Source organism: Streptomyces sp. NPDC046870, assembly GCF_040704595.1.
Taxonomy (GTDB): domain Bacteria; phylum Actinomycetota; class Actinomycetes; order Streptomycetales; family Streptomycetaceae; genus Streptomyces; species Streptomyces argyrophylli.
Map to the genome: position 1 here is coordinate 570108 of NZ_JBEYXM010000001.1, position 57356 is coordinate 627463.

A 57356-nucleotide genomic window follows, 5' to 3' on the forward strand; every position below is an offset into this window, starting at 1 on the left:
CCTGGCCCTGTTCGTCTCCAACGACAACCTCCGCAAGGGCGCCGCGCTGAACGCGGTCCAGATCGCGGAGCTGGTGGCGGCGGAGCTCTCGGCGAAGTAACCCGGTCACCGGCAAGGGAGAGGGGCGGCCCCGGGGGGCCGCCCCTTTTCCTTGCCCTGTCCGCGGCCCGAACGCCGCGCCCGCGTGGCCTACGCCCGTCGCACCTCGTACAGGAAGCACCCGTACTCCACCGCCCGTACGTGCGCCAGCGCCACCTCCGGGTCGGCGAAGGCCTCCGTCAGGGCCGGGGCGAAGGCGTCCGGGTGCTCCACCAGGCGACCGCCGAGGATGCGGCCGTCGGCCGAGTAGCGGCGCAGGACGCGGTGGGAGTTGGTGAAGGGCAGGGCGTCACCGGCCGGGCCGGGGCACTCACCGGCGTGGATGAAGACGGGGCCCTGCTCGTCGTAGGCACCCGGGTCGGCGCCGGTCCCGGCCGCCCAGCGGCGCAGCGGCGCGTACGAGACCAGGGCGATCCGCTCGCCGGGCAGGCTGTGGCGCAGGCAGCAGCGCAGCGGGGCGCCGCCCTCCTCGTCCGTCACCGGGACCGGCGGGCGGCCGGCGTCGTCGGCGGTGCGCAGCTCCTCGAGGACCTCGGCCGGGACGGGCCGTGCGGTGTACGTCGTCATGAGCCCAGCCTCCCGCCGCGGCGCCGCGCCGACCGGCGGGATACGGACATCGCGTTCCCCCTCGATCACATGGAAGGATGACGCAACCGACACATATCGAGGAGATGACCGCGTGCCTGGCACAAACCTGACTCGCGAAGAGGCGCAGCAGCGGGCCGAGCTGCTCACCGTTGACTCGTACGAGATCGATCTCGACCTCTCCGGCGCGCAGGAGGGCGGCACCTACCGGTCCGTGACCACGGTGCGCTTCGACGTGGCCCGCGGCGGTGCCGAGTCCTTCATCGACCTGGTGGCCCCGGCCGTCCACGAGGTGGTCCTCAACGGTGACCACCTGGACGCCTCCGCGGTCTTCAAGGACTCGCGGATCGCGCTGCCCGGGCTGCTGGAGGGGCCCAACGTCCTGCGGGTCGTCGCGGACTGCGCCTACACCAACACCGGCGAGGGCCTGCACAGGTTCGTCGACCCGGTCGACGACCAGGCCTACCTGTACACCCAGTTCGAGGTCCCGGACGCCCGCCGCGTCTTCGCGTCCTTCGAGCAGCCGGACCTGAAGGCCACCTTCCAGTTCACCGTGAAGGCGCCCGAGGGCTGGACGGTCATTTCCAACTCGCCGACCCCGGAGCCGAAGGACAACGTCTGGGTCTTCGCGCCGACCCCGCGGATCTCGACGTACATCACCGCGCTGATCGTCGGCCCGTACACTTCCGTGCACAGCGTGTACGAGAAGGACGGGCAGACCGTGCCGCTCGGCATCTACTGCCGGCCCTCGCTCGCCGAGTTCCTGGACTCCGACGCGATCTTCGAGGTCACGCGGCAGGGCTTCGACTGGTTCCAGGAGAAGTTCGACTACGCGTACCCGTTCGAGAAGTACGACCAGCTCTTCGTGCCCGAGTTCAACGCGGGCGCCATGGAGAACGCGGGCGCGGTCACCATCCGCGACCAGTACGTCTTCCGGTCCAAGGTGACCGACGCGGCGTACGAGGTCCGCGCGGAGACCATCCTGCACGAGCTGGCCCACATGTGGTTCGGCGACCTGGTCACCATGGAGTGGTGGAACGACCTGTGGCTGAACGAGTCGTTCGCCACCTACACCTCCATCGCCTGCCAGGCCGCGGCCCCCGGCTCGCGCTGGCCGCACTCGTGGACCACGTTCGCGAACTCGATGAAGACCTGGGCGTACCGGCAGGACCAGCTGCCGTCCACGCACCCGATCATGGCGGACATCCGCGACCTGGACGACGTCCTCGTCAACTTCGACGGCATCACGTACGCCAAGGGCGCCTCCGTGCTGAAGCAGCTCGTCGCCTACGTCGGCGAGGAGGAGTTCTTCAAGGGCGTGCAGGCGTACTTCAAGGCGCACGCGTTCGGCAACACGCGCCTGTCCGACCTGCTCGGCGCCCTGGAGAAGACCTCCGGCCGCGATCTGAAGACCTGGTCGAAGAAGTGGCTGGAGACGGCCGGGATCAACATCCTCCGCCCGGAGGTGGAGACCGACGCCGAGGGCGTGATCACGTCGTTCGCCGTCCGCCAGGAGGCTCCGGCGCTGCCGGCCGGCGCCAAGGGCGAGCCGACGCTGCGCCCGCACCGCATCGCGATCGGCCTCTACGACCTGTCCGACGCCGGCAAGCTGGTGCGCACCGAGCGGATCGAGCTGGACGTGGACGGCGAGCTGACCGCCGTACCGCAGCTGACGGGCACGCGCCGCCCGACGGTCATCCTGCTCAACGACGACGACCTGTCGTACGCCAAGGTCCGCCTGGACGAGGAGTCCCTGAAGGCCGTCACCGAGCACCTCGGCGACTTCGAGGCGTCCCTGCCGCGCGCCCTGTGCTGGGCGTCGGCCTGGGACATGACGCGGGACGCCGAGCTGGCCACCCGCGACTACCTCGCCCTGGTGCTGTCGGGCATCGGCAAGGAGTCCGACATCGGCGTGGTGCAGTCCCTGCACCGCCAGGTCAAGCTGGCCATCGACCTGTACGCCGCCCCGGCCGCCCGCGAGGCCCTGCTGACCCGCTGGACCGACGCCACGCTGGCGCACCTGCGCGCGGCGGAGCCGGGCAGCGACCACCAGCTCGCCTGGGCGCGTGCCTTCGCGGCGACCGCGCGCACCCCGGAGCAGCTCGACCTGCTGGAGGCCCTGCTCGACGGCACGCAGACCGTCGAGGGCCTGGCCGTCGACACCGAGCTGCGCTGGGCGTTCGTCCAGCGGCTCGCGGCGGTCGGCCGGTACGACGAGGCGGAGATCGCCAGCGAGTACGAGCGGGACAGGACGGCGGCCGGTGAGCGGCACGCGGCCACCGCGCGGGCGGCCCGCCCGACGGCGGAGGCGAAGGCGGAGGCCTGGTCCTCGGTCATCGACTCCGACAAGCTGCCGAACGCCGTGCAGGAGGCCGTCATCGGCGGCTTCGTGCAGACCGACCAGCGGGAGCTGCTCGCGCCCTACACGGACAAGTACTTCGAGGTCGTCAAGGGCATCTGGGACTCCCGTTCGCACGAGATCGCCCAGCAGATCGCGGTCGGCCTGTACCCGTCGGTCCAGGTCTTCGAGGAGACCCTGGCCAAGACGGACGCCTGGCTGGCCTCGGCCGAGCCGACCGCGGCCCTGCGCCGCCTCGTCTCGGAGTCCCGCGCAGGCGTCGAACGGGCCCTGAAGGCCCAGTCGGCGGACGCGGCGGGCGCCGCCGAGTAACGGCCGACGCGTATGCCGATGCCGGACGGGCTGGGCCCGTCCGGCATCGGGTGGGGTTCAGCGGTCCGGGACCGTCGTCGGTTCAGCGGTCCGGGACCGTCGATCGCCTGTCAGTTGACGACGACCACCACGGCGCCCCCGCCGTAGCCGGGGGCGAAGCCCGACCCGTAGAAGCCGGGTCCGTAGCCGTAGAAGCCGTTGCCGTACCCGTAGAAGCCGCTCCCGTAGAAGCCGCCGTTCCCGTAGCAGTTGTTGAACCCGAAGCCGCGGTCGAAGCAGCCGCGGTTGGTCGTGACCTGGTGCGGGGTGGCCGCCGAGGCCGTACCCGCCGTACCGATCGCGGCACCCCCCGCCAGGAGGACGCCGGCGGCGGATACCGCGAAGAGACGCCTCACGCTACGTGCTGTCATGGGCTACCTTCCTTCCACGCCCTCACGGGGTTTCCGGTCCGGGGGCGATGGCCGCCGCCGTGTGCGAACGAGGCACGGCGCGGTCGTAGGTGTTGCCGCGGGGACGAGCAGCAGACCTGGCCACGACGGCTGCCGGTCCCGGTCGTACGGGGCTCCGCGCCTGCGGCGGACACACCCCTGATCGCGGCCCTTTTACTTCACGCTAACCGGACTGCGGGCAGTCAGCATCTCGGGCAGCCACGGACCGTGACCGCCCGGCCGCCGCCGCTTCCGGCGCCAGGCCGCACAGGCTCGCTTAGCCGCAAGCTACTTAGCTTTCTTGCGGGTGAGCGGGGCGCGGTCGATACTCTGCGCATGCAGCCACAGCCCGCGGTCACCGTCGACGCGATCATCGAGCAGTGGGCGCGGGTGCGGCCGGACCTGGACACCCGGGCCATGGAGGTCTTCGGCCGGATCTTCCGGCTCTCGCGCGTGATGGGCGACCGGCTGGAGAGGGCCTTCAAGCCCTACGGCCTCTCCCGCGGCGAGTTCGACGTCCTGGCCACCCTGCGCCGGTCGGGCGAGCCGTACACCCTCTCGCCCAGCGAGCTGTCGGCCACGCTCATGCTCACCACCGGCGGGATGACCGGCCGGCTCGACAAGCTGGAGCGCGCCGGACTGCTGCGCCGCTCCCCCGACCCGCACGACCGGCGCGGGCTGAGGGTGAGCCTCACCGAGGAGGGGCTGCGGCTGATCGACGAGGCGGTGGACGACGGACTGGCACAGGAGAGCACCGCCCTGTCCGCGCTGGACGCCGCGGAGGCCGACCAGCTGGCCGGCCTGCTGCGGAAGCTGCTGGACGCGACGGCCGAGTAGCCGCCCGCAGCCGTCACCGCGCTTCACTCACCGCACGCCGCCCGGCGTGCGGCCGGCAGGGCCGAGGTGACGGGCCAGCGCCGCCTCGATCCCTGCCGCGTCGGCCGAGTCGGCGGCCCAGGCCGCGTAGCCGTCGGGGCGCACCAGCACGGTGGTACGCCGGCCGCTCGCCCACCGGGCCACGGCCAGCCGGTCCGCGCGGCCGGCCCCCGCCTCGTGCGGCTCCGGGGTGATCAGCACGAACCGGCCGCCGCGCAGCGCCTCGTACAGCCGGCCGCCGCCGGCCAGGTCCACGTCCGGGACACGGGCGCCGGTGAGCGGGTGGGCGCCGCGGGGCGCGGGGTAGCGGTAGCCGATGCCGGTGAGCCGGCCGGCGGCCCTGCGCCGGGCCGGGCCGACGGCGCCGAGGAACGCGGTGAGGGCGCCGCGCGCCGCCAGCGTCCAGGGGCGCCTGGCCATGGCGAGGCGGACGATCCCGCCGCTGCTGCGCAGCACCGCCCGGCCGACGGGGTGCCGTTCGGCCTGGTAGGTGTCGAGCAGCGCGGGGTCCGCGTGCCCGGCGGCCACCGCGGCGAGCTTCCAGCTCAGGTTCGCGGCGTCCTGCAGCCCGGTGTTCATGCCCTGGCCGCCCGCCGGGGTGTGCACGTGCGCGGCGTCCCCGGCCAGGAAGACCCGCCCGGCCCGGTAGGCCGGCGCCTGGCGCTCGTCGCTGTGGAAGCGGGACATCCAGCGGGCGTCGTGCATCCCGAAGTCCCGGCCGAGGGCGAGGCGGGTGATCTCCTTGATCTCGGCCAGGTCGAGCGGCTCGCTGTCCGGGACGTCGCGGCCCCGGTGCCAGCCGATCACCCGGTGGTAGCCGTCGCCGAAGGGCGCGAGGAAGGCGAAGGCGTCGCCGACCGCGTTGACCGTCAGCAGGCTCGGTGGCTGCTCGGCGAGCCGGACGTCGGCGAGCACGACGGACCGGATCACCGACCGGCCCGGGAACGGCAGCCCGACCGCCTGCCGCACGGCGCTGCGCATGCCGTCCGCGCCGACGACGTACGCGGCCCGCAGCGTCTCGGTACGGCCCCGCGGCCCGACGGCCTCGACCGTCACCCCGTCCGCGTCCTGGGTGAGCCCGGTCAGCTCGGTCTCGTACCGGAACTCGGCCCCGGCCTCGGCCGCCCGCCGCTCCAGCGCCCTCTCGACCTCGTACTGCGGGAGGACGAGGAGGTGGCGGTAACGGGAGGGCAGCGTGGAGAGGTCGAGGGTGAGCCGGCCGAAGAGGCGGAGCCGGTCCAAGGGCTGTCCCACGGACTCCAGGCCGTCGGCGAGGCCCCGGGCGTCGAGCTGTTCGAGGGTGCGGGCGTGCAGGACGAAGGCGCGCGAGAGGTTGCTGATCCCGTGCGGGCGCTTCTCGACGACGGTGACGGGGACACCGGCACCGGCGAGGTCACCGGCGAGGAGGAGTCCGGTGGGGCCGGAGCCGACGACGAGGACACGCGAGGCGGGGGTGCCGGTGCTGCCGTCCGTGCCGCTGCTGCGGGTTGTGCCGGTGGAGCCCGTGGTGCCGGTCATGGTGGCCTCCTGGGATGCCTACACCTGTTGGCCAACGGGCGTTGGTCAACGCTTGTTGGCAACGGTAGGCCCGACCCACAGAGGAGTCAACACTTGTTGGCCAACACCGGTTGGCCTACGCTCGTTGGCATGACAGCACGCCGCTCCGACGCCACCCGCGCCGCCATCCTCGACGCCGCCCGCGACCGCTTCGCCGCCGACGGCTACGAGCGGGCCACCATCCGGGCCATCGCCAGGGACGCCCGGATCGACCCGTCCATGGTGATGCGGTACTTCGGCAGCAAGGAGGGCCTGTTCGCCGCGGCCGTGGCGCTCGATCTGCGGCTGCCCGACCTGGCGCCGGTGCCCCGCGAGGAGGTGGGCCGCACGCTGGTCGGCCACTTCGTCGACCTGTGGGAGGAGAACGACGAGCTGACGGCCGTCCTGCGGGTCGGGGCCACCAACGAGGCCGGGGCCGAGCGGATGCAGGGCATCTTCCGGGAGCAGCTGCTGCCGGTGGCCCGCCAGGTGTGCCCGGACCCCGAGCAGGTCCCCGCGCGGGCCGCGCTGTGCGCCGCCCAGCTCCTCGGGCTGGCCCTCACCCGCTATGTGCTGCGCCTGCCGCCGGCCCGCGCGCTGCACCGCGAGGAGCTGGTGGCGTGGCTGGGCCCGACGGTACAGCGGTATCTGACCGCGCCGAGCCCCTGACCGGCCGGGCGGGGACGAACGCCGGGGGCGCCGGTCCCACCCGGGTACGGCGTGCGCGCGTACCGACGGGAGGACCGGCGCCCCCGGCGAACGGACCGACGGTCGCTCAGGCCTTGGCCCGGGCGTCGGACTGGACGTTGATGTTGGACGAGGTGGTGTCCTTCTTGGCCCGGGACTTGTCGAGGGCCATCACCAGACCGGCGATGACCAGGAACAGCACCACCGGGGCGAAGACGTAGAGGCCCAGCGTCTCGATGACGCTCAGGCCCTTGCCGGGGTCGTCACCGTCGTCGCGGGTCAGCGCGAGCGCGGGGGACGACATGAGCAGCATCATCAGCGTCGTACCGGCGGCCAGGGCGCCGGCGCGCAGGGCGTTCTTCTTGTCCACGGAATCACGTTAGCGAACCGCCGTCGGGGCCGCGCGGCCGGGGTGCCCGTACGGGGGCGGGGGCGGTCAGCGCAGCACCTCCAGCAGGGCCTTGAGCCGGGGCGAGGCCACCAGTTCCTCCAGCGGTACCGGGCGGCCGTCGGCGTCGGCGACCGGCAGCCGCCAGTTCGGGTACTGGTCCCAGGTGCCCGGCAGGTTCTGCGGGCGGCGGTCGCCGACGCCGTCCGGGAGCCAGACGCCGACCAGCCGGGCGGGGGTGCGCAGCAGGAAGCGGTGGACGGCGCGGATCTCCTCCTCCTCGTCGGAGCCGGGCGGTCCGGCCGCCGGGCTGTCCAGCAGACCGAGGCTGCCGAGCAGGGCGAGCCACTCCGCGGTGTCGGCGGCGGCCTCCGCGCGTTCCTCGGCGGCCGAACGGGTGAGCAGGCCGAGGCGGTCGCGCAGCTCGACGTGGTCGCCGGTGAGCCGGGCGGCGGTGGGCGGCAGGTCGTGGGTGGTGGCGGTGGCCAGGCAGTCGGCGCGCCAGCGGTCGGGCGGCAGCGGGTGGCCGTCGCCCTCCCAGTCCCGTTCGAACCAGAGCACGGAGGTGCCGAGCACCCCGCGCCGCTGGAGCGTCTCGCGCACGCCGGGTTCGACGGTGCCGAGGTCCTCGCCGATCACGACGGCGCCCGCGCGGGTCGCCTCCAGGGTCAGGACCGCGAGCATGGCCTCGGCGTCGTAGCGGACGTAGGTGCCCTCGGTGGGCGGGCTGCCCTGGGGGACCCACCAGAGCCGGAACAGGCCCATGACGTGGTCGATGCGCAGCGCGCCGGCGTAGCGGAACAGGGCGCGCAGGAGGTCGCGGTAGGGGGCGTGGCCGGTCGCGGCGAGCCGGTCGGGGCGCCAGGGCGGCAGGCCCCAGTCCTGGCCGCGGGCGTTGAAGGCGTCGGGCGGGGCGCCGACGGACATCCCGGCGGCGAACACGTCCTGCTGGGCCCAGGCGTCGGCACCGGCCGGGTGCACGCCGACGGCGAGGTCGTGCACGATCCCGACCGGCATGCCGGCCTCGCGGGCGGCGCGCTGGGCGGCGCGCAGCTGGCCGTCGGTGAGCCAGGCGAGACGGGTGTGGAACTCCACCCGGTCGGCGAGGTCCCGCCGGGCCCGGGCGGTGGCGGCCGAGCGGGGGTCGCGCAGCCCGTCCGGCCAGTGGTGCCAGTCGGAGCCGTGGACCTCGGCGAGGGCGCACCAGGTGGCGTGGTCGTCCAGGGCCCGGCCGTGGGTGGCGCGGAAGGCGTCGTAGGCGGCCTGGCGGCCGGGCCCGAGGGGGACCCGCGCGACCAGCTCCAGCGCCTCCCGCTTCAGCTCCCACACGGCGTCGCGGTCGATGAGGGCGCCCTTCTCCAGGACGGCGGCGCGCAGCCGCCCGGCCCGCTCCAGCAGTCCGGCGAGCCGCTCGCGGTCCTCGGTGTACGCGTATTCGGGGACGTCCTCGACCCGCAGGTGGACGGGGTCGGGGAAGCGCCGGGAGCAGGGGCGGTACGGGGAGGGGTCGGTGGGGGCGCCGGGTACGGCCGCGTGCAGCGGGTTGACCTGGACGAACCCGGCGCCGGCGGTGCGTCCGGCCCAGCCGGCCAGCTCGGCGAGGTCGGCGAGGTCGCCCATGCCCCAGGAGCGGTGGGAGAGCAGGGAGTAGAGCTGGACGAGGAGGCCGTAGGAGCGGCCGGGCGGGGCGGGCAGCCGGTCCGGGGCGACGACGAGACACGCCTCACCGGTCCGCCCGTCGGGCGCGGTGGCGGTCAGCCGGTGGACACCCGGCGGGAGATCGTCGGCGCCGTCCCGTTCCGCACCGTCCTCGGTCTCGACGCGCAGCCGGGTGCCGGGGGGCAGTGCGGTGAGGGCGGCGGGCGGTTCCTCGCCGGCCCACTGGACCACCGTCGGCGGCAGCAGGCGCTCGCGCAGTTCGCGTTCCCGGGCGGCGAGGGCGGCGCGCACGGCGTCCGGGCCGGCCGCGTCGACGCCGAGGGCGGCGAGGGCGGCGGTCACGGCGGAGGCGGAGACCTGGACGGTGCGGTCCGGGGCGGGGCGGTAGGAGGTGGCGACCCCGTGCAGCTCGGCGAGCCGGGCGAGGTCCTCGGTGGGGTGCTCGTCGGGCGCCGCGGCCATCTACAGCCCCGGCGCGAAGGAGTCCGGGACCGGGTCGGACTCGCTGGTCAGCGGGGCGGCCTCGGCGAGCGGGGGCTCGCTGGTCAGGGGCTCGGCGTCGGGCAGCGGCGGCTCGCTGGTCAGCGGTGCCTGCGCACAGGCGCTCTCCGCGCTGAACACGCACAGCGACGTCGTACCGGTCTCGGCGGACGGCTCCGCCACGGGTTTGAGCTGGGCCGGGATCGTGAGTCGGGCCGGTGCGGCCACGGGGGCCTCCTAGGGGGGGTGCGCGGATGGTGCGGCTCGGACGGGTCACGGCAGGCCTACCCCGTGAGCCCGCGGCCACGCGCGGCAAAAGGACGGCGCCGGGGTGATCCGTCACCGGTCCGGTGATCGATAGAGGAGGTGTGAGACTGTTCCGCCCCGTGGGGGGCCAGCGGGAGAAGGACGACGGGAGCGGCGGGGACGCGGCCCTGTTGCGGGCCGTCGCGCGGGGGGACGCCACCGCGATGGCCGCCCTGTACGACCGGCACGCCGGGTGGCTGCACGCGCGGCTGACCCGCCGGTGTGCCGATCCCGAGCTGGTGCGGGAGGTGCTCCAGGACACGTTCGTCACGGTGTGGCGGTCGGCGGCCGGGCATCGCGGGCAGGAGGCGGGCGGCTGGCTGTGGACGATCGCCGCGCGCCGGCTGGTCGACGCGCGGCGGGTCCAGGAGCGGACCACGCGGGTCGCGGAACCGCTGCCGGAGCCGGAGTCCTCCGGGCGGTACGGGTCCGCCGCCGCGCCGTCCGCCGAGGACCGGGTGCTGGCGGGTCTGGAGTACGGCGACGTGGGCACCGCGCTGGACCGGATCTCCCCCGAGCTGCGTGAGGTGCTGCGGGCGACGGTCGTCGACGGGCTGAGCACCCGTGAGGCGGCCCGGCTCCTCGGCATCCCGGAGGGCACCGTCAAGTCCCGGGCCCGCCGCGCCCGCGTGGAACTGCGCGAAGCGCTGGCCCAGCTGAACCCGTCCCCGTTGGGAGGCACGGCATGACCCACCGCGACAGCCACCCGTGGCACGTCCCCGGCGACCAGGTGACCCGCTACGCCGAGGGCACGCTGCCGGACCGGGACGCCTGGTCCCTGGAGAAACACGTGGAGGACTGCACGAGGTGCGCGTCCCGGGTGTCGGCCGTGGTCGGCGGCACGGCGGCGGGGACGGTACTGGCGGCGGTACGGGCGGCCGTACTGGAGTCGGCGCCGGGGGCAGCCGTCGCGGCGGAGGAGGTGCCCGGCCCGGCGGTGCGGACGCCCGCGCCGGCGGCGGCCGTACCGGTGCGGACTCCGGCGGGGGCGGCCGGCAGGCGGTCCGTCGTGTCGCGGACGGCCCGGCTGCTGTGGGCCGCCGGGCCCGCCGTGCGCGGGGCCTGGCTGCCGGCCGTGCTGGGCGTGGCCGTGGCCGCGCCGGCGCTGTCGTACGGGGCCGGGTTCCCGGGGGCACGCGCGCTGCTGCTGGCCATCGCTCCGGTGGTGCCCGTCGCCGGGGTCACCCTGTCCTACGGTCCGCACGCGGACCCCCTGCACGAGGTCACCGCGGCCACACCGGGCGGCGGGCTGCGGCTCGCCCTCACCCGTACGGTCGCCGTGCTCGCGGTGAGCCTGCCGCTGCTGACGCTCACCGGGCTGCTGCTGCCCGCCTCCGGCGCCCCGGCCGCGGCGGCCTGGCTGCTGCCCGGGCTGGCGCTGGCGCTGGCCTCGCTGGCCCTGGCCTCCTTCGTCGGGTGCCGGGCGGCGGCCGGGGTGACGGGCGGCGGCTGGCTGTGCGCCGTGCTGACGCCGGTGGCCGTCGCGCCGGGCGGTGCGGCGACCCTGCGGCTGGCCGAACAGCTCTCCCGCTGTCTGGACGGCGTCGCCGCGCAGGGCGCGTGGGCGGCGGCGGCCGTCCTGAGCGCGGCCCTGCTGACGGCGCGGCGTCCGGCGTACGACCGCCCGCTGCGCCCGTGACGACACCCTCACCGCTTCCCCCGGCGAGCCGGGCTGCCACCGCGGTTGCCTGCGACCACACCGCATGACCACCGGTTGACCCGCCCCTGACCCCCCTGCCCGATGCCGCGCCCATGCGCGCCCCCGACCGCACCGGGACCCCGCCGTCGGGTCCCCGTGCCCTCCCCTGGAGAGACGATGAGTTCCATACGTGTGACCGGCCTGCGGGTCCGGCACCGCAAGACGCTCGCCCTCGATGCGCTCGACCTGGTGCTCGGCACCGGGGTGCACGGGCTGCTGGGGCCGAACGGGGCCGGGAAGACCTCGCTGATCCGGGTGCTCGCCACGGTGGCGCGGCCGGACGCCGGCCGGGTGGAGCTGCTCGGGCAGGACACCGCCGGTCACCGCGGGCTGGCCGGGGTGCGGCGCCGGCTGGGCTATCTGCCGCAGGAGTTCGGCTACTACCCGGGGTTCACGGTGCGGGAGTTCGTGGCGTACGTGGCCTGGCTGAAGGAGATGCCGGCGGCGGACGTGCCGGCGGCCGTGGAGCGGGCGGTGGCCCGGGTCGGCCTCGCGGACCGTATCGACGCCAGGGTCCGGACGCTGTCCGGCGGCATGGTCCGCCGGGTCGGCATCGCGCAGGCCATCGTCAACGACCCCGCCGTGCTGCTGCTGGACGAGCCGACCGCCGGTCTGGACCCGGAACAGCGGGTGGAGTTCCGGGAGCTGCTGCGCGCGCTGGGCGCCTCGGCGACGGTGGTGGTCTCCACCCACCTGGTGGAGGACGTGGCCGCCGCCTGCACCGAGGTCACCCTGCTGGACGCGGGCCGGATCGCGTACCGGGGCACGCCCGGGGCGCTGACCCGGCTCGGCGAGGCGTCGGACGGGCCGGGTGACCATCCGATCGAGCGCGGGTACACGGCGGCGCTGCGGGCGCACCGCGCGCCGGGTGCGCGGGAGGCGGTGTGATGGCCCTCGTCACCGAGCACGTGACGGAGCCGGAGGCGGTCCCGCGCGCGCCGCATCCGCTGCGCGCCGAGTGGGTGCGGGGTTTCGCGCCGTGGGCCGGGGCCGCGGTGCTGCTCACGGCCGGTCTGACGCTGTGGGGGAAGGCGGACCAGTGGCAGGGCGGGTGGTCGGAGACCGCCGGCCAGGCGCACTCGGTGATGCTGATCGCCCTTCCGCTGGCCGCGGCGGCGGGCTGCTGGCAGGGCGGCCGGGAGCGCCGGCGCCGTACCGAGGAGCTGTGGGGGACGACCGTACGGCCGCCGCTGACGCGGCTGCTGGCCGCGGCACTGCCCGTGGCGGTCTGGGTGGCCGTGGGTTACCTGCTGACCGTGGCCCTGGCCCAGCTCGCCACCTGGCCCTACGCCCAGGGCGACCGTCCCCGTCTGGCGCTGCTGCCCGGGGACACGGCCGCCATGGCGGCGGGCGCGCTGACCGGGCACGTGGTGGGCCGGGCGGTGCCGACGCGGCTCGCGGCGCCGCTGCTCGCGATGGCCGGCTATGTGGGCCTCGGGACGGTGACGGCCGGCCGCTCGGCCCCCGGCCGGGCCCTGAGTCCCACCGTCTGGCCCCTGGACGGCTGGCTGCCCGTGTGGTGGCAGCCGTGGGCCATGGCGGTGTGGACCGGTGGCCTGGCGGTCGCCGCGGCGCTGGCGTACGCGGCCCGGCGCCGGGTGACCGCGCTGCTGCCGCTGGCCGCCGCGCTGGCCGCGGGCACGCTGCTCGTGCAGACCGGGAACGGCCTGTGGCACGCCGACCCGATCGCCCGCCGCCAGGTGTGCGACACCTCCACCACCCCGGCGGTGTGCGTCAACGCACGGTACGCCGGGATGCTCCCGCAGGTCAGGGACGCGCTGTCGGGGATCACGGGCAAGCTGCACGGCGTGCGGAACCTGCCGGTGCGGTGGGCGGACCGGGGCGGTGCCCCGCGGGCCGGCGAGGCCCGGCTGCCGGGCATCACCCCGCTGGGCTGGTCGGCCGTACGGGGGCGGCTGACCGATCCGGAGCAGTTCGCGTGGGAGGCCGTCGCCGCGCTGGAGGGCTACGACTGTCCCGAGCGGGCCTCGACGGCGCGGGAGCTCAAGGCGGACGACGCGGTGGAGTACTACCTCGCGCCGACCTCGGCGCAGAAGGCGATCGACGAGGACGACGCCCGGGGCGACCCGGCCCGGCGCGCCGACCTGCGCGAACGCCGGGCCGCGCGGGCGAGGCTGGCCGGCATGGACGAGCGGACGCGCCGTGAGTGGCTGTCGGCCTACTTCGCGGCCCGCGCCGACTGCGACGCCGAGGGGGTGCCGGCCCTGTGAACGGACTCCTCCTGTACGCCCGCTCCCGTGCGCTGCCCGCCACGCTGGCCGCGCTCACCGGCACCGCCGCCTTCGCCCTGTGGGCCGCCGGCCGGCTGGACGCCTACCTCGATCCCGACCGCCGGGTGCCGATCGTCGCGCTGGCGCCGCTGCTGGCGTCGGCGGTGATCGGGGCGAGCCTGTACAGCGCCTCGGACGAGCTGGACCGCACAGCGGTGCGCCGCTGGTGGCCGCGCCGGCTGGGCCAGCTGACGGTCCTGGCCGCGCTGGCGGCGCTGCTGGTCGTCCCGGCCGTGCTCGGCCACGCGGACACCTTCGGCCCGCCCGCCGTCATCCGCAACACCCTGGGCTGCACGGGCGTCACCGCGACGGCGGCCGTCCTGCTGGGCGCACGCCTGAGCTGGCTCCCCGCGTTCGCCTACGTGACGGCCGTGTACCTGGGCTCGTCCGCCGCCCGTGGCCGCGCGGCCACGGTGTGGGCCTGGCCGATGCAGCCGGGCGCCCAGCCGGGAGCGTGGGCGGTGGCCCTGGCCGCGTTCGCGCTGGGCGCCGCCCTGTACGCGGCGCGCGGCGCCCGCCCGGAGGGGGCCGGCGGCTAGGTTCGGCCGGCGCACCCCCTTCTTGCAGGCGTGCGAACAAACCGGCCCGGATCTAGGCGGAGATGCCGTCGATCCGGGCCAGGGCGTCGTCCGCGCCGTACGGCTGCAAGTACGGCAACCAGCGCGGGTCACGATGTCCCGTGCCGATGATCCGCCAGGCCAGCCCCGTCGGCGGAGCCGGTTTGTGGCGCAGCCGCCAGCCCAGTTCCACGAGGTGGCGGTCGGCCTTGACGTGGTTGCAGCGGCGGCAGGACGCCACCACGTTGTCCCAGACGTGCTTGCCCCCGCGACTGCGCGGGATGACGTGGTCGACGCTGGTTGCGACGCCACCGCAGTACATGCACCGGCCCCCGTCGCGCGCGAACAGCGCACGGCGGGTCAGTGGAACAGGCCCCCGGTAGGGGACCCGGACGAATCGCTTGAGCCGGACCACGCTGGGTGCGGGGAGGGTGACGGTCGCGCTGTGCATATAGGCGCCGGATTCCTCGAGGGAGACCGCCTTGTTCTCCAGGACGAGGATGAGCGCGCGGCGGAGCGGTACGACGCCGAGCGGCTCGTACGACGCGTTGAGGACCAGGACATGCGGCACGGGTGCCTCCTTGGGCGTCGGCGGCGCGTGGCTCGCGCCGGGACGATCTGCAGTCAGTCTCTCCTCATGCCTGGCGGACGCGCCACCATGTCCCGGTAACGGGCTGGGAGTGTTTTCGACCACATCCTGATTCATCCCCCGGATCATGGCCTGTTCAAGCCCGCGTGAGTCGCGTCTCTCCCGCACGCCTCCTGTGCGGATCGGCACGGGGCATACACAATGCCCCGTTAGTGTGGTGGTCCTGTCCGTCCGGTGACCTTTTCGTGACCTTGACCGCCCGCCGGCACGGACCGCGCAGCACCTGGGAGGTACCTGCCGTGTCGTCCCTGCCCGCCGCCGTCCTGGCCGTCGGCGCATCGCCGTCTCCTTCGCCGTCGCCGTCGGGATCGACGGCCCCGGCCGTGCCGACGCTCCAGGACGCCCAGGAGAGCGCGACGAACGCGGCGAGCTGGGTCGAGCAGAACTGGTCGACATGGCTCGCGATGGGTCTGCAGATCCTGCTGGTCCTGGTCATAGCGGTGGCGCTGCGGGCGGTGGTGCGGCGGGCGATCACCAAGCTGATCGAGCGGATGAACCGCACCGTGCAGGCCGTGGACGGCAGTGCGCTGGGCGGGCTGCTGGTGAACGCCGAGCGGCGGCGGCAGCGGGCGGCGGCGATCGGTTCGGTGCTGCGGTCGGTGGCGAGCTTCCTGATCCTCGGCACGGCCGCGCTGATGGTGCTGGGCACCTTCAAGATCAACCTGGCGCCGCTGCTGGCGTCGGCCGGTGTCGCGGGCGTCGCGATCGGTTTCGGCGCGCGGAACCTGGTCACGGACTTCCTGTCCGGCGTGTTCATGATCCTGGAGGACCAGTACGGCGTCGGGGACGTGATCGACGCGGGGGTGGCGACCGGCGAGGTGATCGAGGTCGGGCTGCGCGTGACCAAGCTGCGCGGCGACAACGGGGAGATCTGGTACGTCCGCAACGGCGAGGTCAAGCGGATCGGCAACCTGTCCCAGGGCTGGGCGACGGCCGGGGTCGACGTGACCGTGCGGGCGAGCGAGGACCTGGACCGGGTGAAGGCCACGCTGGACGAGGTCGCCGAGAAGATGGGCAAGGAAGAGCCCTGGAATGAGTTGCTGTGGAGCCCGATCGAGGTGCTCGGACTGGACTCGGTGCTGATCGACCACATGGTGGTCCGGGTCTCGGCCAGGACGATGCCGGGCAAGTCGGTCACGGTGGAGCGGGAGCTGCGCTGGCGGATCAAGCGGGCGTTCGACGCGGCGAGCATCCGCATCGTCGGCGGTGCGACGGCCGTCGAGGACCAGCAGGACGCCCCCGACCCGACGGCCGCGGTCGCGGCCCCGGTGGTGTACTCCGACGCGGACTCCCCGCAGTCGGCGACGGCCACCCCGATAGTCCCGCAGCGGTCGGCGGCCCCGGGGAAGTAGAAGCAACGGAACGGTTCGGGTGGGCCTTGGTGCGATCGCCGCGCGCCCTGCCCCTCCCCGCCCCCTGCCCCACCCTCGGCACAGCGCCCTTCCTCAGCGACTGAGCGGGCCGCAGGCCAGCCGGTAGGCCTCGCGGACCCATGTCTCCCCGCCGGGGTCGGTGCCGCAGGACAGGGACGCGCCCTGGGCGCCGGTGAGCCAGGTCGTGACGCTGCCGTAGTGCGTGCCGTCGGGGCAGCGCACGGCGAAGCTCGCGTCCACCACCTTCACGGCCTCCGCGGTGACGAAGCGTCCGGCGCCGTCGAAGTCGATCCGGTCGTGGTGCCGGGGATGGTGCGCGGTGCTCTCCCCCGGAGCCGTCAGGTCGCTCGTGTCGTAGCCCAGGTGCCGCGCGAGCGAGGCCATCACCCGCCGCCGGGGCACCTCCGCGCCGCTCGTCCGGACCGACGCGACGATCGTGCGCACGGGCTCGTTCCGGAAGGTGGTCCATCCGTCGTCCTTGCCGAGCGTGACCACCGGGGAGACACCGGTGAGCCGCGTCTCCTGCCGTACGGTGCCCCAGCGGAAGGCGCCGGAGCCGCAGGACGGCGCCGCGGAGGGCTGCGCCCGGGGCACCGCCCGCGTGGGACGCGGCTGCTGTGCCGTGCACGCCACCGCTCCCAGCAGCAGCACCGCCAGCCCCGTCGCCGCTCGGCCCCGTCTCACCCGGTCTCCCCCAGTCTCGCCACCTGGCACAGTGCCACGAACGCACTCGCCGCACGCTGCCCCGGCATCCCCGTCGGCCCCTGGTCCGCGCGCAGCAGGATCCGGGCCTCACCCGACGACCGGTCCACCGTCAGGGAGCCGGTGACGGCGTGCCGGCCGCGGAACGGGCGCCACCGGAAGTCCCACGCCCCTACCCCGCCCGTCACGTCGTACGCCCGCTCGGACGCGGCGATCCCGGCCCGCAGCCGCTCCGCCTCCCCCGCGGGGAACGCCCGTTCCTGCGTGGCCCGGAGGGCGTCCACGGTGACCGGGATGCCGGTGCCGCGCGCCCGGCGGACCAGGGCGGCGTACACGTGGAGGGCGGCGAGCAGGCTGAAGACGGCCCATACGAGCAGGGTGCCGACGAGGTCTTCGGCGAGCGACCGGGACGCGTCCCCGTCCACGACGTCGCCCAGGCACACCGTCGCCGGCAGGGGCGCGAAGCCGGACACCGTGGCCAGCCACAGCCTCCAGAGCAGCCTCCGGTCGACCATCCCCACCGCGCCCCGTCCCCCCGCATCCGTTCGTCGCTCGAATGTAGGGCTACTGACCAGCGGAAACCACATCCGTGACGCACTCGTGACGCGCCCTTGACCCTCGCCCGCACGCAGATCGTCTTCACAGGAACCCCGCGTTCCCTCCGCATCCGGTGATCCTCTAGGGTCGCCTCCACTACGGGCCCTTGTTCTGAGCGCGACGCCGCCCGGGGGCCCGTCTCGAATGTGGGGAAACATGCGCAAGCTCGCCATCGGCACCGCCCTGTCCGGTGCCCTGGCCCTGGCCGGCCTGGCCGCGCCCGCCGCGTCGGCGGCCGGTACGCCGGACCTGACGTTCACCGGTGTGACCGTGAACAAGGGCAAGCCGATCGTGGTCGGCGCCGTCAAGGCGGTGAACGTGCCGGTGTCGTACACCCTGACCCGGCCGAAGGACCTGGTCATCGACCAGGAGAAGACGGTGCAGGCCGTGCTGCTGTACCGCGGCACGCTCAAGTCGCCCGACAACGAGCTGGGCCCGCGCGAGGCGCCCGTCTGCACCACCGAAGCCACGACGGAGACGACCGTCACCGAGGACTGCACCGAGACGATCGTCGCCGTTCCGGACCAGGAGCTGTACGAGGCCGCCGACGCCGGCACCTGGAAGGCCGCCGGTGTCTACGCGCACAGCGACGGCAGCGCCTCGGACGACTACCTGCACAGCGAGAACGACCTCACCATGTGGGGCAACCTCGCGTCGACGCAGGTCAAGCGCGCCGCCCGGCTCACCGTGGACGCCGCCCCGGAGCCCGTCGTCAAGGGCCGGACGCTGACCGTCAAGGGCAAGCTGACCCGCGCCACCTGGGCGACCGGCACGTACACCGGGTACAAGGGCCAGAAGGTCGTCCTGCAGTTCAAGGCGGACGGCGGCGCGTACGCGAACGTCAGGACGCTCACCTCCGGCACCGGTGGCGCCCTGTCCACGACGGTGAAGGCGGGCAGGAGCGGCACCTACCGCTTCGTCTTCGCCGGCACGTCCACCACGGACGCGAAGACGTCCGCCGGTGACCACGTGACCGTGAAGTAGCCCCGGGCACTCCCCGTACCGCAGCGCCCCCGAGGTAACGACTCTGTTGCCTCGGGGGCGTTGTCTATTGACGCCCCCTTCGTCCTCGGCTTACGTTCCTCCCACCCCAATAGGAAAGTTTCCTAACAGTGATCTCCCGGGCGGCCGTTGATCAAGACTGGACGTCATGCCCAGGTCACTGAAAAGCTGAGTGGCTGGAAAGGCAGGTGTCGACCCCCATGGCAGGAACCGCCGGTACGCCGGGCACCCCGCGCGTCCTGCGCGCCATGAACGACCGCGCCGCCCTGGACCTGCTGCTGGAGCACGGGCCGCTGTCGCGCACCCGGATCGGCAAGCTCACCGGCCTGTCCAAGCCCACCGCCTCCCAGCTGCTGGCCCGCCTGGAAGCGGCCGGACTGGTGCGCGTCACCGGCACCAGCGAGGGCCGGCCGGGCCCCAACGCCCAGCTGTACGCGATCAACCCCACGGCCGCGTACGCCGCCGGGCTCGACGTCACCCCGCACCGCATCCGGGCCGCCGTCGCCGACATCACCGGCCGCACGGTCGGCGAGTACGAGCTGCCCACCCCCGGCCGGCGCCCGGCGCACCCCGTCGTCCGGCAGGTCACCGACGCCCTCGACGGCGCCGTCAAGGCCGCCGGGCTCGCCCGGTCCGACGTGCACCGGCTGGTCATCGGCACGCCCGGCGCCTTCGACCCCAACACCGGGCGGCTGCGCTACGCCTCCCACCTGCCGGGCTGGCATTCCCCCGCGCTGCTCGAAGACCTCGCGGCGGCCCTGCCGATGCCGGTCGAGTACGAGAACGACGTCAACCTCGTCGCCATCGCCGAACAGCGGCTCGGCGCGGCCCGCGGCCACGCGGACTTCGTGCTGCTGTGGAACCAGGAGGGCCTCGGCGCGGCCCTGGTCCTCGGCGGCCGGCTGCACCGCGGCTGGACGGGCGGCGCCGGCGAGGTCGGCTTCCTGCCGGTGCCGGGCACCCCGCTGGTCCGGCAGGTCACCAAGGCCAACAGCGGCGGCTACCAGGAGCTGGCCGGCTCCCAGGCGCTGCCGAAGCTGGCCCGGGAGCTCGGTGTCGAGGACGTGCCCACGGGCCCGTACACCGAGGCCGCCACCACGCTCGTCGCCCGCGCCGCCGACCACGCGAGCGGCCCGCACCGGGAACTGCTCCAGACCTACGCCACCCGGCTGGCCACCGGCCTCGCCTCGCTCGTCTCCGTCCTCGATCCCGAACTCGTCGTCCTCAGCGGCTCCGCCCTGACGGCCGGCGGCGAGGTGCTGCGCGCCCTCGTCCAGGCCGAGCTGGAGGAGCTGGCCGCGGCCCGGCCCCGGCTGGTCGTCGGCGACGTCCACGAACACCCCGTGCTGCGCGGCGCGCTGGAGTCCGCGCTCGCCGCCACCCGCGACGAGGTCTTCGACACCTCGCGCTGAGCGCCCCCTCTTTCCCGACCCGTCCCCCTGGGAGACCTCGCCATGCCCACAGCCATACCCGGAGTCGCCCGAAAAGCGGCCTTTGTCCTGACCGCCTCCGCCGTGCTCCTCACCGCCGCGTGTACCGGCCAGTCCGACTCCGGTGCCACCGACGATCCCTCGCAGGACACGACGATCAACTTCTGGCACGCCTGGAGCGCGCCGAACGAGGTGAAGGCCGTCAAGTCCCTGGTCGCCGGCTTCGAGCGCGCGCACCCCAACATCCACGTGAACGTCGTCGGCAACATGACCGACGACAAGATCAACCAGGCGCTGCGGGCCGGCGGCGAGAAGGCCCCGGACGTGATCTCGTCGTTCACCACCAACAACGTGGGCAAGTTCTGCTCCTCGGGTGCGCTGGTGGACCTCAACCCGTTCTTCCAGAAGTCCGGGATCGACCCGGAGAAGACGTTCCCCAAGCCGATGAACGAGTACACCCAGTTCGACGGCGACCGCTGCACGGTGCCGCTCCTCGGTGACGCGTACGGGCTCTACTACAACAAGACGGCGTTCGAGAAGGCCGGCATCGCGCATCCGCCGAAGACCTGGTCCGAATTCGAGGCGGACGCCAAAAAACTGACGATACCTCAGGGCAGCGGGTACAAGCAGCTCGGGTTCATGCCGAACTACCACGGCTGGGAGTCCACCACCGAGCACTACCTGGGCCAGTTCTCACCGACGTACTTCGACAAGAACGGCAAGTCCAACCTCGCCAAGGACCCCGCGTTCGAGAAGGGCTTCACACTCCAGAAGAAGCTCGTGGACGAACTCGGCGGGTTCGAGAAGCTGGAGAGGTTCCGCGCCACGCTGGGCGACGAGTGGGGCCCCAAGCACCCCTTCCACACCGGCCAGGTCGCCATGCAGCTCGACGGCGAGTGGCGGCTCGGGATGGCCGAGGAGGCGAAGCCGAAGTTCGAGATCGGCGTCGCCCCGCTGCCCGTCCCCGACGACCAGGCCGGCCAGTACGGCAAGGGCTACATCACCGGCACCATCGCGGGCATCGCCGCCACCAGCCACAAGCGGAACGCGGCCTGGGAACTGGTGAAGTACATGACCACGGACACGGACGCGGTGGTCGGCTTCGCCAACGACATCCACAACGTGCCCTCCACGCTGGCAGCGCTGAAGTCGCCGAAGCTGAAGTACGACCCGCGGTTCAAGACCTTCCTGGACATCGCCGCCAACCCGCACTCCACCACCACTCCCGCCTCGATCAACGGCGGTGTGTACCTGGTGACGATCCAGCAGTTCGGCTACGACTACGAGAGCGGCAAGGCCACCGATCTCAAGGCCGGGCTGGAGAAGACGGCCGCGCAGATCGACACGGACATCGCGCAGGCCCAGTGATGAGCGCCGTGACCCTCGCGTCGAAACGCCGGCGCTCGGCCCTGCGCACGCTCGCCTTCATGTCGCCGTGGCTCATCGGCTTCGCGGTCTTCTTCGCCTACCCGCTGATCTCCACGGTCTACTTCTCCTTCATGCACTACGACGGCTTCCGGCCGCCGACGTGGAGCGGCGGGAAGAACTGGACGTACGTCTTCGAGCACTACCCGCTGTTCTGGCCCGCGCTGCGCAACACACTGTGGCTGGTCGTGGTCATGGTGAGCCTGCGGGTGCTGTTCGGGCTTGGCGTCGGACTGCTCATCACCAAAATCAAGACCGCCACGGGCGTCTTCCGCACCCTGTTCTACCTGCCGTACCTGGCCCCGCCGGTCGCGGCCACCATGGCCTTCGCGTTCCTGCTCAACCCCGGTACCGGCCCGGTGAACTCGTTGCTGGAGAAGGCCGGGCTGCCGGCACCGGGCTGGTTCAACGACCCCACGTGGTCCAAGCCGGCGCTGACCCTGCTGGCGCTGTGGGGCGTCGGCGACCTGATGGTCATCTTCATGGCCGCGCTGCTCGACGTACCGACGGAGCAGTACGAGGCGGCGGAGCTGGACGGCGCCTCGGCCTGGCAGCGCTTCCGCTACGTGACCCTGCCGAACATCTCCCCGATCGTGATGTTCGCCGTCGTCACCGGCGTCATCCAGACCATGCAGTACTACACGCAGCCGCTGGTCGCCGGGAAGGTCGCCTCCGGGGTGATCCAGGGCGCCGGCACCCAGTTCGAGCCCGGCTACCCCGACAAGTCCACGCTCACCCTCCCCCAGCTCGTCTACAACCTCGGCTTCCAGCGCTTCGACTACGGCTCGGCGTGCGTGGTGGCGCTGGTGCTGTTCGCCCTGTCGATGGCGTTCACCGCGCTGCTGATGCGGCGCCGCGGCGGCCTGATCCAGGCAGGTGACTGACCATGACCCAGGTACTGGACCGGCCGGTGAAGCCGGCACCGCTCGCCACCGGAGCCGAGCGCACCGCCCGGCGCCGGGCGGTGCTGGAGTGGATCGCGGTCCACTCGCTCGGCGTCGCCGCCGCGCTGTTCTTCACGCTGCCGTTCGTGTTCGTGTTCCTGACCTCGCTGATGAGCGACAGCCAGGCCCTCAGCCGGGACCTGATCCCGCACACCTGGCAGTGGGGCAACTACCGCAAGGTCTTCGACACCCCCGGCTTCCTCACCTGGTGGAAGAACACGCTGCTCTACGCCGGTCTCGGCACCGTGCTCACCGTGGTCTCCTCGATCCCGGTGGCGTACGCGCTCGCCAAGTTCCGCTTCCGGGGCCGCAACCTGTCCCTCATGCTGGTGATCTCGATGATGATGCTGCCCCCGCAGGTGGTCGTCATCCCGATGTACCTCTTCTGGGCGAAACAGCTGGACCTGTCGGGCACGCTGTGGCCGCTGATCGTCCCGATGGCGTTCGGCGACGCGTTCTCCATCTTCCTGCTGCGCCAGTTCCTGATGACGATCCCGAACGAGTACCTGGACGCGGCGAAGGTGGACGGCTGCGGCGACCTGCGCACCCTGCTGCGGGTCGTGCTGCCCATGGCGAGGCCGGGCATCGCCGCCGTCGCCCTCTTCCAGTTCTTCTACGCCTGGAACGACTACTTCGGCCCGCAGATCTACGCCTCCGAGAACCCCGGCGCCTGGACGCTGTCCTACGGCCTGGAGTCCTTCAAGGGCGCCCACCACACCGACTGGAACCTCACCATGGCCGCCACCGTGCTGGTCATGGCCCCCGTGATCCTCGTGTTCTTCTTCGCCCAGAAGGCGTTCGTCGAGGGCGTCACCCTCACCGGAGTAAAGGGTTGAACTGGCTATGAAACTCACCGTGGTCGGCGGCGGCTCGACCTACACACCGGAACTCATCGACGGCTTCGCGCGCCTCAGGGACACCCTGCCCGTCGAGGAGCTCGTCCTGGTCGACCCGGCCGGGGACCGGCTCGAACTGGTCGGCGGCCTCGCCCGGCGGATCTTCGCCAAGCAGGGCCACGGCGGCCGGATCGTCACGACGTCCGACCTGGACGCGGGCGTCGACGGCGCCGACGCCGTCCTGCTCCAGCTGCGCGTCGGGGGTCAGGCGGCCCGGCAGCAGGACGAGACCTGGCCGCTGGAGTGCGGCTGCGTCGGCCAGGAGACCACCGGCGCGGGCGGCCTGGCGAAGGCCCTGCGCACCGTCCCGGTGGTCCTGGACATCGCCGAACGGGTCCGCCGCGGCAACCCGCGCGCGTGGATCATCGACTTCACCAACCCGGTCGGCATCGTCACGCGCGCCCTGCTCCAGGCCGGGCACCGGGCGGTCGGCCTGTGCAACGTGGCGATCGGCTTCCAGCGCAAGTTCGCGGCGCTGCTGGGCTGCGCCCCGGCGGATGTGCACCTGGCCCATGTGGGCCTGAACCACCTCACCTGGGAAACCGGTGTGCGTCTGGGCGGACCGGAGGGCGAGAACGTCCTGCCGAAGCTGCTGGCCGAGCACGGCGAGGCCATCGCCGACGACGTCCGCCTGCCCCGCCCGCTGCTGGACCGCCTCGGTGCCGTCCCCTCCTACTACCTGCGCTACTACTACGCGCACGACGAGGTCGTCCGGGAGCAGCGCACGAAGCCCTCGCGGGCGGCCGAGGTGGCGGCGATGGAGCGCGAGCTCCTGGCGATGTACGGCGACCCGGCCCTGGACGAGAAGCCGGCCCTGCTGGCCAAGCGCGGCGGCGCCTTCTACTCGGAGGCGGCCGTGGACCTGGCGGCGGCTCTGCTCGGCGGCGGGGGCAGCCCCTACCAGGTGGTGAACGCGCTCAACAGGGGAACACTGCCCTTCCTCCCGGACGACGCGGTGATCGAGGTGCAGGCGGCGGTCGGCCCGGCCGGGCCCGTCCCGCTCCCGGTCCCCGCCCTGGACCCGCTCTTCTCGGGGCTGATCGCGAACGTGACGGCCTACGAGGACCTGGCCCTGGAGGCCGCCCTGCGCGGCGGCCGGGACCGCGTCTTCCGCGCGCTGCTCGCCCACCCCCTGATCGGCCAGTACGCGTACGCCGACGCCCTCACCGACCAGCTGATCGCACACAACCGGGAGCACCTCGCGTGGGCCTGACCGCACCTGACCCGCTGACGGTCCTCGCCATCGACGCGGGCAACAGCAAGACCGACGTGGCCGTGGTCACCGCCGCCGGTGAGGTGCTGGCCACGGCTCGCGGCGGCGGTTTCCGGCCGCCGGCGGTGGGCGTGGCCGCGGCGCTGGACGCGCTGGCGGAACCGGTGGCCCGGGCGTTCGCGGAGGCCGGGGTCAGCTCCGTCAGCCATGTCGCGGCCTGCCTCGCCAACGCCGATCTGCCGGTGGAGGAGGAGCAGTTGGCGGCCGCGCTGCACGCGCGCGCGTGGGGCGCGTCGGTGGAGGTCCGCAACGACACCTTCGCGATCCTGCGCGCGGGCGTCGCCGAGCCGCGCGGGGTGGCGGTGGTGTGCGGCGCGGGCATCAACTGCGTGGGCATGCGGCCCGACGGCCGTACCGCCCGCTTCCCGGCCATCGGCCGCATCTCCGGCGACTGGGGCGGCGGCTGGGGCCTGGCGGAGGAGGCCCTGTGGCACGCGGCCCGCGCGGAGGACGGGCGCGGCGGGCCGACCTCGCTGGCCCGCACCCTGCCCGCGCACTTCGGCCTGCCGACCATGTACGCCCTCATCGAGGCGCTGCACCTGGAGCACCTGGACCACGACCGCCGGCACGAGCTGACCCCGGTGCTGTTCGCCACGGCGGCGGACGGCGACCCGGTGGCCCGCGCGCTCGTCAACCGGCTCGCGGAGGAGGTCACGGTGATGGCCACGGTCGCCCTGACCCGCCTGGACCTGCTGGAGGAGGAGACCCCGGTGCTGCTCGGCGGCAGCGTCCTCACCGCCGGCCACCCCCAGCTGAACGACACCGTCCGCGCCCTGCTCGCGGCCCGCGCCCCCAAGGCCGACGTCCGCGTGGTGACGGCCAGCCCGGTCCTGGGGGCGGTCCTCCTGGGCCTGGACCGGCTGGGGGCGGACGCGGGGGCGCGGGAGCGGGCGCGGGGCCACTGGGAGGCGGGCTGACCCTAGAGTCGTCCCCGGGGCGGAGCGGGGCAACAATGTGACCAGAGGTGCGGACCCGACCTCGGGAGGCGTCATGAGCACATCAGCCGAGCCAAGAGTGTCCGGTCTCGAAGTCCGGTCCATCGACTACGTCCCGCTGGACGAGCGGCACGGCAAGCTCTGGCACCTGGGCCCGCTGTGGTTCATGTCCAACGCGCAGATCGCCACCCTGGCGGTCGGGCTGGTCAGCATCACCCAGGGCGGCAACCTCGTCTGGTCACTGCTGGCCATCGTCTCGGGCACCGTGATCGGCACCTTCTTCATGGCCTTCCACTCCGCCCAGGGCCCGCAGCTCGGGCTGCCGCAGATGATCCAGTCCCGGCCCCAGTTCGGCTACGTCGGCGCGCTGCTGGTGTGGCTGTTCGCCTACGTGCAGTACGCCGGCTTCAACGTCTTCAACAGCATCCTCGCCGCCGACGCGCTGCACGCCACGCTGCACGGCGGCGTGAAGCCGTGGGTCGTCGTGGTGACCGTGGTCGCGCTCGTCATCGCGCTGGTGGGCTACGACGTCATCCACAAGGCCGAGCGGATCCTGACGTACGCCTTCCTGGTCATCTTCGGGGTCTTCACCGTGGGCGTCCTGGTCACCCTGCACTACCCGGCGGGCTCCTTCGACCTCGGCGGCTTCCGGTGGACACCGTTCCTCGCGCAGTTCGGCGTGGTCGCGGGCTACCAGATCAGCTGGGCCATCTACGTCTCCGACTACTCCCGTTACCTCCCCCCGGACGTGACCGTCCGCAAGACCTTCTACTGGACCTACTTCGGCTCCGCGCTGGGCGGCATCTGGCTGATGGTGCTCGGGGCGCTGCTGGCGGCCTGGGCGGGCCCGGCGACCTTCCAGACGATCCCGGCGATCGACGCCGCGGGCGACAAGGTGTTCACCGGGTTCGGCGCCGTCGTGCTGCTGTTCTCGGCCCTCGGCCTGGTCTCGGTGACCGCGCTGAACATGTACGGCGGGTCCCTCACCCTCATCAGCGCCATCGACTCCTTCAAACGGGTCCGGCCGACGCTCGCCGTACGGCTGGTCACGCTCGGCCTCACCGCGGCGCTCTCCCTGGCCGGCGCGCTGGCCGCGACGTCGAACTTCCTGGCGAACTTCGAGAACTTCCTGCTGCTGGTGCTCTACCTGTTCATCCCGTGGACCGCGGTGAACCTCATGGACTACTACGTGGTGCGCCGCGGGCACTACGCCATCGCCGAGATCTTCAACCCGCACGGCATCTACGGCCGCTGGGGCCGGCACGGCATCATCGCCTACCTCGTCGGCTTCGCCGCGATGGTCCCGTTCTTCTCCGTCGGCACCCTGTTCACCGGTCCCGCCGCGAGGGCACTGGGCGGCGCCGACATCTCCCTCTTCGTCGGCCTCCCCGTCAGCGCCCTGCTGTACTGGTGGCTGACCCGCTCGATCGACGTGGCGGCGGAGACCCGGCTGGCGGAGGCGGAGGCGGCGGCCCTGGAACAGGCCGCACACGAGCACCGCGAGCCGTGAGGCCGTCCCCCGCCGGCCCCCCGCACAGGGAACCGATCCCCCGTCACCCGCGTGTTCCAGCACGAGGGGTGGTACGTCCGCCGGTACGCGCCCCCGGGCGCGCTGCGATCCGATCAAGATCCAGCGAAGGCCGGTGCGCGATGTCGGTGCGGACGGTGATACTGGGCGGCGTACGGATGACCATGGGGGAGGTCGAGTGACACACCCGCCGAAGAGCAGCGCCGCGCCACCGCGCGCGGGGTCCGCCGGTGCGGCCGGTGTGCCCGCCGTCCCCGCCCAGCCCGGACCGCCCGGGCCCCCCTCGGCCGCCGGCCCGGGGGTGCCGCCCGCGCGCCGGACCGCCTTCGCCGAGGGCGCCGAGCGGCTGCGGGCCGCCGCGACGACCGAGCCGGGGCGGTTGCGGATCATCGGTGCGGTCCTGGCGCTGCTGGTCGTCGCGTTCGGGGCGGCCACCGCCTGGCAGACCAGCACCCGCTCGGCCGCCGCCGACGACGTGCTGCGCCGCAGCCAGCCCCTCAGTTACGGCGCGGCCGGCATCTACCGGTCGCTGGCCGACGCCAACACCGCCGCCTCCAGCGGGTTCCTGGCGGGCGGGCAGGAGAACGCGCAGTCCCGGGACCGGTACGAGAAGGACATCCGCGGCGCCGCCGCCGGACTGGTCACCGCCGCCGCCAACGCCGAGCCGGGCTCCGCGTCCGAGGAGACCATCGCCGGGCTGAACCGGCTGCTGCCCGAGTACAAGGGCCTGATCGAGCGGGCCCGGACGTACAACCGGCAGGGCTATCCGGTCGGCGGCGCCTATCTGCGCTACGCCAACGAGAAGATGCAGAAGGAGATGCTCCCGGCGGCGGAGGACCTCTACACCACGGAGAACCGGCGGCTCGACGCGGACTACGCGGACGCCACGCCGTACCCGTGGGTCGCCATCGGGCTCGGACTGCTCGCGCTGGCCGCGCTCGGCTGGGCCCAGCACCGCACGTACCGGCGCACCCACCGCGTCCTCAACCACGGCCTCGTCGCCGCCAGCACCGCGACGGCCGTCGCCCTGCTGTGGCTGGTCGTCGGCCACATGGTCGCCCGGTCGGGGCTCGACGGCTCCTACGAGCACGGCATCCGCTCGCTCAACGTGCTCCACGACGCCCGGATCGCCTCCCTGAAGGCGCGCGGCAACGAGAACCTGAGCCTGGTGGCGCGCGGCGCCGAGACCGTCACGGTCGACGGCACCACGTACGACGCCTACTACCGCGACTTCGACGAGGACATCGCCGTGCTCGGCAAGGGGCTGACCGAGGCGGCGCGGCTCGCCGACGACCAGGGGGGCACCGCACCGGTCGAGGCGGCCCAGGCCGACATGGCGGTGTGGAAGCAGCGCCACGCCACGGCCCGCGCCGAGGACGAGAACGGCAACTACCAGCAGGCGCTGGACAAGGTGATCGGCGCGAAGGGCGCGACCGCCGAGTGCTTCGACGGCGTCGACCGCAGTCTGGCCCGGGCCATCGCCCATGAGCGGGCCGAGTTCCAGCGGGCGGCCGGGGACGGGCGCGACGCCATGACCGGGCTGCCGGAGGGCGCCGCCGTCCTCGCCGTGCTGGGCGCGGCAGGCGCCGTCGCCGGCATCGGCCGCAGACTTTCGGAGTACCGGTGACAGGGGGCAAGGCGATGGACGTGAGCCGTGCACGGTCCGCCCTGCGGGGCTGGGGCGGAGTCGCGGCGATGGCGGTGCTGTGCGCGCTGGCGCTGGCGTTCGTCCTGCTGCTGCCGTGCACCCAGCGGACCCCGGACGGCCCGCGGCACGCCGCGCAGAAGACCGCCACCGGCGTCCAGGCCCGCGCCGACGGGTGCGTGGACGCCGAGGCGCACGAGCAGACGCCGGCGCCGTCCGGCGCGGACGGTCGGACGATCGACGCGATCAAGGCCCGCACGGGAGCCAAGCGGAAGCTGATCGTCGGCGTCGACCAGAACAGCTACCGCTGGGGCTACCGCAACCCCAACACCGAGGGCGCCCGGCTGGAGGGCTTCGACATCGACCTCGTCCACCGGATCGCCGAGGACATCCTGGGTGACCCGGAGGCGGTGCAGTTCAAGGCCATACCGACCAACCAGCGCATCCCGGCGATCGAGGACGGACGCGTGGACATGGTCGTCCGCACCATGACGATCACCTGTGACCGGCTGAAGCAGGTCGCGTTCTCCGCGCCCTACTTCAAGACCGGCCAGCAGGTCCTCGCCCCCAAGTCCTCCCCGATCACGGGCTACGACGGCTCGCTGGCGCACAAGAAGGTGTGCACGGCGGCCGGTTCGACGGCCCTCGCCAAGCTGGAGGCCGACAGGAAGGACGGCCGGCTGCCCGCCACCACCGATCTGTCCACCACCGTGCCGAACCAGCTGGACTGCCTGGTCCGGCTGCAACTCGGCGAAGTCGACGCGGTGGTGACCGACGGCGCCCTCGCCGCCAGCCAGGCCGCGCAGGACCCGACCGTCGCACTGAAGGGCGAGCCGTTCACGACCGAGTACTACGGCGTGGCGATGAAGAAGGACGCCGGCGATCTGGTACGCCGGGTCAACCGCGTTCTGGTGGACTACCGCGCGCACGGCTGGCAGACGTCGTACGACGACTGGCTGTCGGCGACACTGGGCAAGGACTCGGCCGCGTCGAAGCCGCCGGCGCCGCGGTACCGGCTCGGCGGCTGAGCCGTACCCGACCCGAACAGACAGCAAGCGAGAGGTGATCGATGGGCGTCACGGACCCCGCCGGGCCGGTGATGGACCGGGACGAGGTGGACCGTGCGCTGGCGCGGCTCGGCCAGGAGCACGAGGCGATCGAGACCTCGCTGCTGGCCCTCCAGGACCACGCGGGCCGCAGACTCCTCGAAGGCGCGCGGCTGACCGGTGTCACGCAGGAACGCTGGCAGGCCACGGAGACGCGGATCACCCGGCTGTGGGCGTACTTCGACGCCTACACGGCCGCGCTGCGCGGCGCCCGCGAGATCCGCGCCCGCCGCCGCTGGTCCAGCCGGGAGGACCTGGCGGAGCTGACCGGACTGCTGCGCGGCGAGTCCGTGACCGTCCCCGACGGCGGGAACGGCAGGCTGAGCGAGACGTTCTCGCTGTCCGCGCTGGTGGACCGGATGAACGAGCTGTACGCGACGAGCCTGGACGTGATCGTCGCCGCCGACGCGGTCTGGTCGGCGCTGCCCGCGCGGATCGATTTACTCGCCGCGGAACTCCAGCGCACCCGGCAGCTCGCGCACTCGGTGGGGGTGCGCCCCGGCGAGCACCCGGCCGGTGACGACCTGGAGCGGATCACCCGCACGCTGACCCGGCTGCGCGAGGACGTCGTCTCGGACCCGCTCGCCTTCTGGGTGCCGGCCGAGGGCAGCTCGGCGCCCGGCGGCGGACGCCCGGACACGACGGTGTACGACCGCGAGGCGCGTGCCCTGGAGGACGTGCGCCGGGAGATCGACGCGGTGCTGACGGTCCGGCAGGACGCGGAGGCGCGGCTGATCCGGCTGCGGGACGTGCTCTCGCGTGCGGACCGGACCCTGGCCGAGGCGCGGACCGCGCGCGGCGAGGTGCTGGCGAAGATCGCCGCGACCGAGGTGCCGGTGGTGAGCGGACCACCGACCGCGCTCCAGGAGCAGCTGGCCACCGCGGCCGAGTACCGCAGGCAGGCCCAGTGGCACCGGCTCTCCCCGCTGCTGGAGTCGCTGGAGGAGAAGGCGGAGGACGAACTGCTGCGTGCCCGCGAGTCGTTGACCGCGGTCACCGCGCCGCTGGCGGTCCGCGCCGAGCTGCGCGGCAGGCTCGACGCGTACAAGGCGAAGGTCTCACGGCACGGTCTCGCGGAGGACCCGCTGCTGGCCGAGCGGTACGACGCGGCCCGCCGCATGCTGTGGAGCGCGCCCTGCGACCTGCGCGTGGCGGAGCAGGCCGTGCTGCGCTACCAGCGGGCGGCGGCGGAACTGCTCGGCAGCGCGAGCGCGCCGGAGGACCGTAAGGGGGACGAGTCATGAGTCAGCCGGGGCAGAGCTGCCAGCGACCGGGCTGCGAGGGGACGTACGAGGACGTCGGCGGCGGCGAGCTGTACTGCGACACGTGCGGTCTGGCGCCGGTCGTCTCGGCCGGGGGTCCCCCCTCCGGGGGAGGCATGGTGGGCTCGCCGCCCACCGGGGTCGCCCGGGGGGCCTCCGACACCGGCAGTTCCCGCAGCTCGCGTACGTCCTCGCAGTCGTCGAGGTCGCGCCGCTCGGTGTCCGGGCGGCTGTCCCGGTCGCTGTCGGGGACGTCCACGGGCCGCTCGGTGTCGGTGCGCAGCTCGGGATCGTCCTCCGGGGCCTCCTCGCGGGGTCGGCTGGGCGCGGGGCTGGTCTCGGTGCCGCAGGTGCCGCGGCCCGACCCGCGCGCGATGGTGCTGGAGAACCCGGAGGTGCCGGAGCGCAAGCGGTTCTGCTCGCGGTCGGACTGCGGGGCGCCGGTCGGCCGGGCCCGGGGCGACCGGCCGGGCCGCACGGAAGGTTTCTGCACCAAGTGCGGGCACCCGTACTCCTTCGTGCCCAAGCTGCGGGCCGGGGACATCGTGCACGGCCAGTACGAGGTCGCGGGCTGCCTGGCGCACGGCGGGCTGGGCTGGATCTACCTGGCCGTGGACCGGGCCGTCGCCGACCGCTGGGTGGTGCTCAAGGGCCTGCTCGACACCGGCGACCAGGACGCGATGGCCGCGGCGATCTCCGAGCGGCGGTTCCTCGCGGAGATCGAGCACGCCAACATCGTGCGCATCTACAACTTCGTGGAGCACCTGGACCAGCGCACCGGCTCCCTCGACGGCTACATCGTCATGGAGTACGTCGGCGGCAAGTCCCTGAAGGAGATCGCCAACGCCCGCCGGGCGCCCGACGGCCGCCGCGACCCGCTGCCGGTGGAGCAGGCGTGCGCGTACGGCATCGAGGCGCTGGAGGCGCTCGGCCATCTGCACAGCCGGAACCTGCTGTACTGCGACTTCAAGGTCGACAACGCCATCCAGACCGAGGACCAGCTCAAGCTGATCGACATGGGCGCGGTCCGCCGGATGGACGACGACGAGTCGGCGATCTACGGCACGGTGGGCTACCAGGCCCCGGAGGTCGCCGAGTCCGGCCCGTCCGTGGCCAGCGACCTCTACACGGTGGCCCGCACGCTCGCCGTGCTGGCCTTCGACTTCCAGGGCTACACCAACGTCTACGCCGACTCCCTGCCCGACCCCGACACCATCGACGTCTTCCGCCGCTACGAGTCCTTCTACCGGCTCCTGGTGCGCGCCACCGACCCCGACCCGGGCCGCCGGTTCGCCTCCGCGCAGGAGATGGCCGAGCAGCTGACGGGTGTGCTGCGCGAGGTGGTCTCGCTCCAGACCGGCCGGGCGCGGCCCGCGCTGTCGACGCTGTTCGGGCCCGAGACCAGGGTCACGGACACGGAGTTGTTCCGCCGGCTGCACGGGGACGTGTCCCGGCTGGGCGCGCGGCCGGTGCGGAGGGCTCCCGCCGCTCCCGCCCCGCCCCCGCCGGCCCTGGTCCGGCCCGTCGACACGCCGGCCGCCGCGCTCGCCCTGCCGGTCCCGCTGGTCGACCCGAACGACCCCGGCGCCGGTTTCCTCGCGGGCCTGATGGCCTCGGCGCCGGCCGAGCTGATGAGCGCGCTGGCGGCGGCACCCGCGCAGACCGTGGAGACCCGGCTCCGGCGGATCCGCGCCCGGCTGGAGAGCGACAACCACCAGGGCGCGCTGACGAGCCTCGCGGAGCTGGACGAGGAAGAGGGCGACGACTGGCGGGTGGTGTGGTACCGGGGCGTGGCCGCGCTGGTCACCGGCGACTTCGAGCAGGCCGCGCTCGCCTTCGACGCGATCTACGACGCCTTTCCCGGCGAGGCCGCGCCCAAGCTGGCGCTCGGCCTGTGCGCCGAGGTGCTGGGCCAGCTGGACAACGCGGCCGAGTACTACCGCCTGGTGTGGACGACCGACCCGGGCTTCGTGAGCGCCGCGTTCGGGCTGGCGCGGGTGCAGCTCGCGGCCGGGGACCGGCGGGGCGCCGTGACGACGCTGGAGTCCGTGCCTGAGTCCTCCATCCACTACACGGCCGCCCGCGTCGCCGCCGTCCGGGCCCGGCTGAGACAGCGCACCGCGAGCGCGGGTGACGTACCGTTCCTGGACGACCTGACGGCCGCCGCCGGTCAGGTCGAGGCACTCCAGGCGTACGGCCTGGACCCGGCACGGCGCGAGCTGCTGTCGGCGGAAGTGCTCGGCTGCGCGCTGGACTGGATACTCTCCGGGGGCCAGGGCACCGGGCCCGCCGCCGGAGGCCGGGTGCTGCTGGGCAGCGGTCTGGACGAGCGGGGCCTCCGCTTCGGCCTGGAGCGCGCCTACCGCACGCTGGCCCGGCTGGCGCCCGGCGGCGATGAGAGGATCGAGCTGGTGGAACGGGCCAACCGTTACCGCCCCCGGACGTGGGTGTAGTCGATGTCGCAGATGCCCCAGCAGGCCGCACTGGCGAAGTGCCCGAGCTGCGCGGAGCCCGTGGAGTCGGGTGACCTGTTCTGTGGAGCGTGCGGGTACGACCTTTCGGTGGTGCCCGCGCCGCCGCAGGATCACCCGACGCTCACCATGACGGGCCCCGCCGGTCCCGGGGACGGCCCGGCGTGGCCCGCCCCCGGACCGCCCACGGCCTCTCCCGCCCCCCACCTCCCGACGGACCTGCCGGGCACCGACTCGGGCGGCACACCACTGTCCGGCGACGCCTCCGGGACCACACCTGCGGCACCGCAGCAGTACGGCCCCGCCCCGGCAGCCGCGCCGCTGTCCGCCCAGGAACCCGGCGCCCTACCGCCGGCCGCGCACGGGTCCGGGTCCGTTCCGGACGGCGGGCCGTCGGCGGCGGGTGGGGCCGGCTCCGGTCCGGGCGGCGCGCCGCTGCCTCCGGGCGAGAACGGTCCCGGCCCGGGTGACGCGGAGCCGGGCGGGCATCCCTCCGGTTCCGGGGTGCGGTTCGACCGGCCGCACGAGCCCGAGGAGTACCCGTTGCAGGCACCGGACCCCCGGCCGGCCTCCGCACCGGCCGACCCGGCGCAGCTCTGCGTGGCCTGCCGGGCGGGCCGGGTGGACAGCGACGGCTACTGCGAGAACTGCGGGCACGCCCAGCCGCGGGAACGCGACCACGTGGAGCGGGAGTCGGGTCCGGTGGCCGCCGTCAGCGACCGCGGTCTGCGTCACCACCGCAACGAGGACGCCTTCGCCGTCGGCCACACCACACTGCCCGACGGCACCCCGGCCGCACTGGCGATCGTCTGCGACGGCGTGTCGTCCGCGACCCGCCCCGACGACGCCTCCTTGGCCGCCTCCCGGGCGGCGGGCGACACCCTGCTGGCCGCGCTGCCGCGCGGCACCCACCCGCAGGCGGCGATGCACGAGGCGATCGTCGCCGCCGCGCAGGCCGTCAACGCGCTCGCCGAGGAGCCCGCCACGGCCCGCGAGCACGCCCCGCACCAGAACGCGCCGGCCTGCACGATCGTCGGCGCGGTGGTCACCCCGGGGCTGCTGGTCGTCGGCTGGGTCGGCGACAGCCGCGTCTACTGGGTGCCCACCGACCGCACCGCACCGCCCGCCCGGCTGACCGAGGACGACTCCTGGGCCGCGCAGATGGTCGCGGCCGGTCTGATGAGCGAGGCCGAGGCGTACGCCGACGCGCGCGCCCACGCGATCACCGGCTGGCTCGGCGCGGACGCCTACGAACTGGAGCCGCACACCGCGTCGTTCGAACCGGACCGGCCCGGCGCCGTGGTGGTGTGCACCGACGGACTGTGGAACTACGCCGAGACGGCGGAGGAGATGTCCGAGGTCCTGCCACCCGACGCGGTGGCCCGCCCGCTGCACAGCGCGCGGGTGCTGGTCGGCCACGCGCTGGACGGCGGGGGCCACGACAACGTAACAGTGGCGGTCCTGCCGTTCCCGGTGCCGCCGCAGGGGGCAGGATCGGCCTGAGGGCCGTATCCGACGGGGGAACGGCACGGGGAAGCCGCGGCGGACCGGAGGGGACCGGTCCGCTCACAGTCGTCGCCTCGCGTCGGCGGGGCGTCCGAGGGGGATGCGAGCGAGCATGGCCAATTTCGCGAAGTCGGACAAGCCACGGTTCTCGGTGGACGTCTACCAGAACGAGTACCTGCCCGAGGGCGGCAGCGAGGTCAACGCCATCGTCACGGTGACCGCGACCGGCGGCGCCCCCCTCGGCGGCGCGGTCTCCGCGCCGGCGTACCCGCCGGGCGGGGGGCCGTCCGCCGCCGTGGCCGTCATGGTGGACTGCTCGGGCTCCATGGACTACCCGCCGACCAAGATGCTGGGCGCCCGCAACGCCACGGCCGCCGCGATCGACACCCTGCGCGACGGCACCCGTTTCGCGGTGATCGGCGGCACGCACGTGGCCAAGGAGGTCTATCCGGGCGGCGGGCGGCTCGCGGTCGCCGACGCCACCACCCGCGAGCAGGCCAAGCAGGCGCTGCGCCGGCTGAGCGCGGGCGGCGGTACGGCCATCGGCACCTGGCTGCGCCTCGCCGACCGGCTGCTGTCCGCCGCGGACGTCACCATCCGGCACGGCATCCTGCTCACCGACGGCCGCAACGAGCACGAGTCGGCGGAGGACCTGCGGGCCGCGCTCGACGCCTGCGCCGGCCGGTTCACCTGTGACGCGCGGGGCGTGGGCACCGACTGGGAAGTGAAAGAAGTCACAGGGATCGCCTCGGCGCTGCTCGGCACCGCCGACATCGTCGCCGACCCGGCCGGTCTGGCGGCCGACTTCACGGGGATGATGGAGACGGCGATGGGCAAGGAGGTCGCCGACGTCTCCCTGCGGGTGTGGACGCCGGTCGGCACGACCATCCGGTTCGTCAAGCAAGTCGCCCCCACCGTCGAGGACTTGACCGGCCGGCGCACCGAGGCCGGGCCGCGCGCCGGGGACTACCCGACCGGCTCCTGGGGCGACGAGTCCCGCGACTACCACCTGTGCGTGACGGTCCCGCCGGCCGGACTGGGCCGGGAGATGCTCGCCGCGCGGGTCTCGCTGGTCGTTCCGGAACCGGGAGGAACCGCACAGAACCTGGGCGCACAGGGGCTGGTACGGGCCGTGTGGACCGACGACATGACCGCCTCCACCGCGATCAGCCCCCAAGTCGCCCACTACACCGGGCAGGCCGAACTGGCGCAAGTCATCCAGAAGGGCCTGGACCTTCGCAAAGCGGGTGATTTCGATGGAGCAACCGCCAAACTGGGGCGGGCGGTTCAGCTCGCGAACGCCTCGGGGAACGCGGATACTGCGAAACTGCTTGCGAAGGTGGTGGACGTGGTCGACGCCGTGACAGGTACTGTGCGGTTGAAGACGAGGGTCGCGGAGGCGGACGAGATGACTCTGGAGACCCGGTCCACCAAGACCGTCCGTGTGAAGAAGTGACCCTCCACAGCGTAGGAGAAGGGGAAGCACCGACATGCCGACCTGCCCGAACGGACACCAGTCGGGTTCCGACGACTGGTGCGAGGTCTGCGGTCACCGCATGGCCGGTGCCGTACCTCCGCCCCCTCCGCCGCCCCCGGGCGGTTACGGCTTCCCGCCCCCGCAGGGCGGCCCGGCCGGCGGGTCCGCCCCGGAGCCGGAGCTGTGCCCGCAGTGCCGTACGCCCCGCGAGGGCGGCGCGCCGTTCTGCGAGGAGTGCCGGTGGAACTTCCTGACCAACACGGCGACCTCCTACACCCCGGCCGCCCCGCGTCCGCCGCAGCCGCGGTTCCAGCCGCCGAGCTCGACGTACGGCGGGGGTGACGGGTACGAGTACCAGGGTTCGCGGCCCTCGCAGGTGAACCGGCCCGCCGAGCCGCTCCCGTCCTTCCACAGCGAGCCGTCGGGCCCGACGCCGTTCGGCGGCGACCGGGCCCCGTCCGGCCCGCCGACCTCCCCCGGCCCCTCGGGCGCGCCCCCGTTCGGCGCCGGTGACCGGCGCCCGCCCGGGGCGCCGCAGGGCTTCGGCCAGGGTCCGGGGCAGGGCGGTCCGGGGCAGGGCCCGGGTGCCGGCAACCCGTCCGGTCCCGGCGGCCCCGGCGCGTTCGGCGGCCGGGGCGCGGTGCCGGGCCAGGGCCCCGGCGGCCCGGGTTCCGGTGGCCCGTCCGGCTTCGGCGGCGGCCCCGGGCAGGGACCGGGCGCCGGTGGCCCGGGTGGGCCGTCCGGGTTCGGCGGTGGCCAGGGACAGCGCCCGGGTCCGGGTGACGCGTCCGGCTTCGGCGGCGGCCCCGGACAGGGACCGGGCGCCGGTGGCCCGGGATCCGGTGGCCCCTCGGCCTTCGGCGGCAACCCGGGTCAGGGGCAGGGTCAGGGTCAGGGGTCCCAAGGCCCCTCCCCCTTCAGGCGTGAGCCCTCCCGTCCCGGTGGCCCCACGCCGTCCGGCCCCTCCGGCTTCGGCGGTGACCCCTCGGGTCCGGTGCCGCCGCCCGGTGGTCCCGGTGGTGCCCCGCAGGCGTTCCAGCCGTCCGGCGCGTCGGCCCCGCCCGCGTTCCCGGGCGAGACCCGCCGGCCCCCGGCCGCCGACGACGACTGGGTGATCTCCCCGCCGTCGTCCACCGGCCCCGGCGGTCAGGGCGGCGGCTACGGCTACCCGCAGTCCGGCGGCACCCAGACCCCGCCGGGACCGGGCGGACCCGGCGGTTTCCCGCAGGCGCCGCACGCACCGCAGGCCCCCCGGTCGGCCACCTGGACCGCGACCATCGGCCCGGACCGCGAGTACTTCATGGCGATGATGCAGCGCTCCGGCCCCGAGGCCGCGGGCCTGAACCTGCCCGCGTACTCGCCCGAGCAGCAGCGCACGCTGACCGGCAACCAGGTCACCATCGGCCGCCGCCGGCACTCCACCGGCGACACCCCCGACATCGACCTGTCGGTGCCGCCGGAGGACCCGGGTGTCTCGCACCAGCACGCGGTGCTGGTGCAGCAGCCGGACGGCAGATGGGCGGTCGTCGACCAGAACTCGACGAACGGCACCACGGTCAACATGTCGGAGGAGCCCATCCAGCCGTTCGTGCCGGTCCCGCTCCAGGACGGCGACCGGGTACACGTGGGCGCCTGGACGACGATCACCGTCCGCCGGGGCTGACCGGTGTAACGAGATGCCTAGGGCAGGGGCCAGGCGTACGGCCCCTGCGGGTCGTCCAGCCACGCCCAGGCGTGCTCGCCGGCGACCGTGACGCCGTACCGTCCGCGCTCCGGCTCGCCCTCGCGGTCCCACAGGGCGTACGCCTCCCGCGGGTCGAGGGCGCCGCCGGTCAGCGTGAGCAGGAAGCGGAACGACTCCTGCTCACGGGCCCGGCCGGGCAGCCCGGCCAGTGAGACGCCCTCGGGCCGCGCCCGGCGCCCGCCGCGCAGCGGCACGAAATAGGCGGCCCCGGGCAGGAACGGTCCCTCGGCGTGCTCCGCGTCCCGCACGGTGAGCGTGAGCAGACCCGTGGCGAGCGGGGTGAGGACGCGCGCGCCGGGGCGGCTCTGGGCGAGCCACGCGCGCGGCACCGTGGGCAGCTCGCAAGTGGCGATGATCCGGTCGAAGGGGGCGCGTTCGGGCACCCCGCGCGCTCCGTCGCCGGTGACGACGAGGGGGCGGTGGCCGGCCGCCGCGAGGTGCTGCCGGGCCGACTCGGTGATCTCCGGTTCCAGGTCGATGGTGGTGACGAGGTCGTCGGCGCCCAGCCGGTGGGCGAGCAGGGCCGCGTTGTAGCCGGTGCCGGCGCCCACCTCCAGGACCCGGTCGCCGTCCTCGACGCGCAGGGCGGCCAGCATCCGGGCCATCAGGGAGGGCTGGCTGCTGGAGGAGAGCAGCTCGCCGTCGCGTAGCCGGGTGGCCAGCGGTACGTCCGCGTAGGCGCCGCGCACCCAGCGCTCGCGGGCCTGGCGATCGGGGCTCTCGCCCCAGCGGCGCTCGTAGCCGCGCGCCCCGGTGACGTAGTAGTACGGCACGAACAGGTGCCGGGGCACCGCCGCGAACGCCTCCCGCCACACCGGGTCGTCCGCCCAGGCCCCGTCCGCCTCGATCTCCCGCACCAGCTCGGCCCGCGCCGCGTCCGCGAGGGCCTCGGTCTCGGTGTCGTAGCCGCCCATGGGTCCACAGTAGGGACGGACGGGGCGGACGGGCTGGTCCTAAGCCTCGAGTCCTCGGTCACCCGGTCTGAGACGATGGACGGGTGAATGAGATTCGGCGCGGCACGCTTCAGGAGCAGACCTTCTACGAGCAGGTCGGCGGGGAGGAGACCTTCCGCCGGCTCGTCCACCGTTTCTACGAGGGGGTCGCGGAGGACCCGCTCCTGCGCCCGATGTACCCGGAGGAGGACCTGGGCCCGGCCGAGGAGCGGCTGGTCCTGTTCCTGATGCAGTACTGGGGCGGTCCGACGACGTACAGCCAGAACCGCGGCCACCCCCGGCTGCGCATGCGGCACGCCCCGTTCACCGTGGACCGGGCGGCGCACGACGCGTGGCTGCGGCACATGCGGGTGGCCGTCGACGAGCTGGGGCTGTCGGAGGAGCACGAGCGGACGCTGTGGAACTACCTGACGTACGCCGCCGCGTCGATGGTGAACACCCCCGACTGATCACCCGACTGACGGGTCGTCACTGAAGGTCGGATTCCGGTCACGCGTCGCCGCATTCCGATCACAATCCGGTATAGACCGGCTGACAACCGCTTACCCGCCGCCCGCCGCTCTGCCAGCATCGCCCGAAGGTCTGGAAGCGCCGGACACACGGGGGCCGGGTGACGGGGTTCGTCTTCTCACGCGCGCGTGCGCACCTCCTGCTGCTGGGCGCCGCGCTGCTGACGGTGGTGCTGACCACCACCGTGCTGGCGACGCTCACGGCGTACTCGGGGGCGATCGGTGACGCGGCGCTGCGCCACGTGCTCGCCGACCCGCGCAACGCCGCCGACACCGCGCTGATCGTCAAGGCGGACGTGCCCCCGGCCGGGCGGACCGCCGCCGACACCGCCGTACGCAGGGGAGCGCGCCGTACCTTCGCCGGTGCGCCGGTGACCGTGCGGACCCTGCGCCGCTCGGGGCCGTACGCCCTGCCCCGCTCCCTCCAGCCGCCCGCGAGCAGGTCCGGCGACCCGGACCTGACGTACTTCGCGGCACTGGACCGTACGCAGATGCGGCTGACCGCCGGCCGCCTCCCCCGCCGTACCGGCGGCGGGCCGGAGGTGGCGCTGCCGGAGACGGCGGCCCGCGCGCTGCGGCTCAAGCCGGGCGCCCGGCTCACCCTGGCGGACCGGCTGCGGGGCCCCGCGGTCCGGGTCCGGGTCGTCGGCGTGTACCGCCCCGTCTCGGTCACGGCACCGTACTGGCGGCTGGACGACCTGCTGGGGCGCGGCGTGAAGGAGTCCGGCTTCACGACGTACGGCCCGCTGCTCGCCGACCCCGCCGTCCTCACCGGCGGCCGGGTCAGCGCCGGGGCGACGGGCTGGCTGGCGTCGGCGGACTTCGCCTCGGTGACGACCGGACGGATCGGGGAGCTGCGCGCGGCGGCCCGGGCCGGCAGCGCGGCCCTGCGCCGGCCGGCCGCGCTGAGCGGTACGACGGTGTCGCAGACCGCGCTGCCGGACGTGCTGGACCGGGTGGACCGCGCACTGCTGGTGTCCCGCTCCACCCTGCTGATCGTCGCGCTGCAACTGGTGCTGCTCGCCGGCTACGCGCTGCTGCTCGTCGCCCGGCTGCTCAGCACCGAACGCGCCGACGAGACCCGGCTGCTGCGGGCCCGGGGCGCCTCCCGCACCCGGGTCGCCGCGCTCGCCGGGGCCGAGGCGCTGCTGCTCGCGCTGCCCGCGGCCGTGTGCGCGCCGCTGCTCGCCGGCCCGCTCACCGCCCTGCTGGCCGGGCACGGCCCGCTGGCCCGGCTCGGCCTGCGCCTGGACCTGCCGGCCGCCGGCCGGCCCGCCGTCTGGCTGGTCGCGGCCGGCGTCGCCGTCGGCTGTGCGCTGGCGGTGACCGTACCGGCGGTGACGGGCACGGGGCCCGAGGCCCGTCCGTCCGCTCCCCGGCGCCCCTGGGCCCTGCGGCTGCGCGGGAAGGCGGCCCGGCCGGGCACTGCGCGAGCCGTGCCGGCCCCGCTGCGGGCCGGCGCCGACCTCGGACTGCTGGCGATCGCCGGGGTGGCGTACTGGCAGCTGGACCGGCAGGACTCCGGGGCCGTGGCCGCCGACCGGTCCGGCGCGCTCGGCGTCGACCCGCTGCTGGTGGCCGCGCCCGCGCTGGCCCTGCTCGCCGGGACCGTGCTCACGCTGCGGCTGCTGCCACCCGTGGCGAGGTTCGCCGAGCGCTGGGCGGCCGGCGGGCGGGGGCTGCCGGTGGCGCTGGCCGGCTGGCAGTTCAGCCGGCGCACCGCGCGCGGCGCGGGCCCGGTCCTGCTGCTCGTCCTCGCCGTCGCCCTCGGCGTGCTCGCGATCGGGCAGGCCGCCTCCTGGGACCGCTCGCAGGACGACCAGGCCGACTTCCGGGCCGGGGTGCCGGTGCGGGTCCTGGCCACCGGCGAGGACGCGTTCGGCCGTACCGACCTGTACGCGCGCCTGCCCCGGGTGCGCGAGGCCGCCCCTGCCGTGCGCGCCGCCCAGCCGCTGTCCGGCGACCGCACGGCCACGGTCCTGGCCCTGGACACCGCGCACGCCGCGGACGCGGTCCTCATGCGGCCCGACCTGGCGGACGAACCGGTACGGCCGCTGCTGGGCCGCCTCACCCCCGGAGGCACCCCGGCCGGGGCGAAGGTCCCGGCGGGCACCGCCCGGCTGAGGCTGACGGCCCGTCTGCACAGCTCGACCGGACCGGGCACCACGACCGCGCTGACGGTGACGCTGACCGACCGGTACGGGGTGCCGTACCAGCTGCCGGCCGGGCAGCTCCCCGCCGACGGGCGCCCGCACACCCTCGCCCTCACCCTCACCGCCGCCACCGGACCGGCGACCCTCACCGGTCTCCGCCTCGACCTGACCCAGCCCGCCGGGCGCGCCGAGCACCACCGCCTGACCATCGACGGGCTGACCGCGTCGGGCACCGACGGCACCGACCACCGGCTCACGCTGCCCGTCCGCTGGACCACCACGGCGGAGGCCGGCGGCGCCGCCGTACCGAGCGCCGCCACCAGCCCCACCCGCCCCGAGGTCACGGGCACCCACCCGCTGACCTTCGCCTACGGCACCGGCTACCTCCCGGACGCCGACATCTGGACCGTCGCCTCCGTCACCCTCCGGTTCCAGGCCGCCCAGGCCGCGCCCGCCGAGGTCCCGGCCCTCGCGACCGACCGCTACCTGGACGCGGCCGGCGCCCGCACCGGACAGCGCGTCGACCTCACCCTCGGCGACCGGCGGGTGCCGGTACGGATCGTGCGGGCGGTACGGGCGCTGCCGGCCACCGCCGACCCGGCCGCCACCGGCGCGCACGACGGCGGTGCCGTCCTGCTGGACCTGCGCGCCCTGAACCAGCTGCTCCAGGCCCGGTACGGCGAGAACGCCACCCCGACCGAGTGGTGGCTCGCCACCGCGCCCGGCGCCTCCGCGCGCGTGGCCGCCGCCGTCCGGGCCATGCCGGACGTCGGTCCCGGGCAGGTCCTGGTCCGCGACGAGATCGCCGCCGGCCTGCGTGACGACCCGTTCGGCGCCGGACCCGAGGCCGCGTTCACGGCGGCCGCCGTGGTCGCGGCGGCGCTCGCCGCGGTCGGCTTCGCGGTCGGCGCCGCCGGCGCGCAGCGGGCGCGCGGCGCCGAGTTCGCCGTCCTGCGCGCCCTCGGCGTACCGCGCCGCCAGCTGGCCCGGACGGTCGCCGCCGAACAGGCCGTCCTGGTGGGCCTGGCGCTCGCGGTGGGCCTGGGCCTGGGCACCGTACTGGCCCGCACCGTCCTGCCCCTGATCGTGCTGACCGGCGAGGCGACCCGCCCGGTACCGGAGCTGCTGGTCCGGCTCCCGCCCGGACCGGTGGCACTGCTGCTCACCGCCGTCGCCGTGGCTCCCCTGGCGATCGCGGCGACAGCCGCCGCACGCCGGACGGACCCGTCACGGGCGCTGCGCGCGCAGGGGGGTGAGTGACGTGGGGATCGCTCCTGGTCCCGTCGCCGCGGAGGCGGCCACCGAGTGGACGGTGACCCCATGCCGGCGGCCCCGGCCCCGGCCCGCGGCCGGCCCGACGGCAGCCGCCGTGCGCCGGCCGGGCCCCGGACAGGTGCCGCACGTCCGGGGAGGTGAGTGACATGGGACGGCCGTCGCCCCGCGTGGTCGCTCCATGGGTGCGCACCCGGCTGCGGGCCGCGCCCGGTGCCGCCGTCGCACTCGCGGTGCTGGTCGCACTGGCCGCCTGCCTGGCGGGCGCCCTGCCCCGCGCGGTGGACCGCTACGAGGACGCGGGACTGCGGCAGACGCTCCGCGAGGCCCGCCCGGAGCACACCACCGTACGCGTGACGGCACCCCAGCCCGACCCCGGTCTGCCACCCGAGCGGCGTGCCGCGGCACTGCGGCCCGGCGTGCTGAAGCGGCAGTACGAGAAGGTGCTCGGCACGGTCGGCAGCCCGCTGAGCGTGCGGCGCGCCGAGTCCGCGTACGGCGTCGCCGGCACCGTCAGCCCGGCGGTGCCCGACCCGTGGCTGCCCCGGCCGACCGGACTGCCCGCCCACATCTCGCTGGCCGCGCAGAACGGCCTCGCCGACCACGCGCGCGTGCGCACCGGCCGGTTCCCCCGCGCCCCGCACCCGGTCGACGCCACGACCCCCGAGGTGGAGGCCGCCGTCACCGCCGCCACCGCCAAGGCCCTGCACATCGAGGTCGGCTCGGTCGTCCACATGCCGGCGCCCGGCCGTGCCCCGCTCGCCGTCCGGGTCACCGGCATCCTCGTCCCGCGCGACCCCGACAGCGCCTACTGGTCCACCGTCCCGCTGCTGCGCACCCCCACCCTGGTGACCCTGCCCACCCCCGGCCCCGACCCGGACAAGTACTGGCTCGGTGCGCTGCTGCTCGCCCCCGAGGCGGCTCCCGCTCTGCTGGGCACCAGCACCGACCCGGCCCGCTACTGGCACCTCGCCCCCGATCTGCGCGGCCTGCGCGCCCACGACCTGGACCGCCTGCGGCCGGCCGTCGCCGCCCTGGAGTCCGGTCCCGGCCTGCAACGCGCCCGCGCCGTCACCGACGACGGCACCGATGTCGGCACCGACCTGGACGACGCCCTCGCCTCCTTCTCCCGGCTGCGCTCCGGCATCGCCCCGCTGGTCTCCGTGGCCGCCGCGGGCGCCGCGACCGTCGTCGCCGTCGTCCTGCTCATGACCGGTGGCCTGGCCGCCGACCGGCGCCGCGCCGAGCTCGCCCTGCTGCGCGCCCGTGGCGCCTCCCTGTCCGGGCTCGCCGGGCGGCTGCTCGCCGAGACAGCCGTGATCGCCGTACCGGCGGGCGTCCTCGGCCTGGCCGGGTCCCTGCTCGCGGTCCCCGCCGGCCGGATCGCCCCGGCCGTCCTGTGCGCCCTGGCCGTCGTCCTGGCCGCCTGCGCCGCCCTCCCCGTGCGTGCCGCCCTCACCCACCGCACGGCCCGGCTGACGGCCCCGCGCGAGGACATCACCTCGGTACGGCCGTCCCGGCGCCGTACGGTCGCGGAGCTGACCCTGCTGGTGCTGGCCGCCGGCGCGGTGGCCACCCTGCGCCGGCGCGGCACGTCGGGCGACCAGCTGACGGCCGTGGCCCCCGTCCTGGTCGGTGTCATCGCCGCGTTCGTGCTGCTGCGCGTGTATCCGCTGCTGCTGCGCCGCCTGTCCGGCCCCGCCGGACGGCTCCGCGGCGCGGTCGGCCACCTCTCCCTGGCCCGCGCGGGCCGCACACAGGGTTCCGCGGTGCTCCCGCTCCTCGCCCTGCTGACCGCGCTGACCACGGCGGCGTTCGGCGGCTCGGTGCTGGCGGGCGTGGCCGACGCCCGTGACCGGGCGGCCCTGCTCACGGTCGGCGCGGACGCCCGCGCGGACGCGGGCGTCCCCCTGCCCGCCGACGCCCCCGCCCGGGCCCGCTCGGTCCCCGGGGTCCGCGCGGTGACGCCCGTCAGCATCGCGTACGAGGCGAAACCGGAGGACGGCGCGAACGCGGTGCCCCTGGTGGGCGTCGACCCGGGCGGCTATGACGCCCTGACGACGCACACCGGCCTCGGCACGTTCCCGGCCCGCCGGCTGACGGCGGGGGGCCGGCCCGGCACGGGGCGGGTGACGGCGGGGGGCCGCTCCGGTAGCGGGTACCTGTCCCGCAGCCGCCACTCCGCAGACGGGGACCACTCCCGCACCAGCCTCCTGACGCACGGGGACCACGCAGGCATCAGCCCCCTGACAGACGGAGACCACTCCCGCACCAGTCCCCCGGCAGACGGGCACCACTCCCGCACGAGCCCCCCGGCAGACGAGGACCACTCCCGCATCAGCCCCCTGACGGTCGAAGCCCACCCCGCCACCAGCCCCCTGACGGCCAAGGCCCGCCCCGGTGCCGGCCACCTCGCGGGCGGTACCCGTTCCGGGCCCCTCCCCGCCGTCGCCTCCCCCTCCGTCGCCTCCTCGTACGGCACCCGGCGGCCGTTCCTGGTGCGGCTGGAGGACGGCAGCGCGGTCACCGTGCGGATCGTCCTGGTCCGCGACCGCACACCGGCCGTCTCCGGTCCCGACTTCCTCGTCGTGGACCGGGCGGGGCTGCCCGCCCCGGCAGGCCGCCCCACGACCCTGCTGCTCACCGGCGACCACGTGGACGCGGACGCCCTGCGGAAGGCCGTGGGAGGCTCGGCCGCCGTACGGCTCCGGGCCGAGGAACGCGCCCGGTACGCCGACTCGCCCCTCCAGTCCGGCGCCGAGCGCGTCTACACGGCGGCCGTCGCCACGGGCGCCGGCTTCGCCGTGCTGGCCCTGCTGCTGTCGCTGCTCCGGGCCGCCCCCGAACGGTCCGCGCTGCTGGCCCGCCTCCGCACGATGGGCCTCACCCGGACCGAGTCCCGCCGCCTGCTGGTCCTCGAGTCCCTGCCCCAGGCCCTCCTGGCAGCCCTGGGCGGCATCCTGACCGGCTGGACGGCGATCCGCCTCCTCGCGCCCGGCATCGACCTGACGGCCGTCGCCTTCCCGTCGGCCCAGACCCCCGTGACCGGTATCCGCCTCCACCCGGACACCTGGTCGCTGTTGCTCCCGGCACTCGCCGTGGTGACGGTGGCGGTGGGAGTGGCGGCACTCCAGGCCTGGTGGACGGGGAGGCGGAGCTCGGTGACGGAACTGAGGGCGGGGGACGGCCGATGACCCCCCGCAGGACACCCGGCCGGCACGGGCCGGCGACCCCGCCCCCGCCCGGCACGGACACGGCGTACCCGCAGGAGACCCCATGACAACCGACCCGAGCCTGACCGAGCTGGCCAACCGCGTCACCGAGGCCGGAGCGAACCCGGCCTACGGCCACGACGCCCTGATCACCTGCGACCGCCTCGTCCGCGTCTTCACCACCGCGGGCACAGAGGTGCAGGCCCTCCAGGGGCTGGACCTCCTCGTCCGCGAGGGCGAACTGATGGCGCTGGTCGGCGCGTCCGGGAGCGGCAAGTCCACCCTGATGAACATCCTCGCCGGTCTCGACACCCCCACCGCCGGCGCGGCCCGGGTCGCGGGCCGCGACCTGCTCACCCTGACCGCCGCCGACCGTCTCGCCTACCGCCGCGAGGTCGTCGGCTTCGTCTGGCAGCAGACCGCCCGCAACCTCCTGCCCTACCTCACCGCGGCCCAGAACGTCGCGCTCCCCCTCCAGCTCGCCCGCACCCGCAAGGGCCGCCGTGCCCGTACCGAACGCGTTCTGGAGCTCCTGGAGCTGCTCCAGGTGGCCGACTGCCGCGACCGCCGCCCGCAGCAGATGTCCGGCGGTCAGCAACAGCGAGTGGCGATCGCCGTGGCCCTCGCCAACGACCCGGCCGTCCTGCTCGCCGACGAGCCCACCGGCGAACTCGACTCCCAGACGGCCGCGCAGATCTTCGACGCCTTCCGCACGGCCAACGAGATCCTGGGCACCACGATCGTCATCGTCACGCACGACCAGGCCGTGGCGAGCGAGGTCCGCCGTACGGTGGCGATCCGGGACGGCCGGACCTCCACCGAGGTGCTGCGCCGCAGCGAGATCGACGCGGCGACCGGCCACGAGACGGTCGTGGCCCGCGAGTACGCCATGCTCGACCGCGCGGGCCGCCTCCAGCTGCCCGCCGACTACCTCCGCGCCCTGGACATGCGCGACCGCGTGGCCCTGGAACTGGAGTCCGACCACATCGGCGTATGGCCCGACAACACACCATGAGCGGAACCACCCGGGTCAGCGCACACCGACCCGCCTGGCCCCGCGCACGCCGGCCCGCCCTGCTCAACGCACGCTGACCCCGAAGGCCCCGAGCAGCCCGGCCTGCCGCACGGCCACCGAGCCGTACGGCGTACGCAGCCGCAGCCACGCTCCCGAGGAGAACAGCCCGGTGTCGCCCGGTTCGCCGCCGGGCCGCAGGAAGCCCAGTGACTGGGCCGCGTGCACGGCCCGTACCGGCAGCCGGGTGCCCGCGATCTGCCGGGACCAGATGTCCTGCCCGATCCGGTCCAGCTCCGCGCGGGTACGCCCCTGCGGCCCCAGCTCCTCGGTGCGCGAGCGGAACTCGGCCACCGCGGCGGCGACCGTGGCACGCAGCGCGTCGGGTGCCGGCAGTCCCGGCTCGGGCCGCCAGCCGGCACGCGGCGGCAGCACCCCGGCCCACGGCGGTCCGGTGACCGCGCCGGGGACGGCCGCGGTGGCCGCGCGCTCGTCCACGGACTCCAGGAACTCACCGGCGGAGACGGTCACGTCGAGGGTGACGTCGAGGCCGTCCTCGTACGGCTTCGCCAGCCGCACCGCGCGGACGGCCAGCACGTCGAAGGACGGCGGCCGGCCGAAGACGGCGAGTGCGGTGCCGGCCGCCTGCAGCCGCACCGCGGCCCCACGGTCGAAGTGGAGCAGCCGGGAGAGGAAGGCGGCGAGGTCCGCCGCCTCCGTCTCGTCGGCCAGGTGCAGCACGGTCATGCCGCGACGGCCTCGCCTTCGGGATCGGGCTCGGCGTCCGCGGGGCCCTCGGCGGTGTCCGTGTACTCCCGGAGGAACTCACGCTCCTCCGCGGTGATCCGCCGCGGGCGCTGGGCGTCGAAGTCGAACGGGACGATGACCGTCGACGCCCGTACGTACACGAGGTCCCCGTCCTTCACCTCGTAGGTGAGGGTGAAGGACGCGGCCTTGATCTCGGTGACCCACAGCTCGATGTCCACCGGCTCGTGCCGGTGGACGAGCTGCCGCTTGTAGTCGATCTCGTGGCGCGCCACCACGGACCCCTGCTTGAAGTCCTTGTCCGGGCGGAAGAGGAAGTCGATCCGGGCTTCCTCCAGGTAGCGGAGGAACACCACGTTGTTGACGTGGCCGTACGCGTCCATGTCCGCCCAGCGCAACGGGCAGCGGTAGATGTGGCGCAAGACCGATCAGCCCCGGGTCAGCTTCTTGTAGGTGGCGCGGTGCGGACGCGCGGCGTCCGGGCCGAGCCGCTCGATCTTGTTCTTCTCGTACGACTCGAAGTTGCCCTCGAACCAGAACCACTTCGACTCGCCCTCGTAGGCGAGGATGTGCGTCGCCACGCGGTCGAGGAACCACCGGTCGTGGGAGACGACGACGGCGCAGCCGGGGAAGTCCAGCAGGGCGTTCTCCAGGCTGGAGAGCGTCTCGACGTCGAGGTCGTTGGTGGGCTCGTCGAGGAGCAGCAGGTTGCCGCCCTGCTTCAGGGTCAGCGCCAGGTTGAGCCGGTTGCGCTCACCACCGGAGAGGACCCCGGCCGGCTTCTGCTGGTCCGGGCCCTTGAACCCGAACGCCGAGACGTACGCCCGGCTCGGCATCTCGACCTGGCCGACGTTGATGTAGTCGAGCCCGTCGGACACGACCTCCCACAGCGTCTTCTTCGGGTCGATGTTCTCGCGGCTCTGGTCGACGTAGGAGATCTTGACGGTGTCACCGACCTTGATGTCACCGGAGTCCGGCGTCTCCAGGCCCTGGATCATCTTGAAGAGGGTGGTCTTGCCGGCGCCGTTCGGGCCGATCACACCCACGATGCCGTTGCGCGGCAGCGTGAAGGACAGCCCGTCCACGAGGATCTTCTCGCCGAAGCCCTTGTGCAGGTCGTTGACCTCGACGACGACGTTGCCCAGGCGCGGGCCCGGCGGGATCTGGATCTCCTCGAAGTCCAGCTTCCGCATCTTGTCGGCCTCGGCGGCCATCTCCTCGTACCGCGCGAGACGGGCCTTGGACTTGGCCTGCCGCCCCTTGGCGTTCGACCGCACCCACTCCAGCTCTTCCTTGAGCCGCTTCTGGCGCTTGGCGTCCTTCTGGCCCTCGACCTTGAGGCGGGTGGCCTTGGTCTCCAGGTAGGTGGAGTAGTTGCCCTGGTACGGGTAGGCGCGCCCGCGGTCGAGCTCCAGGATCCACTCGGCCACGTTGTCCAGGAAGTACCGGTCGTGGGTGATCGCCACGACGGTGCCCGGGTACTTGGCCAGGTGCTGCTCCAGCCAGTTCACCGACTCGGCGTCGAGGTGGTTGGTGGGCTCGTCCAGGAGCAGCAGGTCGGGCTGCTCCAGCAGCAGCTTGCAGAGCGCGACGCGGCGCTTCTCACCACCGGAGAGGTTGGTCACGGGCCAGTCGCCGGGCGGGCAGCCCAGCGCGTCCATGGCCTGCTCCAGCTGTGCGTCGAGGTCCCAGGCGTTCGCGTGGTCCAGGTCCTCCTGGAGCTTGCCCATCTCGTCGAGCAGCGCGTCGGAGTAGTCGGTCGCCATCAGCTCGGCGATCTCGTTGAACCGGTCGAGCTTGCCCTTGATCTCGGCGACACCCTCCTGGACGTTCTCCAGGACGGTCTTCTCCTCGTTCAGCGGGGGCTCCTGCAGGAGGATGCCGACGCTGTAGCCGGGCGAGAGGAAGGCGTCACCGTTGGACGGCTGCTCCAGCCCCGCCATGATCTTCAGCACGGTCGACTTACCGGCACCGTTCGGGCCGACGACGCCGATCTTCGCCCCGGGGAGGAAGTTCAGGGTGACGTCGTCGAGGATCACCTTGTCGCCGTGCGCCTTGCGCGCCTTGCGCATGGTGTAAATGAACTCAGCCAAGAGAAACCGTCCGGCAGCTTGAAATCTGGCAGTGGGCAGATACACCCCATCTTGCCTGACGGCTACCCCTGGGGGGAAACGCGTCGGGCCCGGGCGCGCTGACCTGGGGCTTCGCTGCTGCGCGCTGCGGCTCTTCCGTCACTGTCGGTCGCCGTTGGCCGGCCCCGGGCCCCCTCGCACGGCCCGGAGACGGCCCAGGGCGCTGATCACCCGGCCCAGCCGCAAGTCGGCCCGACAGACTTGGTGATGTCCTGGTACGCGGTCTGTTGACGCCGCGCTCCCTACGGCGTTGGATCTTCCCTGCCCGTGCGGGTGTACGGGTAGAGAGCTGGGACGATGACCGAGGACGCCGGACCCGGGCTGATAAGGGTGGTGTACTTCCAGCAGACGTGCGCATGGATGATGGGCGGCGGCGCGGTACTGTCCGAAGCTCTGCTCCTGGTCCTGATCGGTACGGCTCACCGGCTGGAGACCCTCCTGGTGGGAGCCGTTGCGGTGGCTCTCGTGTCCGCGGTGCTTCTGCCGCTGCGCCTCCGTCTCCGCGCCCGGCTTCGCCGCACGTACGAGCATGCCGTGCGGATCGACAGCGCCGAAGAACCACCGCACACCGGCCAGGACGCGGCACAGCGGCTGTCGCTACGGCGCACCGCCGGATTCGTGGGTGGAGCGGTCTGCTGGATGATGCTCATCGGCCTGGCATCGCACCAGCTGATGCCGCCGCTCATGCTGGTTCCGGTGGCCGTTGCCCAGTGGGCGCAGTCCCGGGCGACCGCGAGATGGGAGCGGGTGAACGGCGCGGACCTGTGGCAGACCGTACCCGGGCTGCTGGGTGCCCGAGGCCCGGTGTTCCGTGTGCCGGCAGAGCGCGGCATGTGAAGCCACGGCCTTGGGGGCCGTCCCTCACGTCCGAGAGGCTCGTCCCGAGCCCGATGACATCGACGCACACGGCATCGACCTGTGCGGGTTCCGCGTTCGGCACGCGTGCGGGCCCGACACCGCGGAGCGCGACGCGGAACGGCTCCGAGCCGTGGAAGCCATGGGACCACCGCGCTTCCGCACGCTCGGCCCCCACGGCTCACTGACCGAGCGCGACGGCCACTGACGCACGGCCTCCACCCCCTTACGGCGCGGTCGTACACGACCCGATGGGGCCTGCGGACTATCGCGAACTCACTGGAGCGTCCTGGTGCCGCCTCGCCTTCGCCGAGGCCGCCGCCGCGCGTCGCCGCCCGCTCAGAAGTCGTGCCATCACCGCGCCCACCAGGACCGGTACGGTCACGAGCACGGTCCACCAGGGGAGGTCGAGCCACACCGAGACGGCCCCCACGCCCACGCCGACGCAGATGTCGGTGAAGGCCAGCCACCTGCCGTAGGGCTCCCAGACGAAGGGCGCGCAGGCGGTGGGCCTGGCCAGGCGGACCACGCCGAACACCAGCGACTGGGCCGCGAGGAGAGCGAGGAGGACGCCCAGGGCGGCGTTTCCCGAGTGCTCGTCTCGGGGTGCGTCGGAGGTGTTCTGGCGGACACCGTCCTTGCTGAGGGCGACGACGTCACCGCGCCAGCCGGTGGCGGTCACCTCGTCGCCCCGGTGCAGCCTGTCGAAGAGGGGCCCTGAGTCGCTGAACCGCACGACCGTCTGCCGTGAACCGTCGCCCTGGCCCCTGAGCGTCGCCTCGCGGACCGTGACCTTTCCTGTGAACGTGGACTCGGTCTTCGTGACGGTGAAATGCCCGGTCACGAGGCAGTCCTCCGCAGCCGCCTCCCGCGGGGCCGCCTGCGCGGGGCACGGCTCAGCCGCCCGGTACTGCTCGTAGCGCTCCTGCCGGTCCGGTACCCACACCGTGAACGCCAGGTAGCTCAGCACTGCCGCCGTCAGGGCCAGCACGATCAGCGCCATGCCCGTGAGCCGCACCCGGCTCACCGACTTCCGGTCGGTACTGCCCTTCCTGCCCCCAGTGGCCCACGCCCGCTCCGCCATCGCCGCCCCCTCGTCCCTGCGTCCATGAGCTGAAGCAGGCATAGCACGGGGGCGCGGGGCAGCGGGTGACGGGTACACGTTTCCCGTGGCCGCTCACACGGTCCGGTACGACCGCCCGCGAGACCCTTCCTGGCTCAGGCGCCGGGAGCCCGGAAGGCGACCTGTCGTCCGGCGGCCTCGTCGACCTCTTCCAGCGTGAGGAGGGGAGTGGCCCGGGTGTGCAGGGCACCGCTGGCCTTGACGGTGAGGCTGACGGCGGCCATCGACACCGGATCGGGGAGGTCGATGATCAGCACGAGGTCGTCCTGCCCGAAGGCGAAGTACATGGCCTCCACCGTCCCGCCGAGGCCGGCGACGACTCGGTCGACGGCGTCACGGCGACCGCTGGCCCCTTCCTTGAGCAGCCCCTTCGTACCCTCTGGCGTGTAGGTGGCCTGGATGAGGAACTTCGGCATAGGACTGCTCCCTGTCCGCTTCTTGTCCGACAGCACCTGCCCTACCCGTTGCCACGCCGGTCGCCGCTCACCGAACGGCTCCATTCACCCGGAAGCGCCGCACTCCGCTGCCGCCCGACGGGACCGCCGTCGCGCGGCACCCTTCCGTGACGCCGACGGGGAGGGCGGGCTGTGCCGGATCGAAGCCGTACCCAACCACGGCGAGTGGGTCGTCCTCAAGCAGGCCGAGCTGACTCCCGCCGGGCCGACGTCGGCGTGGCGGCTTCGGTCGGGACTGCTTCGGCGCTTGCCTCCGGCGCCCTGTGGTTCGACGGCGTGGCCGTCGGCTCGGCGCCGGCCGGGGATGGCGAGCGCCGCCCACGGGTCATCCGCCGTGGGTCGACTCCCTCTTGCGCAGCACGATCAGGACCCCGCCGCCGATCACCACAAGCCCGATGGCCACGCCCGCGATCATGGGAGTGATCATCGAACCACCGGTGGCGGCCAGGTTGGTGGCGTCCGCGGTGTTCCCGCCCACCGCGACCGGGCTGGGCTCGGTGTGCAGCTGGGCCGTCTCCGTCGTGATCGTGCCCTGCGTCTTGCAGTCAAGGACGCCGGTGAAGCGGTGGCTGAAGCCCTGGGGGCCGGTGATCGTGAAGTCGTACGCCTGGTCTTCCTGGAGCGGCACGGTCACCGTGCGGGACGCGTGCGCCGGGATCGTGTGCTCGGTGCCCATCAGACGGAAGGTGAACGGCTCGGCGCCCTTGTTGGACGTGGTGATGTCCACGCCGCCCTTGGCGCAGTTCTTGCGGGCCGACACCGCCGGTATGGAGCCCTTCTCCGCCCAGCTCGCCGTCGCGGTCGCGGAGACCGTGGACTCGCTGGAGCCGGCCAGGATCTGGGTCTGGCTGCGGCTCTCGGAGGCGAAGGCCCGCCCCACCGGCACGGTCGTCGACGCCTGCACGCTCAGCTGGGCCGTTCCGTCCGCCGCGTCCTCGGGGACGTCGAAGAACAGCTGGCTGCCGTTCCCGGCCGAGGTGATCACCTTGCCGGTCTTGTCGATGATCCGCACCCCGCTGGTGGCCGCGTCGGCCGGCGGGCTCACCGTGACGGCGCCCGCGTTGGTGTGCACGGTCACCGGTCCGAGCAGGTCGCCCGGCCGGCCGGAGACCGCGGGCGGGTCCAGGGTGAGCGAGGCCTGCGGCTCGGCGACGTTCCGGGCGCTCTTCTCCAGGTAGTCGGCGAGCTTCTCGGCCCGCGGGTCCACGGCGTCGACCTTCGCGCCGTCGGAGTAGCGCCAGATGGCCACCTGGGTGCCGGCCGCCGCGTCCTGCTCGGTCAGCCCGCTCGTTCCCGCGCGCCGCGCGAGTGCGGCGAGGTCGTTGACCTGGGGGTAGGAGTTCTGCAGGATCCAGCGGATCCGGCCCGCGTCCTTGTTGGTGCCCAGCGAGGTGCCGCTCCAGGGCGTCTCCTGGTATCTGGCGTCCCGCTGGGTGGGGTTGTGGAGGTCCACGCAGTACGTCTGCAGGGTGCCGCCACCGTCCACGGACATCTCGAACAGGCCCGCCGACACCCGCTGGTCGCCGCCGTCCCCGTGGATCACGGCCTCGCCGTAGGTCTTCAGACCGTTGATCGTGGCCGTCGCGCCGCCCTGGGTCTGCGGTGTGTCCACGGCCACGGCCGTACCGGCGCCGGACAGCACGCCGGCCGCCACCAGGCCGGTCACCGTGGCGGCGGCGGCCATGCGGGCCGTTCCCGAGGACCGGCAGAACCCAGAGAGCGCAGCAAGCACAGAATTCCCCTTCGAGCAGGACCCGTTGGACGTGGGGGACGGTCCCACCAGCAGAATCGGCAGCCCCAAGGGGCACGCCCGGCATCCTATGGATCAGGCGGAGCCTCACCCGGCGGTCGGATCATCCGATGGGCGATCCGATCCGTAATCGTTATCGCCGGGACCGTCCGCGAACTGGTCGTATCGACAAATCCACCGGTTCGTACCGCGTGTTCAGGCCGCACGCGGGGACTTTGAGGTCGGGCGGGCGACAAGACGCTTAGGGCAGCGCCTTGCTGACGTCACGTCACCGCCGCCGCCCGCTGTTCCTGCGCCTCGGCTCCCCCTTCTCCCGCACCTTGTTCCTGCTGCTCCTGGCCGTCCCGCCCCCGCTGTTCGTCCTGCGGTTCCGTCGGCCGCGGCGTCTCCCAGTTCGGCTCCGGGCGGGACGCCGTCGGTGGTGCCTCCGGTTTGACCGCGCGCTGGAAGAACGCCATACCGCGCGACAGGTCGTGGCCGATCGCCACGGCGTCGATGTCGGCGGAGGCCCATTGCTGCTGTCCCTGCACCTCCGTGCGCACCTTGAGCCGGCCCTGGACGACGACCGGCTGGCCCACCTCCACGCACGCGGCCACGTTGACCGCGAGCTGCCGGTTGGCCCACACGGTGAAGAAGTTGGTGTGCCCGTCCGTCCAGACGTTCCTCTCCCGGTCCCAGTAGCGCGCGGTCACCGCGAGCCGGAACCGGGCCGACGGTCCCGTCGCCAGCTCACGGTAGGCCGGCCGGGTCGCCACGTTCCCCACGACACAGACAGTGGTCTCGTTCACTTCGATCGCTCCCCTCCCCGCCCTGCCCCTTCCGGCCGGGCGGGCACGCGTACGGGCCCGTCCCGTACGGCTGCGTCTGCCGTGCCGGCGCGTACCTCTGCCGTACGCGCCGGCACCACCCGACGACCGCCCGCACCGCCCGCCGCTTCTCCTGGCCGGGCCCGCCGTGCGATCGCCGTGCCCTCAGACTGCCTCCGCCGGGCCGAGCCCGCTGAGCGCTGTGGAGGACCGCCTCCCTGTGGAAAACCTCGCCACCCGCAGGGATGACCAACGGCCGGCGGCCGGCACGTGTGCCGACCCGTCGTGACAACCGGCACGAGCGCCGGCCCGCCCAGGCGACCACCGGCACGAGCGCCGACCCGCCCACGAGCAACCGCCCGCCGCTCCGGCCACCCGCCCCCAGCGCTCCCGTCACCCCCGGCCAGCGGCGCCGACCGGGGTCACCTCACCCCGCTCCCGGTCCGCACCACCCTGCCGTACTGTTCACGCACCTCCCGGTACCGCAGCAGTTCCGCCGCCACCGGATCGAGCACCCGGGCCCGGCCGCAGCTCGCCGCCGCCTCCCGTAGCCGGCGTTCCGCTTCCTGGCCGTAGCGTCGTGCGGGCCCCCGGGCCGCCATCCGGCAGGCCCACTCCACCAGCGGCCCGCCGATGATCCCGCAGACCATCAGCAGCACCGGAACACCCAGGTTGGGCGCCATCACCCCGGCGATCTGGCCCGCGAGCCACGCACCGCCCGCGATCTGCAGCAGGGTCATCGCCGCCTGGACCAGTACGGCCACCGGCCACCAGCCCGGCCGGGGCGGGCGGCCCGGCGGCAGTCCGGCCCGGGCCGCCAGGTCGTCCAGCGCCTCGGACAGACCGTGGGAACCGCGGACGGCCGCCTCGCGCACCGCCTGGGCCCAGGGAGCGGGCAGCCCGGCCGAGGCACGGTCGGACACCGTACGCACCGCCTGTTCCACGCTCTGCCGGGCCGTGGCCTCCTCGTCGGCCTGGGCGCGCACCGCGTGGCGGCCCGTCGTGGAATCGCCACGGCCCTGGTACCAGCGCCACAGCCGCAGCCAGGGCGTGCCGCAGGCGCGGTTGGCGTTGCGCAGCCAGGCGCGCTCCGCGGCCTCGCCCGCCGCGGTGGCGCCCACCGCGTCCGCGAGCCGCGCGGCGAAGTCCTCGCGCGCCTCCTCGCTCAGGCCGACCCGTCGTCCGGTGGCGTAGACGGGCCGCAGCTCGGCCGCGGCGGTGTCGACGTCGGCCGCCACCCGGCGGGCCGCCGCGCCGCGCTCCGCCACGAACTCGCCGAGCGCCTCGCGCAGGTCGCCCACGCCCTCCCCGGTGAGCGCGGACAGCGCGAGCACGGTGGCGCCGGGCTCACCGTGCTCGCCGAGGGCGATGCCGTCCTCGTCCAGCAGCCGCCGCAGGTCGTCCAGGACCTGGTCGGCGGCGTCCCCGGGCAGCCGGTCCACCTGGTTGAGGACGATGAACATGATCTCGGCGTGGCCGGCCATCGGCCGCAGGTACCGCTCGTGCAGGACGGCGTCCGCGTACTTCTCCGGGTCCACGACCCAGATGACCGCGTCGACCAGTTTCAGGATCCGGTCCACCTGTTCGCGGTGCTGTACGGCGGCCGAGTCGTGGTCGGGCAGGTCCACCAGGACCAGTCCGCGGAGCTGCCCCTCGGTGTCGGGGCCGTGCAGCGGACGGCGGCGCAGCCGGCCCGGGATGCCCAGCCGGTCGATGAGGCCCGCCGCGCCGTCGCTCCAGCTGCACGCGATGGGTGCGGCCGTGGTCGGGCGTCGTACGCCGGTCTCCGAGATGGGCACTCCGGCGAGCGCGTTGAACAGCTGGGACTTGCCGCTGCCGGTCGCTCCGGCGAGGGCGACGACGGTGTGCCGCCCGGAGAGCTTGCGGCGCGCGGCGGCCTCGTCCAGGACGCGGCCGGCCTCGGCGAGGGTGCGGCTGTCCAGTCGGGTGCGGGAGAGCCCGACGAGTTCGCGCAGGGCGTCCAGCCGGGAGCGCAGCGGGCCGTCGTACGCCAGCGGGGCGGGGGTGTGGCCGCCGGGTCCGCGGTGCGCGGGTTCCGCGGCGGAGGCGCGTTCGGCGGCGAGGGCGGCGGCGCTGGCGTCGGTGACGCGCCGTGCGATGAGACCGTCGTC

Annotated in this window: 48 protein-coding genes (2 of these 48 cut by a window edge); 30 read left to right on the forward strand and 18 right to left on the reverse strand. The window is 74.1% G+C overall.

All coding sequences use genetic code 11. The features are described 5' to 3' along the window. Positions 1–100 carry the 3' portion of an aspartate-semialdehyde dehydrogenase gene (locus tag AB0946_RS02530; RefSeq protein WP_366758781.1) on the forward strand. 920 nt of this gene lie to the left of the window's left edge, so only the last 100 of its 1020 coding nucleotides appear in the window; its start codon lies beyond the left edge, outside the window; its stop codon occupies positions 98–100. Positions 101–189: 89 nt separating this feature from the next. On the opposite strand, the gene AB0946_RS02535 is transcribed toward AB0946_RS02530, so the two are convergent. Next, on the reverse strand, positions 190–666 hold the full coding sequence (locus AB0946_RS02535) for a DUF1203 domain-containing protein (RefSeq protein ID WP_366758782.1): 477 nt from the start codon (positions 664–666) through the stop codon (positions 190–192). A 112-nt stretch (positions 667–778) separates the two neighbouring features. On the opposite strand from AB0946_RS02535, the gene pepN reads away from it, so the two are divergent. Beyond that, positions 779–3355, forward strand: coding sequence for an aminopeptidase N (gene pepN / locus AB0946_RS02540; protein WP_366758783.1), 2577 nt, complete (start codon positions 779–781; stop codon positions 3353–3355). A 110-nt stretch (positions 3356–3465) separates the two neighbouring features. Here the strand turns inward: pepN and AB0946_RS02545 are convergent, their stop codons facing one another. Next, positions 3466–3765: a hypothetical protein gene (locus tag AB0946_RS02545; RefSeq protein WP_366758784.1), complete on the reverse strand. Its 300-nt coding sequence runs from the start codon at positions 3763–3765 to the stop codon at positions 3466–3468. A gap of 354 nt (positions 3766–4119) precedes the next feature. Between AB0946_RS02545 and AB0946_RS02550 the strand changes: the two genes are divergently transcribed. Next, positions 4120–4620, forward strand: a complete 501-nt coding sequence (locus tag AB0946_RS02550; protein ID WP_366758785.1) for a MarR family transcriptional regulator — start codon at positions 4120–4122, stop codon at positions 4618–4620. Between the two features lie 27 nt (positions 4621–4647). Here the strand turns inward: AB0946_RS02550 and AB0946_RS02555 are convergent, their stop codons facing one another. Further along, entirely contained in the window at positions 4648–6177 is a 1530-nt protein-coding gene (locus tag AB0946_RS02555; protein WP_366758786.1) for an FAD-dependent monooxygenase, read from the reverse strand. 129 nt (positions 6178–6306) lie between these two features. Between AB0946_RS02555 and AB0946_RS02560 the strand changes: the two genes are divergently transcribed. Then, on the forward strand, positions 6307–6864 hold the full coding sequence (locus AB0946_RS02560) for a TetR family transcriptional regulator (protein WP_366758787.1): 558 nt from the start codon (positions 6307–6309) through the stop codon (positions 6862–6864). Between the two features lie 106 nt (positions 6865–6970). On the opposite strand, the gene AB0946_RS02565 is transcribed toward AB0946_RS02560, so the two are convergent. From AB0946_RS02565 to AB0946_RS02575, 3 genes are all read right to left on the reverse strand, one after another. Beyond that, positions 6971–7252 carry a hypothetical protein gene (locus AB0946_RS02565; RefSeq protein ID WP_171156272.1) on the reverse strand — a complete coding sequence of 94 codons (282 nt, stop codon included), beginning with the start codon at positions 7250–7252 and terminating at the stop codon, positions 6971–6973. A 66-nt stretch (positions 7253–7318) separates the two neighbouring features. Beyond that, a complete protein-coding gene (gene malQ, locus AB0946_RS02570) occupies positions 7319–9391 on the reverse strand; it encodes a 4-alpha-glucanotransferase (RefSeq protein ID WP_366758788.1) in 2073 nt (690 codons plus the stop codon). Continuing rightward, a complete protein-coding gene (locus AB0946_RS02575; protein ID WP_366758789.1) occupies positions 9392–9637 on the reverse strand; it encodes a hypothetical protein in 246 nt (81 codons plus the stop codon). It abuts the gene before it with no gap. A 158-nt stretch (positions 9638–9795) separates the two neighbouring features. Here AB0946_RS02575 and AB0946_RS02580 point away from each other — a divergent pair, with 158 nt between their 5' ends. The 5 genes from AB0946_RS02580 to AB0946_RS02600 all read left to right on the forward strand — a co-directional run bounded on the left by AB0946_RS02580 (position 9796) and on the right by AB0946_RS02600 (position 14244). Further along, the gene (locus AB0946_RS02580; RefSeq protein ID WP_366759130.1) at positions 9796–10404 is read left to right on the forward strand and encodes an RNA polymerase sigma factor; all 609 of its coding nucleotides are present in this window, start codon (positions 9796–9798) and stop codon (positions 10402–10404) included. Beyond that, the gene (locus tag AB0946_RS02585; RefSeq protein ID WP_366758790.1) at positions 10401–11354 is read left to right on the forward strand and encodes a zf-HC2 domain-containing protein; all 954 of its coding nucleotides are present in this window, start codon (positions 10401–10403) and stop codon (positions 11352–11354) included. The genes AB0946_RS02580 and AB0946_RS02585 overlap by 4 nt, the downstream gene beginning before the upstream one ends. Positions 11355–11531: 177 nt before the next feature. Beyond that, positions 11532–12302: an ABC transporter ATP-binding protein gene (locus tag AB0946_RS02590; protein WP_366758791.1), complete on the forward strand. Its 771-nt coding sequence runs from the start codon at positions 11532–11534 to the stop codon at positions 12300–12302. After that, the gene (locus AB0946_RS02595) at positions 12302–13645 is read left to right on the forward strand and encodes a hypothetical protein (RefSeq protein WP_366758792.1); all 1344 of its coding nucleotides are present in this window, start codon (positions 12302–12304) and stop codon (positions 13643–13645) included. Before AB0946_RS02590 ends, AB0946_RS02595 begins: the two co-directional genes overlap by 1 nt. Next, positions 13642–14244: a hypothetical protein gene (locus tag AB0946_RS02600; protein WP_366758793.1), complete on the forward strand. Its 603-nt coding sequence runs from the start codon at positions 13642–13644 to the stop codon at positions 14242–14244. The genes AB0946_RS02595 and AB0946_RS02600 overlap by 4 nt, the downstream gene beginning before the upstream one ends. Positions 14245–14296: 52 nt before the next feature. On the opposite strand, the gene AB0946_RS02605 is transcribed toward AB0946_RS02600, so the two are convergent. Next, complete coding sequence (locus tag AB0946_RS02605; protein ID WP_171156258.1) at positions 14297–14833, reverse strand: HNH endonuclease; 537 nt, start codon at positions 14831–14833, stop codon at positions 14297–14299. A 317-nt stretch (positions 14834–15150) separates the two neighbouring features. On the opposite strand from AB0946_RS02605, the gene AB0946_RS02610 reads away from it, so the two are divergent. Then, positions 15151–16263 (forward strand): mechanosensitive ion channel family protein, encoded by a 1113-nt coding sequence (locus AB0946_RS02610; protein ID WP_366758794.1) that lies wholly within the window; start codon positions 15151–15153, stop codon positions 16261–16263. A gap of 93 nt (positions 16264–16356) precedes the next feature. Here the strand turns inward: AB0946_RS02610 and AB0946_RS02615 are convergent, their stop codons facing one another. Then, positions 16357–16968 carry a hypothetical protein gene (locus AB0946_RS02615; protein ID WP_366758795.1) on the reverse strand — a complete coding sequence of 204 codons (612 nt, stop codon included), beginning with the start codon at positions 16966–16968 and terminating at the stop codon, positions 16357–16359. Further along, positions 16965–17501 carry a hypothetical protein gene (locus AB0946_RS02620; RefSeq protein WP_366759131.1) on the reverse strand — a complete coding sequence of 179 codons (537 nt, stop codon included), beginning with the start codon at positions 17499–17501 and terminating at the stop codon, positions 16965–16967. Before AB0946_RS02620 ends, AB0946_RS02615 begins: the two co-directional genes overlap by 4 nt. Before the next feature lie 238 nt (positions 17502–17739). Here AB0946_RS02620 and AB0946_RS02625 point away from each other — a divergent pair, with 238 nt between their 5' ends. The 15 genes from AB0946_RS02625 (at position 17740) to AB0946_RS02695 (ending at position 38146) form a co-directional block, all read left to right on the forward strand. Continuing rightward, the gene (locus tag AB0946_RS02625; protein ID WP_366758796.1) at positions 17740–18567 is read left to right on the forward strand and encodes a hypothetical protein; all 828 of its coding nucleotides are present in this window, start codon (positions 17740–17742) and stop codon (positions 18565–18567) included. A 218-nt stretch (positions 18568–18785) separates the two neighbouring features. After that, positions 18786–19997: an ROK family transcriptional regulator gene (locus AB0946_RS02630; RefSeq protein ID WP_366758797.1), complete on the forward strand. Its 1212-nt coding sequence runs from the start codon at positions 18786–18788 to the stop codon at positions 19995–19997. 42 nt (positions 19998–20039) lie between these two features. Further along, a complete protein-coding gene (locus AB0946_RS02635; RefSeq protein WP_366758798.1) occupies positions 20040–21383 on the forward strand; it encodes an ABC transporter substrate-binding protein in 1344 nt (447 codons plus the stop codon). Further along, positions 21383–22324, forward strand: a complete 942-nt coding sequence (locus tag AB0946_RS02640) for a sugar ABC transporter permease (RefSeq protein ID WP_366758799.1) — start codon at positions 21383–21385, stop codon at positions 22322–22324. The genes AB0946_RS02635 and AB0946_RS02640 overlap by 1 nt, the downstream gene beginning before the upstream one ends. A gap of 2 nt (positions 22325–22326) precedes the next feature. Beyond that, positions 22327–23220, forward strand: a complete 894-nt coding sequence (locus AB0946_RS02645) for a carbohydrate ABC transporter permease (protein ID WP_366758800.1) — start codon at positions 22327–22329, stop codon at positions 23218–23220. A gap of 7 nt (positions 23221–23227) precedes the next feature. Beyond that, positions 23228–24493, forward strand: a complete 1266-nt coding sequence (locus AB0946_RS02650) for a 6-phospho-beta-glucosidase (RefSeq protein WP_366758801.1) — start codon at positions 23228–23230, stop codon at positions 24491–24493. Beyond that, a complete protein-coding gene (locus AB0946_RS02655) occupies positions 24484–25470 on the forward strand; it encodes a BadF/BadG/BcrA/BcrD ATPase family protein (protein ID WP_366758802.1) in 987 nt (328 codons plus the stop codon). Before AB0946_RS02650 ends, AB0946_RS02655 begins: the two co-directional genes overlap by 10 nt. A 73-nt stretch (positions 25471–25543) precedes the next feature. Continuing rightward, positions 25544–26998: a cytosine permease gene (locus tag AB0946_RS02660; RefSeq protein ID WP_366758803.1), complete on the forward strand. Its 1455-nt coding sequence runs from the start codon at positions 25544–25546 to the stop codon at positions 26996–26998. A gap of 319 nt (positions 26999–27317) precedes the next feature. After that, the gene (locus tag AB0946_RS02665) at positions 27318–28643 is read left to right on the forward strand and encodes a hypothetical protein (RefSeq protein ID WP_366759132.1); all 1326 of its coding nucleotides are present in this window, start codon (positions 27318–27320) and stop codon (positions 28641–28643) included. Positions 28644–28657: 14 nt separating this feature from the next. Next, on the forward strand, positions 28658–29689 hold the full coding sequence (locus tag AB0946_RS02670; protein ID WP_366758804.1) for a glutamate ABC transporter substrate-binding protein: 1032 nt from the start codon (positions 28658–28660) through the stop codon (positions 29687–29689). Between the two features lie 41 nt (positions 29690–29730). After that, a complete protein-coding gene (locus AB0946_RS02675) occupies positions 29731–31011 on the forward strand; it encodes a hypothetical protein (RefSeq protein WP_366758805.1) in 1281 nt (426 codons plus the stop codon). Continuing rightward, positions 31008–33482: a tetratricopeptide repeat protein gene (locus tag AB0946_RS02680; protein ID WP_366758806.1), complete on the forward strand. Its 2475-nt coding sequence runs from the start codon at positions 31008–31010 to the stop codon at positions 33480–33482. The genes AB0946_RS02675 and AB0946_RS02680 overlap by 4 nt, the downstream gene beginning before the upstream one ends. A 3-nt stretch (positions 33483–33485) precedes the next feature. Continuing rightward, the gene (locus AB0946_RS02685) at positions 33486–35003 is read left to right on the forward strand and encodes a PP2C family serine/threonine-protein phosphatase (protein WP_366758807.1); all 1518 of its coding nucleotides are present in this window, start codon (positions 33486–33488) and stop codon (positions 35001–35003) included. A gap of 115 nt (positions 35004–35118) precedes the next feature. Next, complete coding sequence (locus tag AB0946_RS02690) at positions 35119–36462, forward strand: VWA domain-containing protein (protein ID WP_366758808.1); 1344 nt, start codon at positions 35119–35121, stop codon at positions 36460–36462. Between the two features lie 34 nt (positions 36463–36496). Next, positions 36497–38146, forward strand: a complete 1650-nt coding sequence (locus tag AB0946_RS02695; RefSeq protein WP_366758809.1) for an FHA domain-containing protein — start codon at positions 36497–36499, stop codon at positions 38144–38146. Positions 38147–38163: 17 nt separating this feature from the next. Here AB0946_RS02695 and AB0946_RS02700 read toward each other — a convergent pair whose 3' ends face one another. Continuing rightward, entirely contained in the window at positions 38164–39141 is a 978-nt protein-coding gene (locus AB0946_RS02700; RefSeq protein WP_366758810.1) for a methyltransferase domain-containing protein, read from the reverse strand. Positions 39142–39224: 83 nt separating this feature from the next. Between AB0946_RS02700 and AB0946_RS02705 the strand changes: the two genes are divergently transcribed. From AB0946_RS02705 to AB0946_RS02720, 4 genes are all read left to right on the forward strand, one after another. Further along, positions 39225–39629: a globin gene (locus AB0946_RS02705; protein WP_171156225.1), complete on the forward strand. Its 405-nt coding sequence runs from the start codon at positions 39225–39227 to the stop codon at positions 39627–39629. Positions 39630–39790: 161 nt separating this feature from the next. After that, entirely contained in the window at positions 39791–43102 is a 3312-nt protein-coding gene (locus tag AB0946_RS02710) for an ABC transporter permease (protein WP_366758811.1), read from the forward strand. A gap of 161 nt (positions 43103–43263) precedes the next feature. Then, on the forward strand, positions 43264–46308 hold the full coding sequence (locus tag AB0946_RS02715) for an FtsX-like permease family protein (protein ID WP_366758812.1): 3045 nt from the start codon (positions 43264–43266) through the stop codon (positions 46306–46308). 82 nt (positions 46309–46390) lie between these two features. After that, positions 46391–47341 (forward strand): ABC transporter ATP-binding protein, encoded by a 951-nt coding sequence (locus AB0946_RS02720; protein ID WP_366758813.1) that lies wholly within the window; start codon positions 46391–46393, stop codon positions 47339–47341. 63 nt (positions 47342–47404) lie between these two features. Here the strand turns inward: AB0946_RS02720 and AB0946_RS02725 are convergent, their stop codons facing one another. The 3 genes from AB0946_RS02725 to ettA are packed head-to-tail and all read right to left on the reverse strand — an operon-like array spanning position 47405 to position 50196. Beyond that, on the reverse strand, positions 47405–48085 hold the full coding sequence (locus AB0946_RS02725; protein ID WP_366758814.1) for a hypothetical protein: 681 nt from the start codon (positions 48083–48085) through the stop codon (positions 47405–47407). Beyond that, positions 48082–48525: a thioesterase family protein gene (locus AB0946_RS02730; RefSeq protein WP_366758815.1), complete on the reverse strand. Its 444-nt coding sequence runs from the start codon at positions 48523–48525 to the stop codon at positions 48082–48084. Before AB0946_RS02730 ends, AB0946_RS02725 begins: the two co-directional genes overlap by 4 nt. Positions 48526–48531: 6 nt before the next feature. Then, positions 48532–50196, reverse strand: coding sequence for an energy-dependent translational throttle protein EttA (ettA, locus tag AB0946_RS02735; protein WP_366758816.1), 1665 nt, complete (start codon positions 50194–50196; stop codon positions 48532–48534). 336 nt (positions 50197–50532) lie between these two features. On the opposite strand from ettA, the gene AB0946_RS02740 reads away from it, so the two are divergent. Next, entirely contained in the window at positions 50533–51072 is a 540-nt protein-coding gene (locus AB0946_RS02740) for a hypothetical protein (protein ID WP_366758817.1), read from the forward strand. Positions 51073–51355: 283 nt separating this feature from the next. Here the strand turns inward: AB0946_RS02740 and AB0946_RS02745 are convergent, their stop codons facing one another. The 5 genes from AB0946_RS02745 to AB0946_RS02765 form a co-directional block, all read right to left on the reverse strand. Further along, positions 51356–52174, reverse strand: coding sequence for a hypothetical protein (locus AB0946_RS02745; protein WP_366758818.1), 819 nt, complete (start codon positions 52172–52174; stop codon positions 51356–51358). A gap of 134 nt (positions 52175–52308) precedes the next feature. After that, positions 52309–52629, reverse strand: a complete 321-nt coding sequence (locus AB0946_RS02750) for a GYD domain-containing protein (protein ID WP_366758819.1) — start codon at positions 52627–52629, stop codon at positions 52309–52311. 364 nt (positions 52630–52993) lie between these two features. Further along, positions 52994–54352 (reverse strand): Cys-Gln thioester bond-forming surface protein, encoded by a 1359-nt coding sequence (locus AB0946_RS02755; protein WP_366758820.1) that lies wholly within the window; start codon positions 54350–54352, stop codon positions 52994–52996. Positions 54353–54681: 329 nt separating this feature from the next. Then, entirely contained in the window at positions 54682–55206 is a 525-nt protein-coding gene (locus tag AB0946_RS02760; protein ID WP_366758821.1) for a single-stranded DNA-binding protein, read from the reverse strand. A 440-nt stretch (positions 55207–55646) separates the two neighbouring features. Then, positions 55647–57356: the 3' portion of a GTPase gene (locus AB0946_RS02765; protein WP_366758822.1), read on the reverse strand. The gene runs 795 nt beyond the window's last position; 1710 of the gene's 2505 nt are visible here — the last part of the coding sequence; its start codon lies off the right edge, out of view; the stop codon is at positions 55647–55649.

What these genes read in the sequence shown, in the direction of transcription:
- AB0946_RS02535 (WP_366758782.1), bottom strand. Translation starts at nt 666, where the DNA reads ATGACGACGTACACCGCACGGCCCGTCCCGGCCGAGGTCCTCGAGGAG.
- AB0946_RS02545 (WP_366758784.1), bottom strand. Translation starts at nt 3,765, where the DNA reads ATGACAGCACGTAGCGTGAGGCGTCTCTTCGCGGTATCCGCCGCCGGC.
- AB0946_RS02550 (WP_366758785.1), top strand. Translation starts at nt 4,120, where the DNA reads ATGCAGCCACAGCCCGCGGTCACCGTCGACGCGATCATCGAGCAGTGG.
- AB0946_RS02555 (WP_366758786.1), bottom strand. Translation starts at nt 6,177, where the DNA reads ATGACCGGCACCACGGGCTCCACCGGCACAACCCGCAGCAGCGGCACG.
- AB0946_RS02560 (WP_366758787.1), top strand. Translation starts at nt 6,307, where the DNA reads ATGACAGCACGCCGCTCCGACGCCACCCGCGCCGCCATCCTCGACGCC.
- malQ (WP_366758788.1), bottom strand. Translation starts at nt 9,391, where the DNA reads ATGGCCGCGGCGCCCGACGAGCACCCCACCGAGGACCTCGCCCGGCTC.
- AB0946_RS02585 (WP_366758790.1), top strand. Translation starts at nt 10,401, where the DNA reads ATGACCCACCGCGACAGCCACCCGTGGCACGTCCCCGGCGACCAGGTG.
- AB0946_RS02590 (WP_366758791.1), top strand. Translation starts at nt 11,532, where the DNA reads ATGAGTTCCATACGTGTGACCGGCCTGCGGGTCCGGCACCGCAAGACG.
- AB0946_RS02595 (WP_366758792.1), top strand. Translation starts at nt 12,302, where the DNA reads ATGGCCCTCGTCACCGAGCACGTGACGGAGCCGGAGGCGGTCCCGCGC.
- AB0946_RS02620 (WP_366759131.1), bottom strand. Translation starts at nt 17,501, where the DNA reads ATGGTCGACCGGAGGCTGCTCTGGAGGCTGTGGCTGGCCACGGTGTCC.
- AB0946_RS02625 (WP_366758796.1), top strand. Translation starts at nt 17,740, where the DNA reads ATGCGCAAGCTCGCCATCGGCACCGCCCTGTCCGGTGCCCTGGCCCTG.
- AB0946_RS02630 (WP_366758797.1), top strand. Translation starts at nt 18,786, where the DNA reads ATGGCAGGAACCGCCGGTACGCCGGGCACCCCGCGCGTCCTGCGCGCC.
- AB0946_RS02635 (WP_366758798.1), top strand. Translation starts at nt 20,040, where the DNA reads ATGCCCACAGCCATACCCGGAGTCGCCCGAAAAGCGGCCTTTGTCCTG.
- AB0946_RS02640 (WP_366758799.1), top strand. Translation starts at nt 21,383, where the DNA reads ATGAGCGCCGTGACCCTCGCGTCGAAACGCCGGCGCTCGGCCCTGCGC.
- AB0946_RS02645 (WP_366758800.1), top strand. Translation starts at nt 22,327, where the DNA reads ATGACCCAGGTACTGGACCGGCCGGTGAAGCCGGCACCGCTCGCCACC.
- AB0946_RS02650 (WP_366758801.1), top strand. Translation starts at nt 23,228, where the DNA reads ATGAAACTCACCGTGGTCGGCGGCGGCTCGACCTACACACCGGAACTC.
- AB0946_RS02660 (WP_366758803.1), top strand. Translation starts at nt 25,544, where the DNA reads ATGAGCACATCAGCCGAGCCAAGAGTGTCCGGTCTCGAAGTCCGGTCC.
- AB0946_RS02670 (WP_366758804.1), top strand. Translation starts at nt 28,658, where the DNA reads ATGGACGTGAGCCGTGCACGGTCCGCCCTGCGGGGCTGGGGCGGAGTC.
- AB0946_RS02675 (WP_366758805.1), top strand. Translation starts at nt 29,731, where the DNA reads ATGGGCGTCACGGACCCCGCCGGGCCGGTGATGGACCGGGACGAGGTG.
- AB0946_RS02680 (WP_366758806.1), top strand. Translation starts at nt 31,008, where the DNA reads ATGAGTCAGCCGGGGCAGAGCTGCCAGCGACCGGGCTGCGAGGGGACG.
- AB0946_RS02685 (WP_366758807.1), top strand. Translation starts at nt 33,486, where the DNA reads ATGTCGCAGATGCCCCAGCAGGCCGCACTGGCGAAGTGCCCGAGCTGC.
- AB0946_RS02690 (WP_366758808.1), top strand. Translation starts at nt 35,119, where the DNA reads ATGGCCAATTTCGCGAAGTCGGACAAGCCACGGTTCTCGGTGGACGTC.
- AB0946_RS02695 (WP_366758809.1), top strand. Translation starts at nt 36,497, where the DNA reads ATGCCGACCTGCCCGAACGGACACCAGTCGGGTTCCGACGACTGGTGC.
- AB0946_RS02700 (WP_366758810.1), bottom strand. Translation starts at nt 39,141, where the DNA reads ATGGGCGGCTACGACACCGAGACCGAGGCCCTCGCGGACGCGGCGCGG.
- AB0946_RS02715 (WP_366758812.1), top strand. Translation starts at nt 43,264, where the DNA reads ATGGGACGGCCGTCGCCCCGCGTGGTCGCTCCATGGGTGCGCACCCGG.
- AB0946_RS02720 (WP_366758813.1), top strand. Translation starts at nt 46,391, where the DNA reads ATGACAACCGACCCGAGCCTGACCGAGCTGGCCAACCGCGTCACCGAG.
- AB0946_RS02725 (WP_366758814.1), bottom strand. Translation starts at nt 48,085, where the DNA reads ATGACCGTGCTGCACCTGGCCGACGAGACGGAGGCGGCGGACCTCGCC.
- AB0946_RS02740 (WP_366758817.1), top strand. Translation starts at nt 50,533, where the DNA reads ATGACCGAGGACGCCGGACCCGGGCTGATAAGGGTGGTGTACTTCCAG.
- AB0946_RS02745 (WP_366758818.1), bottom strand. Translation starts at nt 52,174, where the DNA reads ATGGCGGAGCGGGCGTGGGCCACTGGGGGCAGGAAGGGCAGTACCGAC.
- AB0946_RS02750 (WP_366758819.1), bottom strand. Translation starts at nt 52,629, where the DNA reads ATGCCGAAGTTCCTCATCCAGGCCACCTACACGCCAGAGGGTACGAAG.
- AB0946_RS02755 (WP_366758820.1), bottom strand. Translation starts at nt 54,352, where the DNA reads ATGGCCGCCGCCGCCACGGTGACCGGCCTGGTGGCGGCCGGCGTGCTG.